Below are 57,671 nucleotides of genomic sequence, written 5' to 3'. Positions count from 1 at the left end.
TCTATATAATTATCCAATTATTTTAAGGAGGAGAAAAAATATGAAAAAAAAGAAGATTCTCTTAGCCTTACAGGGCGGAGGGGCGCATGGAGCTTTTACATGGGGAGTTCTCGATCGATTGCTTGAAGAAGAAAACTTGGAAGTTGTGGCTGTATCAGGTACGAGTGCAGGGGCGGTTAACGCAACCGTATTGGCCTATGGATTGACGATTGGAAATAGGCAAACGGCGCGAGAGAAGCTCGACTTATTTTGGCGTAAAAATTCTGAATCGGGAATGTTTTCTCCTTTTCAACCGACATGGTTGGATAAAATGGTGAGTCCTGGTAATATGGATTTCAACCCACTCTATGAATCATGGGGAATCATCACTTCATTCCTCTCCCCTTATCAGCTCAATCCTTTCGATTTTAATCCGCTTAAGAATACACTGAATGAGACGATTGATTTTGATAAGGTCCGTAACAATCAGAAAATAAAGCTTTTCTTATCTGCTACTAATGTGAGGACCTCACAAGTTAAAGTGTTTGATACCCATGAAATTACAGTCGCCACCGTCTTAGCCTCAGCGTGCTTGCCGCAAATCTCTAAAGCTGTTGAAATCAATGGAGAGCATTACTGGGATGGAGGTTATGTAGGGAATCCTTCTCTTTTCCCACTGCTATGGGAGCATGATTGTAATGATTTAATGGTTATTCAAATTGCACCGACCAATTACCCCAAGCTGCCGACAAATGCTCATGACATTGTTGATCGTGCAACCAACATCGGTTTTAACGCTAGTTTAATGCGTGAAATACGCGTCATCAATTCGTTAAATAGACTTGTCGATCATGGATTTGATTACAATGGTCAATTAGAGAAAGTCAATATTCACTTTATTAATACAGGTGAAGGTTTGAACAATTTAGATGGTTCAAGCAAATTGAATGTTTCATGGGATTATCTCATTTACTTGCGTGACTTCGGCCGAAAAAATGCTGATTCATGGATCAAGGAAAATTACGATAAGATTGGCGTCAAGTCAACATTTGAGGTTGAAAAGTATTTTGGTTCGGACTCCCCTGAAGCCCTAGCTTTAAAATTTCCCAGCAGGAAAAAAGTCCGACCCTTTGATTGCTTTTTCCAATAAGTATTTTTCACAATATCCTACCGTTTTAAGGAAAAAAGCACTGAATTGGTGCTTTACCTATTCCACTGTTATATAGCTTAATGGTAAAGCTCATTTAAGGCTGTAAATGTGCTAACCCCCATTTATGCATTGACTCCAAAAGTGGCATTAATCCTTTTCCATATTCAGTAATTGAATAGTCAACCTTTGACGGAATTTGTGCATAGACCCTACGATTTATAATGTCGTGATATTCTAATTTCCTAGTTGTGTAGTAAGCATCTTTTTAGTTATTTCAGGAATTAAGCGTTGTAGTTCACTAAAACGTAAAGTTCCATATTGAAAAATATGAAAAAGAATAACAGGCTTTCTCCTTCCAACAAGAATATCAAGCTCAGTTTCAATGTTATCGCATGGAGCGGTGCATTAAAAACCTTGAGAAAATAGTCATAATTGAATTGTGATCCGAATGTCAGACGCTAAATTAGAGTATCTGATATTCTTTTTTAATCTAGTGAAATATGTTCATTTTCCAAAAAGCTCTCTACAATAAAAAGCTTGTGAACCTTAGCACTTAAAGTTAATTATAAATCTCTAACAGAAATACTTTAGCCTACCTAGGTGACGGAACAATCTTGGAATACTCAAAACCATTTATCGTGGTGATATTGCCCATTTTGTAATTGAAAGAAACTATTAAAAAACAGCAGGCAACTCATCGCCTGCTGTTTCCTCTAGCATTCAACTATCCGTTAAGAAAACAAACTTTTGATACTATCAATCAACTGTTTGAAGAAATCAGCTACTTTTTGGAGGAAGTTCTTGTCCCCAATGGTATTTTCAATTTGGTGCTTGATCTCCTGTGAAAGATTACCAAGCTGTGATTTGACATTATCAAAATTGATATTCAAGTGGCGCATTTTATCAAATAAGTCTATCAAGAGCTGGCGATCCTTTGGGCTTAAGCTGATATTTAGTGATTTTAACTTATCATCAATGATGTTGGCAATGTCTTCTTTTGTTGCCGGATTTTGAGCGGCAATCTCTTGTTTAATCTCTGTTAGCAGCTGAGTAACTTTACCAGAATCCAATCCTTCTTTTTTCGCTAAATTAGTCGCCAGGTTCAATTCTTCATTTGCTACTTCGGTGCGATCCTTATTTAGCGTTGTTCCAGTTCCAGCATCATATGCCTTATATATCCCAACAAGCGCGGAATGTCCGCTGACTTTTACTGGAGAAGCGACATTAACGACTGCATCCTTAACACCCGCAGTCAGCAATGCATTTGAATACATATCACTCGTTACTTCTGTAATATTTTCAGGTGTGACGATATTAATGACAATCCCTGTACCTGGATCCTTCTTCGTTATTTTAGCAGAAGAATACATATTGGAGTTCGGGTCCCCTTTAATGTAAGTAACGAGATCCTTTCCAGTTACGGTAATTTCCTTTACCTTGCTTGTATCTGTTACATCTAATAGCTTTCTGACTTCCTCTTTTTGTGCAGGAGATAAAGCTTCCCCATACACAACAACCGGCAGACCATACTTTTCATTAATACTATCATCATTCGCTCCGGCCATGGCGATACCGGAATTTCTTACGAATAATGCAATAAGTAGAACAGCAGCCATTGCGGCCCCTTTTAAAAAACGATTCCATTTCATTTGAAGACGCTCCTTTCAATATGACCTGGGTTTATCGTTAAAAACCCATCACAAGATAAAATTGGTACTACCTAATTTCATCTCTAAAAACAAGGAAATTCTTTTCCATAAGAAACCAACTCCTTGACCTTTTTTCTATTATACTAATCATTTTCGGACTACTCAAACATTTATAATTGGTAGCTTGAGAGAGCAACAAAAAGAAACACACTTTATTGTTCATTAACATTTACATACTTTTAAGAGCGTTTTTAGGAGTCTAGGTACTTCCATTGCCGATCTGGTTTTACAATTTCTTTCTTGGATGGCAGAAGACGAACGCAATCGAATTTGGAAACGGCAGCGTGGAGGTATTGATGTCGCATTTAAAAATGGAGTAGCTTTTGCAAGACCGAAATCAACCATTGCAGAAGAATTTTAACAAGTCTACAATCGATGGAAATTGGGAGAGATGACAGCTGTGAAGGCGATGGAGGAAATAGGGATTAAAAAGACAACTTTTTATAAGTTAGTTAAGGAGTACGAATTAAAACTGAAGAGTACCAATATATAATAGAAAGAACTCGTAAAAAATAACTTTTGCTCGCGTTGAGCAAAGGCTTCTCTCAAGAAAATGGGATTTCTATTTTGAAATTTAGATAAGATTGTGAAGGTTTGTACTTAAACTAACAGAGCAGATTAGTAATTGTAGGGATAACTGAATCGTATTTCACGAATGAAATATCTGTTCCACCTCAAGTCGTGGCAGAACAAGTGGGGATTTTGTTAGATAGGAATCTATAGTTGATTTGTGACTGAATTCACTTAACCTAATGGAGGCTAGAGTTAAGAAGGCATGATTTTCCAAGAAGATTTTACACTGTTTAATTTGTCGGCTTAAACCAATATTTTGGCGTACTACGCTAATTACAGAGCTTCTTTGATTAGGTAAAATAAAACTGTACAGGAACGCCAAGACTTAATATAGACTTCATGAAACGAAACCGTATAAAAGAAACTATTCGCGCGCTACTAAATTTGGAATAAAAATGGTGGATGGTAAGCAGGTGCTTGATAGCAAACCGGAGGTTATTAGAAAATCGGTGGAAGGTTCGCTCAAACGGCTTAAAATCGAAACGATTGACCTCTATTATCAGCATCGTGTTGACCCAAATGTGCCAATAGAAGAAGTGGCTGGAGTAATACAAGACCTAATCAAGGAAGGTAAGATCAGAGATTGGGGACTTTCTGAAGCAGGGGTGGAATCAATTCGTCGTGCACATGCGGTTCAGCCACTTACTGCGGTTGAAAGTGAATACTCAATGATGTGGAGAAGCCCTGAAAATGAACTGCTGCCTACTCTTAAAGAACTCGAAATTGGTTTTGTGCCATTTGCCCCACTGGGCAAGGGATTCCTTACTGGAACCATTGATAAGTATACAACATTTGGTAGCGACGACTTTCGCAGCAAGCAGCCTCGTTTCCAATCGGAGAATCTTGAGGCAAATCAGGTTTTAGTGGAATTGATAAAGAGGGTTGCTGCCGAGAAAAACGCAACACCGGCTCAAATCGCGCTTGCATGGGTACTTGCCCAGATGTCATGGATTGTTCCGATTCCCGGTACTCGTAAATTGGAGAGACTGGAAGAAAATATTGGCGCTGTAGACGTTGAACTGACTACTGAGGAACTCAGTGACTTGAACAACGCGCTCTCGAAAATCGAAGTTGTGGGAGATCGTTATCCGGCAGGTTCTGATTACGCAAAAAGAGTGAGCAAATAACATACACTTTATTTTCAAAAATTAGGAGGAGTTTTTTATGCAAAAAGTTATTTTGAACAATGGAGTTGAAATGCCGATACTCGGCTTTGGAGTTTTTCAAATCCGAGATGAAAATGAATGTGAACAAGCTGTTTCCGACGCGATTATGTCAGGCTATAGATTGATTGATACCGCTGCCTCTTATCTAAATGAAGAAGCGGTCGGAAGAGCGATCAAACGGAGCGGAGTGCCAAGAGAGGAACTGTTTATTACTACGAAATTGTGGGTTCAGGATACAGGCTATGAACGTACAAAGAAAGCATTTAAAAAATCTCTGGATAGACTGCAACTGGATTATTTGGATTTGTATTTAATTCATCAGCCATTTGGCGATGTGTATGGTTCTTGGCTTGCGATGGAGAAATTGTACCATGAGGGGAAAATTAGGGCAATCGGAGTGAGTAACTTCCAGAACGATCGTCTGATTGATTTGATTATTCATAATGAAGTAACTCCTACCGTAAACCGCCCGTGCCATTGCTTTTGCAATTGAACAACCTTCTGATGTAGCAATTAATGAGATGATTATTCGTCCTACAAGTCAAGAAAGGTAATGTTAAGTTGAAAGGGTAGGTAGTCAATCGCTTGAGGTGGTCTTTCAAACCAACCGTGCTTAATCATTAAATTTGCAGCATCTCCATCAAATCGAAATGAGAGATGTAAAGTGTTTAATTTTTAAGTCGAAAAATAAAAAACCACTCAGAGTGGTTTTTTAATCGCGCATTGCTCCTGCCTCTCGGGAAGTCATTGCCCCTTGTCCTTCGCTTACATCTTTTTGAATTTCTTGTTTTACTTTTTGTGCATCAGTTCCGGCAAATTCTGGTTTCATAATTGAACCAAAACTCTCTTTAGCTTGTTGATCCTGTTGCATACAAGTCCTCCTCAATTTATTGTTTAACAATCTTATTATTTACAAAAAAACACTAGATATATCCCGAGGATTTGAGCGAATTTCACTTATAGTAAAGGGGGCTTTCGTTGAAAAATCAGGTTGCTGCGGCAGACCCTTTTTCTTATTCGATTAACGAAGCAGGATAGCTGAATAAGGAATCCTATAATTTAAGGTATTAAGAAGTAAGAAAGGGAAGATTTAATGGGCGAAAAAAAGTCTTGATTTTTTTAGTTAAATATTTATGAACAGAGTACGTGATGAAGCTATTGACAACGGGGAAAGAATTATAGATGGAAAAATGAACGATGAAGAAAGTGTACAAATACATAAATCATTATCTGATATCTGATTATAAAATATTGATGATAAAAAATGACAGGTATGAATCTATGAAATAGATCACACCTGTCATTTTTTTATTACAAAAAGTTATTTTAAAATAACCCTAAATCACATCTGATTCATATGATTTATGAAGATAACGTTCTATAAACTCAGCTAATCCATCATTTTCGTGGTGTCCTGTAACAAAATCAGCAGCTGCTTTAACCTCTTCGCTAGCGTTCCCCATTGCCACACCAGTACCGACATGACGAAGCATTTCTATATCATTGGGTCCGTCTCCAATGGCTACGACTTCATTTGGACTAATTCGAAATGCGCGAAGTAAGCTTTTTATAGCAGACCATTTGGAAACATTAGGAGCAACCATTTCAAACCCGTCATTCCAATTGATGACTTCTGCTTCCTTTTTAAACAAAGCGGATAATTCATGACTTGGTGCACCTGTTCGAACACTATATTTAAGAACATCTTGATAATTTGCTTGTCTTAAATCTCCAATATACCGTGGCGGAATTTGCCCAACTTTTGTCCAATATTCGATTTCTTCATTTGTTTCCTTACAATAAAGCCCATTTGCTGTATGGATAATAACATTACAAGAATTTTCAGCGGTCAGATGGTGGAATCGTTCTTCGTTCAGTCGGACGGTTTTCATTTGCATAGCTCTTCCTGTCTCTGCATCGTGAATAGCGGCACCATTCAAACAGATCATAGGAGTTCGTAATCCAATTTCTTTATGGTAGGGAGCGGTTACTTCATAGTGTCGACCAGTAGCTAGAAAAACCTTGACTCCCTGATTAATGAGCCTATAAATGGCTTCCATATTTCGGAGGGAAATGTTGTTTGAGGCTTTTAGTAGTGTACCATCCATATCAATAAATATTGCACGCACATTCATTTATACTGCCTCCTCATCGTTGGTAAACCAATCATATCATCTGACTATTAAAGCCTTGTAAACTCAGTGTACAGAATAAATAAAGTTTATTGGGAAGCAAGGGACGGTTCTATGCAAAAGTGAGATTGTGAAGGAATGTACTTAAACTAAAGGGTGCAAGAGCTGAAGAATGCGGTCGCTGCGGCGATCCTTGTTCTTGTTATGCTAACGGGCAGTTTGCAGATTAATTGAACAAGGAATTCCTCATATTATTCCATCCTCTGTAGCGGAGATCTAGGATGCATTGATGGATAACGGGTTCTTTGAGCTGAAGAAAAAATTTTTGGTCTAAGAACAAAATATAATTAAAAAAACTCGCCAAAAACTGGACGAGTTTTTTGTGTTTTTATATACCAATTATTATTCCAATTAGGAATTTTCTATATAACGCCAAACTTGGTTCCGATCTGGAATGAAACTAGCTTTAAGTAGTCCATAGCGAAGAATCTTCCCTTCTAGGCTAGTAAATTGGAGGCTGGTGCAACAATCAGAATTAGGATTAATCTGCCATGAGTGCTTCCCGTTATGGAGCGACATTCTGTGGTGCACCGTGGTTGTTGGAGTCAGACTAACAGGGCAGGTTTGTTGAAGAAGAGGTTCTTTAATTTTGATATTTATCTTCTAAAAATAAGTCTTAGATTTTTCATATCCATAGGTAAATACCACTCAATATGAAATCGCAACTCAAAATCATTTCAAATTCATTTTAAATGTAATGTACTGTTCATCTTCCGTTCATAATCTGATTTTACACTAAGGATGTCAAAAAGAGATTGGAGGAAATGAAAGATGAACATTGCTTGGAAAGAAATAAAGAAAAATAAAGCAAGATTTTTTATTTTAGGGTCCATTGTTTTTCTCGTTAGTTTATTAACGTTTATAATATCAGGTTTGGCAAATGGATTGTCACAAGACAATGCTGCATTAATTAAAGATTTACCCAATGGACAATTTTATATGACTAAAGATGCTGATCAAAGCTATAACCTCTCAAGAATTGATAGCGGTGTCCAAGATAAAATTTTAAATAAACAAAAGGATGCTGTTGCATTTTCAATTCAAATGGGATTTTTGAATGATAGCGATGGTAAGCAACGTAGTGTTGCATTTGTTACATCGACCGATTCAAAGTTGTTTATAAATGTCAAAAAAGGAGAAATCGTATTAGATCGCTCTATGGAAGATAAGGGTATAAAAATTGGAGATACCTTAAGTAATAATCAATATAGTGGAAAGTTTACTGTAAAAGGTTTTGTGGATCAAAAAAAATTCAGCCATGCACCTGTTGCTTTTATCAGTATGGAGGACTACAAAGAAATTTACCGGGTAGATGAAATGCAACTGGTTTTCATACCGGGAGAAGATTTAACACAAGTAATCACTGGATTACAATCATTTTCGAAGAAAAAGTTCCTCAATACAATTCCGAGTTATAACGCAGAACAGATGTCCCTAAATATGATTGTTTGGTTTTTAGTTGTCATTAGTGGAATGTTATTTGCTATCTTTTTCTACATGATGAATGTTCAAAAAATTGGTTTATACGGTATTCTAAAAGCAATAGGAGTAAAAACAAGTACATTATTTAAAATGATGTGGACACAAATGGTTTTTATTACTGTTATTGCACTTGGTCTATCGGTTGCATTAAGTCGAGCTTTTAATATGATTGTACCTAAAGGAATGCCGTTTAGTTTAACCGCTGAAGCATCTTTGCAATTGTCGCTAGTATTTCTCATAATCGGATTTATAGGAGCTACACTTTCAGGAATACAAATAAAAAAAGTAGAACCATTACAAGCTATACAACAAGGAGAGGTTTAATATGACAATATTTACAATAGATGAAGTTAAAAAATCCTTTACAAATGGAGAATTGAAGGAAGAAATCCTAAAAGGAGTCAATCTTTCTCTTAGAGAAGGTGAGTTAACTGCATTAGTGGGAGCTTCTGGTTCTGGTAAAAGTACACTCCTAACAATAGCAGCAGGACTTCAACCAGCATCAGATGGGAAAGTAATATTCGAAGGGAAAAATATGACTACCATGAATTCAGAACAAGTTCGAAAAATACGGGCAAGTAAATTTGGTTTTGTCTTTCAATTTGCACATTTGGTTCCTTTTCTCACAGTAGAAGAGCAACTGATGCTAATGCTCGATGTATCAGAATCTAAAATAAGGAAACGTGAACAAAATAAAGAAATTGACAAAATACTAAAATTAGTTGAAATGGATCATCGAAAAAATGCCTATCCATCTTCATTATCTGGTGGGGAAAAGCAGCGGGTTGCAATTGCTCGTGCAATTATCCATAAACCAAAGGTTCTTTTCGCAGATGAACCAACTGCAAGTTTAGATTCAAAAAGGTCTAAAGATGTTATGTTGTTAATCCGAGATTTAACTAAAACGCTAAACATCACTACCTTAATGGTTACACATGACGAAGAAATGCTTTCATTTGCTGATCATATAATTAAAATGAGCGATGGACAAGTTTTGCCAAGTTTAACTTAAATCCTAAGCTAGAGTATATATTAATAAATAGCCCTGGATTTTTTTCAGGGCTATTTATTATATACTTTATAAGTAAGTAGGTGTTTTTTACGTATTGCATTAAAAGAACAAAGTTTAGAAAAGAACAAAGTGCATTAGGGAATAATTATTATAAAGTTAATCAAACATAATTGAATTTTTGGGAGAAAACATGTATGACAAATATTTTAATTGTTGATGACGATATTAATATACTAAAACTTGTTAATATTCACTTATCTGAACAAGGCTATAATGTGTTCCAAGCAAAAGACGGTATGGAAGCTTTGGGATTATTAAAAAAGGAAGCATGTGATTTGGCAATAGTGGATGTGATGATGCCATTCATGGATGGTTATGCCCTTACGAAAGAAATTCGAAAAGAATTTGATATTCCAGTTATCCTTTTAACTGCTAAAAACCAAATCGAGGATAAAGAGCTAGGATTTCAAGCCGGGACGGATGATTATCTCGTTAAGCCATTTGAACCAAAGGAATTAAGCTTTAGGATAAAAGCTTTGTTACGGCGATATGATCATCAAGAAGATGAATCAATTCTGCGCATTGGTAGTACAACTATAAATAAAAAGAGCTATGAAGTTCAGATTGGAAACCGAACCTTGCTTTTACCTTTAAAGGAATTTGAACTTTTATACTATCTAGTTTCTAATCCTAAGCAAGTGTTTTCCAGAGAACACCTAATTGAACATATTTGGGGGTTGGATTTTGAAGGGGATGTAAGAACAGTAGATGTTCATATAAAAAGACTAAGGGAACGTTTTTCAAAATTAACGGATGGTTTCCAAATAAAAACAGTACGCGGAGTTGGGTATCAATTGGAGGTCCAACGTAGATGAAAACTCTTTATGTGAAATTTATTGTAATAACCATAGGAATGATGTTTATAAGCTTTATCTTTGCTTTTTTAATCTCAAATACCTATTACCAACAAAAACTAAAGCCTTTTAATGACCAAAAAAACACAAAGGTCGCACTCAACATTGCTACTTTTTCTGCAGAGCATCCAAAGATTAATTTGACGGAGTATTTGGAAAGTATATCTGAAGTTGGATATCAAATATATTTGGTAGATAGCAATGGAAATGAATTTTTTTTTGGTGAACCCTTTAGAGATAAAAGTCTTTCCGGTTCAATTAAAGAGAATGTATTAAATGGTCAAATTTTCCATGGTATTCTTCGCTACCCACAGGAAACATTTGTCACAGGCTTTTTTGCAAATGAACTTAGAAACACGATTGGTGTTCCATTAAAACATAACGGAAGAAACTTTGCTCTTTTTGTTAGACCAGATATAAAATTCCTTTTCTACGAGATGCATATTTTATTTGGTTGGATACTTGTATTATCGATTATTTTAACCATAGTGATGGTAATTATTAATACAAAATATTTAGTAAAACCTATTTCCAACCTGACCAAAGCAACAAAATCACTGTCAAATGGAGATTTCAATGTCGAACTGGATATTACTCGTCATGATGAGTTAGGGGAACTTTCCCATAGTTTTTTACGAATGGCAAGAAAATTAGAACAAATGGATGACATGAGAAAGGAATTTATCTCGAATATTTCTCATGATATACAGTCACCTCTCTCTAATATAAAAGGATATACAAATCTATTGGAAAATGACTCAATAAACAAAGAAGAAAGAACCCAATATGTTTCAATCATTAACGGTGAAATTAGAAGGCTTTCTACATTAACAAAACAATTGTTACTTCTTGCCTCGCTAGATCGAAATGAGGATATTATGAAGAAAAGATTATTCAACGTTGGACAGCAATTGAAGGAATTGGTTCGAAATTACCAATGGGCAATAAGTGAAAAAGGGATAATGCTTAGCTACTCCTTACCAGATATAGAAATTATCGGTGACCCATCCTTACTAAATACTGTTTGGGATAACCTTTTATCAAATGCGATTAAATATAATAAACCGAATGGTAGTATAGAGATATTAATTGAAAAAAGAGAAGAATCGATCTTCGTAACTTTTGATGATACAGGAATAGGGATGAAAAATACGGAATTAGAAAGGATATTTGATCGCTTTTATCGGGCAGATATGGCACGTACAAGAACTGTTGAGGGAACAGGCTTGGGTCTATCGATTGTTGCCACTATTGTCAAGCTGCATGGGGGGCATATTACTGTAAATAGTAAAGAAAAAGTAGGGTCTACTTTTATTGTAGAATTACCAGTTAAATAAAATTTTTTTAGTGCCATACGCTATCTTTATGATTTATTCAAATAGGATGTATGGCATTTTGTTTGTAATCTTTTATTCATCCTGTAAATAATTTATTATTGATATTACAATAAGGATAGGTTAATTTTAGTACAATTAAATAGAGCATTTTTATTGTTAAGAAGGGGTAACCTATGAAAGAAAATATTTTTGACCTTGAAGATGATTTATTGGAAATGTTAGATTCATTATTGCGTGAGCCGACTCAGTACTGGGATAAATTTTATATCGACCGTGAAAAGAGTGTTTCCTTTTTTGTAAATTCTCCAGATGAGAATTTAGTTAATTACTTTGAAAAAAAACTGTTTAGTCCTGGTAATGTCCTAGAACTTGGATGTGGTCCTGGTCGGAATGCAATTTATTTGGCTGAAAAAGGTTGTATCGTTGATGCAGTAGATTTATCAGAAGAGTCTCTTAAATGGGCAACAGAGCGAGCAAAGGAAAAGAATGTAAATGTAAACTTCATTCAAAAAAATATCTTCGATTTAGATATTGAAGAAGGAAAATACGATGTTGTATATGATTCAGGTTGTTTTCATCATATTGCTCCCCACAGAAGAATGAGTTACATAAATTTAGTTAAAAAGGCTTTAAAACCAAATGGTCACTTTGCAATTACATGTTTTGTTCAAGGTGAAGAGTTAGGGGGGGCAGAAATATCAGATCAGGATGTTTATAGATTGCGGAGCGTAAATGGTGGGTTGGGTTTCACTGAGGTGAAATTAAGAACTATCTTTGAGGATTTTAAAGAAATTGAAATTAGAAAAATGAGGGAAATAAAACAACCGAATACCGTTTTCGGTGTATCAGCCTTAAGGACTGCTCTATTTTCAAAAATATATTAAGCACCTTCAGACTAATTCAACTACCATATAGGAGGGTCTTTTGACTATTTTTAAGGCATTTTATACACTGGATTATGTTTGGATGAAAGTAGATGTAATAAAGAAGACTACAAAAGTTGAAGGGGAACGACCAAACAAAGTTGCCATATTGTAGGAAAAAAACTTATCATTTAGATGTATCTATATTTTAATCAGTAAATGGATTTTTATTTCCAAATGATAAATTGAAAGGCGATATATTTAATATCGCCTTATTTTGGATACCATTTTATTGGGAATTTAATCAGTGTGTTTTTGACTTTCTTCTTTCTTATTGTTCATCAATAAAAAGGTGAGTGGCTGCTCAGAACCTGTCATGAGTTTATAGATATAAGAAGATGTTATTTTATAGCCATCGTCTATTTTTGTCGCTAAGTAATTGGTACGTTCAAATAGATTCGAGCGGATATGATTCAGTTGGCGAGATATTTTGTCTATTAACGCCTCTTGATTGTCCATCCGTAGCAACATGCCGTCTTGAAAATCCTCTTGTTTAGTCATTTTTTCAGTAACTTCTTTTTGTAATGCAAGCTGCTCATTCATTTGCAAAACGAGCTGATGGTGGGCTACTTCATTTTTCTCTAACCGCTCTGCAATTTCTTTATTGATGTCATTAAGACAATCGATTTTTTCAGTTATATCCTTTTTTAACAAGGCTTCATTTTCTAGAAAAGCCTGCAAATTGTAATTCTTTTCACTAATAGTCTGCATGAATTGAATAATCGTGTTTTCAACTTCTTTTTGCTGGAGGTTACTTGTTTTTAAATCATTTAGCTGATGGTCAACCTGATTCCAATGATTTATTTGTGTCTCTTCTTGTTGTATAGACCGCAAGCTTAGTTCAGCAAAGGATTTTCTTAGCATAGCATTAGATTTTTGTTGTTCGTTAATTAACTCTGTAAGGTAATCCTGCCGAGAAAACACCTGATTTGGTTCATGGATTTTTTCTGTATTTTTATAAACATCAGGATGATCAATATCGTTAATGAATATTCCCATACCTCTCTCTCCTTTTTTTATTGTTGTGATATTTTATGCCTTAACAACAAAAGAGGGGACATTAATAGGCTAGTACCCATTGATTTAGCACTTTGTTGCTGAACAAATTTGATTATTCGATACATCAAATAGCAAAAAAAAACCGCTTTGGTAAAATAATTACCAAGCGGTAAAGCTTCATTAGGCAAGTTGTGGGGTTTTCAACACGTACTTTTTTATGACTATTGTAACCCCATCATTAATAATAAATTCCATTAAACCAACCAGCTTTAGTGTATTTGAACCTTGAACCTGAACGGGATAAAAGCCTCGTTTTTATTTTTAGTTTAGAAACAAATGAAAATCTGAAAAGGATAATGCCAAAAAATTTAAAGTCACTGAACAATTATAAAATAACAAATGTAGATCACAACTGCGTCATCCACTTAAACGGCAGTAGAATAATGGAAGAGGGGATTGTTTTGGAACGTCATAATCACTGGGAATCTACCATTTTATTAATTGAAAAAGAGTATTAAATAGAAACAATAATTAATGTAGCTATAATAAATTAGTTTAAAAATTTTTGGAAAATTAAAACTTATTATTGACAGCGCTTTCAATAATAGATTATGATTTTGATAGAAAATCCAAAACGTTTTGGAGGAACACCAAATGTCCACGATAAAAGATATTGCAAAGAGTGTCGGTCTTTCTGTTACGACAGTCTCTAGGGCATTGAATGATCACTATGATGTCAGCGAAAAAACCAAACAGAAAATTAAACAAGCAGCAAAAGAATTAAATTATAGTCCTAATTCAATTGCCAGGAGCTTAGTTATGAAAAAAACGAGAACCATTGGACTCCTGGTTTCGGAACTATTTCGTGAGGGGGTAAAAGATAACTTTACATTTGAAGTACTTAGCGGAATTAACAAATGTGCTGGACAGCTGGATTATGATTTAGTGCTATTCAGCACAAACTCTGCCAAGCAAAAAGTAAAGACGTATACTCAGCTTTGCAAAGAGAGAAGAGTAGATGGCGTCATCATATCAGGTATAAAAACCAATGATCCCTATTTAAAAGAAATTGCTACAAGTGATATACCCTGCGTTCTAATAGACATACCTATTAAATCGGACACAGTTGGCTTTGTTACGACAGATAATGTATTAGGAGCAAAAGAAGCAGTTCGGCATTTGATTGGACTGGGACATACGTATATTGCCTTCATTAATGGGCATGAGTTTGCTCATGTAAGTAAAAAAAGATTAGAGGGCTATAATGAAGCCCTTGAGGAAGCTAATATCCCGATCCAAAAGGAATGGATTTTAGACGGATCATTCTCAGATGAAGTGGCTGAACAAAAAGCTGCTGTGCTACTTAAACATTACCCGGAAATTACCGCAGTATTCTGCGCAAGCGATCTAATGGCCCTTGGAGTGATACGAGCAGCTAATAAATTGAATATAAAAGTACCAGAAGATTTATCCATCGTTGGATATGATGACATTATACTGGCATCTTATGTAACTCCATCCCTTACCACTATTTCACAGGATAAATATCAAATGGGCTATCAAGCTGCAGAACTATTAATAAGTATGTTAGAGAACAACACAGACCCTCACCAAAGACTACTAAACACAAAGCTCATCATTAGAGAGTCCACAAAATTAAACACAAAAATAAAATCATAATTTTTTTTTATCAAAAACCGAAACGTTTTAACTTAGCAAGTGTATAAAATTACTTTGGTATAAATCCGAAACGTTTTAGCTTGCTTATGTTTTATGTAAAATCCCCTACCCAAGAATGGATTTTATCGTAAACGTTTCGGAAATGGAGCGTTTAGGAGGACAATTATGGACTATCGTGTAATCAAAGAGGATGATTTATTTTTCCTGACAGACAGTAGCGGGAATATTCCTGAAACCCATTCGTATGGACTTGGACTATACAGCAGGGATACCAGATTTTTAAGCAAACTGGATTTGAAAATAAATGATGAATCTCCCATTCTGCTATCTTCTGAAGCTTCGCAGAACTACATAGCTAAAATTCTTTTAACGAATCCGCACATAGAGAAGAATGGAGAACTTATTTTATGGAGAGAATCTGTTGAACTTGAAAGAACACGATTTATATCTGAACACATTCTCTATGAAACGATAAAAGTTAAAAACTATTCACCAAAACCACTTAATTTCGACATTAGTATCCATGTGGATGCTGATTTTGCAGACATGTTTATCGTCAGAGGTTTCCAATCAGGGAGGATCGGAAAAAGAACGGGGCAGGAAGTAACATCAGATTCTCTGACTTTTCATTACCTGGGTGAAGACAAGCTGTATAGAGCGACAAAGATTACTTGGGATAAAGAACCTAAGTATATCAGGAAATCAGGCGATGTAGGTTTCGATTTTTCATTGAAACATAATGAAGAACAAACCGTGACTCTCATGATACGACCGCAAATCGGGTCAGAGAACAAACCATCTGCCAATAATCCCGGTACTGCACTTAGTCAATTAAGAGCGTCCTATAAAGAATGGGAAGAGGGAATTACCAAAATCTCAACAGATTTACAGCCACTGCAGCGGCTCGTTGACCGTGGAATAGGTGATTTACGGGTTTTGCTGACAGATTTGGGGCATGGGAAGTTTCCAGTAGCTGGATTACCCTGGTTCGGAGTTCCTTTCGGCAGAGATAGTATTATTGCAGCCTTACAAATGCTTGCCTTTAATCCTGAAATTGCAAAAGGTACATTACAAACTCTGGCACACTATCAAGGCAAAAATAAGGATAGCTGGAGGGATGAAGAACCGGGAAAAATCATGCACGAAATCCGGTTTGGCGAATTAGCTAATACCGGCCAAATTCCTTTCACCCCTTATTACGGAACAATAGATGCTACACCTTTATTTCTAATTCTTCTTACTGAATATGTCAGGTGGACGGGAGACTTGGAGTTTTTTAAAGAATTGAAAGAAAATGTTGAAGCAGGTTTGAATTGGATCGACAAGTTTGGGGATCGGGACAACGACCTTTTTGTTGAATATCATCAGGAAGCAAGCAAAGGCCTGGGTAACCAGGGCTGGAAGGATTCCGGAGATTCAATTGTTCACCGCAGCGGTGATCTTGCAAAATCCCCTATAGCTTTAGTTGAAGTACAGGGATATGTTTACCAATCTAAAATAGGCATTGCTGAGATTTATGAAAGCATGGGGAAGAAAGAAGATGCCGAGAAGCTAAGGAATCAAGCAAGTCAATTAAAACAAAAATTTGTTAAAGATTTTTGGATGGAAGACGTATCCTTTCTTGCTATAGCACTTGATGAGAATAAAGATCAGGTAGGCACTCTAACCTCAAACCCTGGCCATGTTCTCTTGTCTGAAATATTAGAAAAAGACAAGGCGGATGAGGTTGTGAAAACGCTTATTTCTCCGAAGATGTTCTCTGGGTATGGAATTCGAACAATGGCGGAAGGGGAAAATGGTTATAATCCTATGAGCTATCATGATGGCAGTGTGTGGCCTCATGATAATAGCATGACGATCTTAGGGATGAGTAAACTCGGATATCAAGAAGAAGCAAATTTGGTGATGGAAGGGCTGATTGATGCTGCTGATCACTTTGAATATGACCGGCTTCCTGAACTGTTTTGTGGATACAGCAATTCGGGGGGTAAAGCTATTAAATACCCTGTCGCTTGTTCTCCACAGGCCTGGGCGGCTGGAACACCATTAATCTTTATTCAATCTATCTTAGGGGTTTTTCCAAATAGTTTGAAGAAAGAAATAGCTTTAAAGCCTAATCTATTAACAAAAATGAATACATTACGCGTTAGCCACCTTTCAATTGGTAATGGAGAACTTTCATTTGATGTAGAAAGAAAGTTTGATGGTTCTTTTGATGTAAAAATAAATACAAATACAACAGGGTACTCCATTACTATTCAAAATGGATGCCTAGTTCATTAAAACCATATTCAGCATAATCTATCGATCAATTTGATAAGTTCAAAAATTTTTAATGATTGTTTGTAGTTAACTACTTTCAATAAACTTATTAATTAGGGGGAAAGAGAATGAAAAAAGCTGGAAAAATGCTTTTAACTTTTTCGTTATCAGTGGGGCTTCTAATGACTGGCTGCAGTAAAGACACTAGCACAAATGTAAAAGGAAAAGGTGGAGAAACAGTTACACTGCGTATCGGTACATGGGAAGGTGGAGACGGTCAGGCCATGCAGCAAAAAATTGCTGATGCCTACATGGCTAAACATCCAAACGTAAAGATTCAAATTGAGTCGGTTCCGGATCAATATGGTACAAAGCTCCTTACACAGATTGCTGGAGGGGATGCTCCTGATATTTTCCAAATAGGGGATGGTGACATAAGAACCTTTATGGAAAAAGGAGCATTGGAAGATTTAAACACATATGCAGATGGCAAAAATGGAATTAAAAAAGAAGATTATTATCAAAACGTTTTGGATGTAGGCACAATCGATGGAAAGCTGTATACAATGCCAAAAGACTATAGTACTCTAGCTGTTTTCTATAATAAGAGTTTATTTGATAAAGCTGGCGTACCATATCCGAAAAAAGGATGGACATGGGACGATTTTTATGCGATATCAAAAAAATTAACTAAAACGGAAAATGGAAAAATTGTTCAATGGGGGGCAAAGCTTGGCGGAGCTGAGCAGCGTTTCCTGTTGCCGATTTTATATAGTTATGGCGGAAGCTTCATTAGTGACGATGGGAAGAAATTCGAAGGCTATTTAAATAGCGCGGGTTCTAAGGAAGCATTGAAGTTTTATCATGATATGTATTTTAAAGATAAAATCACTCCTTCGAATGCTGATTCAGAAGCATTCAAGGGTGTAGATTTATTTGGCGCGCAAAAGGTAGCAATGAATGTAATGGGTCGCTGGCCAGTAACAGATTATAAAGCCAATCCAGATCTTAAATTCGGTACTGTAGAACTGCCTCAAGGTCCCCAAAAGGATGTAAACACGATTTTTTACGCCGGATACGGCCTATATTCTAAATCTAAAAATAAAGATGCAGCATGGGATTATTTAAAGTATTTAACAGGACCGGAGGGAGAAAAAGTCTTCGCTGATCATGCCTTTACCGCTGTAAAATCTGTGGCAGAAGAAAAAGGACAAACGACAGACCCTATCTTAAAACCGTTTATAGATGGAATTTCAAAAATACAAATATTCCCTGAAAGAATCAGCCCATATTATACAACAACAGGAAGCAAAGAAGTAGCTAGCCTAATGGAACAATTCATGCTTGGCAAACAAATCAATATTGATGAGGAATTAGATAAAGCAGCTAAGAATTCGGATGAGCTGTTAAGCAAAGAACAAAAATAAACAGACTTATAAATTACTTAGTAAGGTGAGTCAAGTGACTCACCTTACTAAGTAGAGTTGAGGTGAAAAAATGCAAAGAGATTCAAAATTATCCACTGTAGTCAATAGTCCTATCCCTTTCGTGAAAAAGAAGAATAAGTGGTTGAATGCTAGCAGAAAAGAAGGCATTACTTTTTATTTATTAATTTCACCCTGGCTCTTGGGTTTCCTTTTCTTCATTTTAGGGCCGATGGTTTCCTCTCTTTATATTAGCTTTACAAACTGGGATTTATTGACCAATGCCAAATGGATAGGACTCGAGAATTATATAAAGGCTTTTACAGGCGATGACCTATTCTGGCAGTCACTTAAGGTAACGATGATTTACTCTTTGTTTTCCGTGCCCCTTGGTTTAATTGTCTCCTTAGGGGTTGCTATGCTTCTAAATCAAGCGGTTAGAGGTATGCGTATTTTTAGGACCATTTATTATCTTCCTGCTGTTGTAAGCGGAGTTTCTGTTATGGTTTTATGGATGTATATTTTCAATCCTCAAATTGGCCTTTTAAATACCTTTCTTGGTTATTTAGGAATCAATGGGCCTGGATGGATCTTTGATCCAAAATGGGCAATGGTGTCTATCATTATTATGGGCTTATGGGGAGCAGGAGGAGGAATCATTGTCTGGCTTGCAGGCTTAAATGGTATTCCGGATTATCTCTATGAAGCTGCTGACTTGGACGGTGCAAGTAAATTTCAAAAATTCAGGCATATTACGATTCCCATGCTGACCCCAACCATTTTCTTCAATTTAATTACTGGTATTATCGGAGCTCTTCAAACATTTGGTCAAGCGTATGTAATGACCAAAGGTGGCCCGATGAATTCCACTTTGTTTTTTAATTATTATTTATTCAGAAAAGCATTTGAAGAATTTGATATGGGATATGCTTCAGCACTAGCCTGGATATTATTTATTATCATTTTCATTTTTACCCTGCTTGTATTTAAATCATCATCGTTTTGGGTGCATTACGAAGGAGAAAGGAAGTAAGTCATATGTCTACCTCAACTATATCAGAATCAGGCAAAAGTAATAGAACCAAAAGCGTTAGATTATCTAAAATAATTGGACGAATTATTTTGTATCTGTTGCTAATAACAGGGGCAGTGGTCATGCTTATTCCTTTTTTCTGGATGCTATCAACCTCTTTAAAAGAATCCTATCAGGTTTTTTCGGTCCCTCCAAAATGGATACCTAATCCCATCCGCTGGGATAATTATGTAAAAACGTTTCAATCCTTGCCTTTTGGAAAATGGCTTGGAAACACGGTTCTAATAACAGGAACAACAATTATTGGTACGCTATTTTCTTGTACGGTAGTTGCTTATGGGTTTGCCCGTTTTCAGGCAAAGGGGAAGAATGTATTATTTCTCGTTATGCTTGCTACGATGATGCTACCTTCTGCCGTTACCATGATTCCAGTATTTTATTTATTTAAAACTTTGGGGTGGGTCAATACATTCCTTCCTTTAATCGTTCCTTCATTTTTTGGAAATGCATTTTTTATCTTTCTGCTTCGGCAATTTTATATGTCAATTCCTACTGAATTAGAGGATGCGGCAAAAATAGACGGCTTAGGTACATTAGGAATTTTATGGAGGATTATTGTACCTTTGACGATGCCTGCATTAACAACGGTAGCTATTTTTCAATTTAATGGTGCCTGGAATGATTTCATGGGACCTTTGATTTATTTGAGTAAACCGGATCTGTATACATTATCCTTAGGAATTAATTTTTTTAAGAGTGAGAATAATGTTCAGTGGAATTACTTAATGGCTGCATCTGTTGTCACTATGCTGCCATCGCTGATCCTTTACTTTGTAGGTCAAAAATACTTCATTGAAGGTATTTCTTTATCAGGCGGGATAAAAGGATAGATATCTAGGAAGGAGAATAACTATGAATGTACAGGAAGTTAATAAATCGAATTTTCCGAAAGTTGATGATTTTAAAGAAAGTAAGAGTTCAAATTTAAATGATTTATATATTTCAGCGGGAGACCGGTGTTATGTGGTCGGTGCACAAAATGGAATGTTTCCCGATTTTGGCCACCATGTAAAGGATGAGATGGGAGGGGTATGGGCTCACCCTATCAAGCTTCTGGACGGATATTGGCTGCATATTAGAGAACAAACGGGTGATGCGCAGGGTTTTTGGCTGGAAGAAGCTAATGCATTCCACAATTACCCTTTTTATAATGAACATGAATATCTTTTTCCAGAACAAGAGATCAAAATTACACGCCAGCAATTTTGTCCAGACGGACTGGAAGGGGTGGTCATCACTTACCTTCTAACCAATGAAAGCGATAAAGATCGGATGTTTGATTTATCCTTTTTAGGTAGAACCGATTTAAGTCCTGTCTGGTATTCAGAACAAATTGGGATTGAAGATGGAAAAGATGATGGCAAACTGGATGAATTTAAAGGGGTTTTTATCGGAAATGATTCAATAAATCCCTGGTTTGTCGTATTTGGTGCGGACCGTCCTTATCAGTACGGAAAGGTAGACCGTTCATTATTTGGGCCAGAAAAAACGGAAGGACAAGGTATTTCAGGGTTGCTTACCTATGAAAATATTGAAATTAGGCAAGGAGAAACCACAGAAGTTACATTCTTCGTTGCAGGGTCAAATAAATCTTCCGAATCTGCGCTGCAAACCTTTTCCACGTTAAAAACACAAAACAAACAGCTCTTTAAAGCAAAGAAGCAACGTTATAACGAATTATTGCAAAAGTCTAATGTTAGAATTCCTGATAAACACTTAGAAAAGGTTTTTAATTGGAATAAGTTTAATCTGGATTGGCTTTCCATGGAGGTTCCAGATATCGGACGCGGACTCGTAGCTGGACATCCAGAGTACCCATGGTGGTTTGGCTGCGATAATGCTTATGCTCTTCTCGGAAACCTGCCTCTTGGGAATTTAGAACTTGCGAAACAAACCTTAACGCTGATTCACCAGGTATCTGAATTAGAGAATGGCAATGGTCGTATTATACACGAAGTACAAACCTTTGGAGCTGTTTCAAATAAAGGAAATACCCAGGAAACCCCGCACTTTATCAAATGCGTCTGGGATACATTTTTGTGGACGGGCGATCTGGAATTCTTGCAATCCGTTTTTCCGGGTGTGAAAAAGGGAATAGATTGGCTGTTAAATGATATGGACCCTGACGGTGATTTACTTCCTGAAGGATATGGCATTATTGAAATAGAAGGGTTAAATGTTGAATTAATTGATTCAGCCGTTTATACATATGAGGCTCTAAGAGTGGGCTCATTAATGGCTGAATTATTTAAAGAAGAAGATCTATCACACTACTATAAGAAGCTTTCTGAACAGTTGGGTGAAATCATAAACACCCAATTATGGATGGAAGAGGAACAACTTTATGCCGATGCTATGGCTACGCCTGAAATGGTACTTGGAAGAATCGATGTTTATATAAAACGGGCAAGAGACGGCCAGGCTGAAAAAGCAGCAATAGAGCTGGAAAATATGAAAGAAAAAATGTCTAATCTAGATCCAAACGTACAGCAACCATGGTTGTTTAAAAATTGGGTCATTAATACGCCAATGGAAATCGGTCTGGCTCCTAGGGAAAAAGCAATACCCGCTTTAGAAAGAATGGGAACTGATGAATTTACTGGAGAATGGGGAACATACCTATCCGGGATGAATCAAACTCACATGATGACCATTTCAACTGGAGTGCAAGCAGTAGCGGAAAGCAGATATGATCGAATGGATGAAGCACTTAGATATATAAACTTAATTGCAAGTACCTTCAATAAACGACTTCCTGGTTCCATATCGGAAATGTCCCCAGACTATGGCTGTTTTGTTCAAGCCTGGACTTCGTATGGATTAGTTTGGCCCTTGATGAGTTATATCTTTGGAATACAACCTAAAGCTTATTGGAAAGAGGTAACCATTAGGCCAAGGCTTCCTCAACATTGGAATAAGATAGAAGCTGAAAACGTTCAAATAGGTACAGGAATGCAGACAAATGAATGTAGCCTATCCATTTCTCGGAACGAAAAAGAGGACCTATATGAAATTTCATTAAAAGAAAAAGGATGGAAATTATTTGTAGACCTACCGTTAGAACAAAGCCAGCGAGTCTTTGTGGACGAACAAGAAGTAGCTATAGATGTACTAAATCCATTAACGTTTGAAAATGCTGAAAAACACGTTATCCGTGTCCTGAAATAGGATTTATTAGAATTGAGGAGAAATGTTGTTTTCAAAACTTGATAAACTGAATTTACGTTGAGGAGGAAAAGTCCGTGGTGGAAAGATGGTATATAGGAAAGCTTTATAGTATATGTGAATGGGTATATCGTATAGCATATTTAAATATACTATGGATCTTTTTTACATTTGCCGGTCTGTTCGTTTTTGGGCTTGCGCCTTCAACAGCAGCAATGTTCTCAGTCACGCGAAAATGGGTGATGGGAAACAAGGATATTAAGATTTTCAAGACATTCTGGGAGTCCTACCGGAAAGAATTTTTAAAGGTACAGGTCCTTGGATTCGTTCTGATCTTAGTAGGATTGATTTTAATAGTGGATTATAAATTTTATATCGCTCAACATGTCCTAACGTTTTTTCTTCTAAAATTTTTATGGTTAAGCATAGTTCTATTTTACAGCATTTTAATTTTTTTTCTCTTTCCCATTTATGCTCACTATCAGTTTAAACCCTTTCAATATATTAAAAATGCCTTCATAATTGCTTTTTCATTTCCGCTGCAAAGTCTTTTGATGATAGGCGGAGGTGTATTTATGTTTCTGTTTGCAATGAAATTTCCAGGAGTTTCATTTTTCTTAAGCGGAAGTGCTTTCTCTTATTGGATTACGTTTATTGCCCACCATGTATTTTCAAAAATGGAACTTAGGATTGAAAATGTCAAGTCAGCAACCTAATTAAACAGGAGATGGTTTAAATGAATAAAACATTGAAAGTCGCTATTATCGGGTGTGGGGGGATTGCTAATGGAAAACATATGCCGTCCTTAAAGAAAATTAGTCATATAGAACTAGTTGCTTTTTGCGATATTATTGAGGAACGGGCATTAAAAGCAAAGGAAGCTTACGGAACGGAAGAATCAAAAGTGTTTGCAGATTACCATCAACTTCTTGCTGATTCCTCAATTGAAGTGGTACATGTCTGTACGCCTAATGACTCCCATGCAGAAATCACTATTGCAGCACTTGAAGCAGGAAAGCATGTGATGTGTGAAAAGCCAATGGCCAAAACTTCCGCAGATGCTAAGAGAATGCTGGAAGCCGCCAGACGCACTGGCAGGAAGTTATCTATTGGCTATCAAAATCGTTATAGACAGGATAGCCAGTTTTTACATAAGTATTGTCAGGAAGGAGGACTTGGTGAAATCTATTTTGGGAAAGCTCAAGCAGTAAGAAGGCGTGCCGTGCCAACGTGGGGTGTTTTCTTGGATGAAGACAAGCAAGGTGGAGGTCCACTTATCGATATTGGGACTCATGCACTAGATTTAACTCTGTGGATGATGAATAACTATAAACCTAAGGTGGTTTTGGGAAAGACCTTTCATAAGCTGGGGAAGAAAAAAAACGCTGCAAATGCGTGGGGTTCCTGGAATCCGGAAGAATTTACAGTTGAAGATTCTGCTTTTGGGTTTATAACCATGGAAAACGGTGCAACCATTATTCTGGAGTCAAGCTGGGCGTTGAATACCTTGCAGGTTGGTGAAGCAAAATGTTTAATTTCCGGTACTGAAGGTGGAGCTGACATGGAAAACGGGCTGCGTATTAACGGCGAACAGTTCGGCAAATTATATACGAAAGAAGTTGATATCTCATCAACCGGAGTAGCCTTTTATGAAGGAAAACAGGAAAGTGAGTCGGACATTGAAGCAAGACTCTGGATTGAGTGCATCATCAATGATACTGAACCATTTGTTAAACCTGAAGAGGCATTAGTTGTTACTGAAATTTTGGAAGCAATCTATGAATCTTCTAAAACTGGAAAAGCTGTATACTTTGATTAATGGGGGATACGTCATGAAGATTGGTATAATTGGATTTCCTGATGAAACAACGTTTCAAAAAGCAAGTGAAAAAGGGATAGACTTTCTGGAATTCTGCATCAATGTAAATAGTGATTTTGAGGGATTTATTGAAAATATCCATGTAATTAAGGAGTGGAGCAAGGAATACGGTGTTTCAATAGGTTCTATTGGCCGTTGGGGTTCAGATCGGATTGACGCAAACGGAACACTGATTGAAGAAGAATTTAAAAAATCCTATCTCCTTATAGATGCTGCCAGCGAATTGAAATGTGAGAACTTTGTATGTGGCTGTAATTACATAGAAGAACTTTCTTACTATGAAAACTGCCAAGCGGCCATTCAATATTTCTCGAAACTTATTGAATATGGAAAATCAAAAAATGTAAAGATATCAACATACAATTGTGATTGGAATAATTTTGTTAATAATCATATGGCGTGGACTGTAATTCATGGTTACTTAAAAGATTTAGGAATCAAATATGATCCTTCGCATGCTCGTTATGGTGGAAGAGATTATTTAAAAGAAATGCGTGATTGGGGAGAACGCTTCTATCATATTCATATTAAAGGGTCCTTAATCATTGATGGAGAAAGACTCGATGATCCTCCTGCAGGATTGGACCAAACAGATTGGGGTTCCTTTATGGCTATATTATATGCCAAACAATACACTGGCGGCCTGAGCATTGAACCTCATTCGCATATCTGGGAGGGAGACCTTGGAGAACAAGGCATTGATTACACCCTCGCTATGTTAAATCGGTTTGTTTTTAAAGTTTAGAAAACGAATTTCCTTTAGAAGGTATGAATTGAATTGTATTACATTGTTTAAGAGCACTTCTATTAAGCGGTGCTTTTTCTGAGACCTCTTTAGGCGTAACCCGATAAGGACAGAGTTTGATCTTCTTTGGTGCAGCAGAGATGCATTCTCGTAACGTTCTATTTCGGACGCATGATTTTTATGGAATTCGGCTATACGTTTATTATGTTGATTATGCCAATTGTTAGTTTTTTTATGAGTTAAAGCATTTTCGGAGCCTGAGCGCTTGGCGAGCTGGTGGGGACCAAGAGGATGGCAAACAGAAAATCGCAAATTTGAGTTTAAGCCTAACGGTGTATGGCATTATTGCATGCGTTGCACAGATGAGAACCAAGGCGAGTTTTTTGGCCAAGAATCTTGGGGTAAAGCTGTCTATCAAGAGATTATTCCGCCTGAGAAAATTGTCTATACAGATGTGTTTGAAGATCATAAAGGTAATGCTGTCGATAGAATGCCAGAGATGCTGATTACGATGAATTTTGTTGAACACGAAGGAAAAACGAAACTTATTACGCGTTCTTAATTCGCATCAATCGAGGCTCTTCAGCAGGTAATGGACATGGGTGCTGTCCAAGGAATGGCCTCACAATTTGACCGCCTCGACCACCTTCTGGTAGAGCTTCAGTAGAAAAGATTGTATTAGGAGTGGCTAAGGCAACTTCTTTCTTATTTTTCTAACAGCGGCTATTTTTGAATAAGTACGAAAAAGTTTCAACGGTCCTTGATCTTCAACAATCGGGCGCATTTCCGGAATAGGATGAGCGTCCTTTTTGCATGAAGGGGCCAGAGTGTGGAACAACACCTTCAAAGAAAATTTAGTATCTAAATTAAAGTTTAGAAGAGTTTGTGAGGGTTTGAACTTATACTAACGGGAGGTTAGTTTAATAAAAAATGAAATTTAAAATATAAAAACACGGGTTAAACTACCCCGTGTTAAATTACTTCTGTTTCTCTAACGATAATTTCAACCCTTTTTGATAATATTCCGTCATCATTTCTTTAGGAACCATGCTTCCACCAGTCCCCCAAATAATATGTGTACCCTTACTCATCTTTTCCGTTAAACAATGCTTCTGTAAATAATCGATGCCCTCTTTACATAATTTACTTGGTCCTATCATGCCTGCTAGTGCAGAAGGTTCTAAATGGATCCCCTCTGTATCGACTAGTTCTTTTAGCAACTTATACAACTGTTCATCGCTAACCGTATAATTACCACTTAAAAAAGGTTCCATAGTTTTACCCACAAACCCAGAAGGCTTTCCTACAGCAAGGCCATCCGCGTCTGTTACATTATCGATACCAACATCTTGTACAGAAACTTTATCATGAAGTCCAGTCATTAAACCGAGTAACATACATGGTGAGTGGGTAGGTTCTGCAAAGAAACAGTGAACATGGTCTTGATACAATAATTTCAAACCAAAAGCTACGCCTCCAGGACCACCACCCACTCCACATGGAAGGTAAACAAACAAAGGATGATTTTCATCTATTGTTATCTCTAACTCTTCTAATTGTTTCTTCAATCGAGATGCAGCCACTGCATATCCTAAAAATAGGTCGTGAGAATTTTCATCATCCACAAAATAACATGTTGGGTCACTAGCTGCTTGGATTCGACCTTCCTCTACTGCTTTACTATAATCAGCTTCATATTCAATAACTTTGACATTTTTGCTTCTAAGCAAATCTTTTTTCCACTGTTTTGCATCAGCTGACATATGAACAGAAACATTAAAACCTAACTTTGCACTGATGATGCCAATACTAAGTCCTAAATTTCCAGTCGAGCCTACTGTGATTGAATATTGTGAGAAGAAGGTTCGAAACCTATTACTATCTAATAAAGAATAATCATCTTGAATCGTTAACAATTGATGTTGAAAAGCTAATTCTTCTGCATGTTTGAGAATTTCATAAATCCCGCCTCTTGCTTTAATAGATCCTGAGATAGGAAGGTGACTATCACATTTTAGTAATAATTCCCCTAATATAGGTTGTTGATAATCCTGTTCTAAGGATTGTTTCATGGCAGGAACTCTCACTAAAGGAGATTCTATGATACCATTCGTTCCTTTTGTTTCAGGGAAAACCTTGGCGATATATGGAGCAAAACGTTTCAACCTTTCCTCTGCATCTCTTACATCTTCTTGAGTAAGGGGGGATTTCTTAATTCCCGTTTGAAATTTTTCGACATTTGGATTGAGCCAAAATACTTCATCCATCGAAATGAGCTTGTTTAGTAAAGGATATTGGTCTTTCCATGTTTGTATTTCTTTTCTTTCAATCTCCTTCATTTGTTTGATCCTCCTAATTTTCTTGTAGCAAGTTGCTTTATAAATTATAATTAAATAAATTTTAATATAGTTTAACACACAACTATCTCTATGTTAATTTATATTTACTTTATTTAAATGAAATTTAACAACTCATTAAGGAGTATCGTTTATGGAAAATATAGATATTGGTAAGAAAGTTGAAAAATATAGAAAAGCTAAAGGATTGAGTAGTAGAGAGTTAGCAAAATTAGCTGAAATTACACCTTCAATGTTAAGCCAAATTGAACGAGGTTTGGCGAATCCTTCTATTCAAACCCTAAAAGTCTTAGCTAAAACTCTGAATGTTCCAACTTTTAGTTTTTTACTTGAAGAAACAATTACGAAGGATTTAATCGTTAGGTCAAGTAAACGTAAGAAAATGATCATTGATAATTTGTCTTATGAGTTATTGTCACCTGATTTTACGGGTAATTTAGCAACAGCGATTATGAAAGTTCCTTCGAATACTTCTTCGTCAGAAAATCTTCTAGAACATAGAGGAGAGGAAGTAGCATTTATTTTGGAAGGAAAAATTAAGTTGTATTTGGGTGAAGAAGAATATTTATTAGAAGCTGGTGATAGTGTGAAAATACCAGCAAATTTGAAACATAAATGGGAAAATAATTTTAGTCATAATGCAGTTGTATTATTTTCAGTTACCCCACCTGCGTTTTAATTTAGAAAAATGTTAAATGTAATGTTCTTCCGCAATCGGGCGCATATCCGGAATAGGATGAGCGTCCTTTTTGCATGAAAGGGCCAGATTGTGGAGGATCTCTTCTAAAGAAAATTGGTTAATTAATGTGTCAGGCACGGAAAAAAAATGAAAGAAAGAATAGGAATTAAAATTGATCCAAAAATCGTTCGAGTAAGTATTGAAATTCCAGAACAGATAAAAGATGATTTTCGAGATGCGGTTGAAAGAAACGGAAAGTTAATGAAAGATGTGCTTAGGTTATATATGCAAAAATACACATGGAAACAAAGCGAATTACAAAGAAATAGACAAAAGCGTAGTCAAAGTATTGGGACCAAAATATAAAAAATTAGAAGAGTTTTGTTTGTATTTCTTGTTTAACTAAGGGCTTCAATTGATTTACGAAACAAATGGTTTCACCTCAAATTTAGCACAATTGTAGAGGAATTGTTAATTGTATGCAGACAATTTTTGTTACGACCTTCGAACATATTATGCATCACAAACAGACTTTCTTCTTCCAACTAAAGGGCGCAATTCTGCAGAATGAATTGTGCCTTTCTTTATGTTAAGGGCCATTTTCTTGAATAAAAAAGAAGGGATTATTTGTAAGTAAATCGAAGTTAATCAGAAGATGTTATTTAGTTTAGCATTGGGACGTATTACTCAACATTAAAGAGGAAGAAAATTAGGAATATTTTCAACTAATCGAATGCCTTTCCAGCACCACTTACGGCAAAAAGAGAGTATCGATCAGTTTCTTTTAAAAGTAAGTAAGTAATTTATCTTTATTTTCCTAACGCTACCTCATTAATAACTTGGTTACTTGTTTACAATTATTATGATTTTTTATTGTGCTAAACGGGAATCGATAACGTAATAAGCAAAGCCGGATATTCCTTTCTTAGTGAGCAGGAATCCGGCTTTTTTAAGAAAAAAATAGCTTAGCGAAATCCGCATTTTGTTGTCGGTACCCCTTATGGAGGTGAATAAGAATGAATTATGTTTTTATCGTTTTAGTGGAGTTTTATCCATCTTGGCTTGCCATGACTCGTGAAGAAAGAGGAAAAAGGGCTAATGAGCTAAAAGAAGTTATCTTAAAATACCCTGAAGTACAGGTACGCTTCTTTGATGCAGAAGCCTTACCAGGAAAGATTACACAGATATTATTTTTTGTGAAACAAATAATGTTCAAAGGTATCATTATATGTGGGAAGAATTAAGAGACCATCCTGTATATACAGAAGGGCATATGAAGATTAAAAACGTTATTATGGGAATAGAAGAAGCCTATAAAAAGTTTGAAGAAGATTTATTTAATAATAACTAAGCATTTTCATCACTTATTCTTCCACAATTGGGCGCGCGCGGCAAGTTCTGTTATAAACGCTTTCCAGCGTGAAAAACAGGAAGTTTACTAGATTAACTTCAACTTTACAACGGAGGATGGGAATGACGGAAGCATGTTTCTTGAAACCATCCCGTCAATACTCCTGCATGCGTTATGACTGGCAGGTCATCTATGTACCATCAAAGGATGGGGTGAGTGGTTTAGAGTAAAAATGCGTCCTCTGAAATACGCTATGCCGAACAATGGCGGTATCCAGCTCACAGGCTTAAGGAAGCACCTACGTCTAGAACGGATAGCTACGTTGTAAGGTACTTGGAAAGCAAGGGACGTTGAAACAAGATCTGTCACCCGAAACGGTTGCTATAAGACCACGTCGAAATGTATTTGTCCTTGTGAGGGTAGGGGTATGACTAATGAAACTTCTGTAATGGGAGTGGAGGAATAGCCCCAAGTCTAACGAAATTGAACGATTATTTTCCAAGCGTGTATTGCACCAATCGGGTAAGAACGTGGGAACATCGCCTCGAAGAGGAGGGATGCCATAGTGCAAACTCTACGATATTGGGATTACTACGGCATGACGGAAACCTTTACGGACTTATACGATAGAGCTAGTAAACAGGAATCATTTAAGTATCTATATGACACTATTACATCTAGAGAAAATATTTTATTGTCCTATCGAACAATAAAGTCTAACAAAGGTTCAAAGACTGCGGGAACTGATGGGAAAACCATCAAAGACATTGAAAAACTATCAGATAACGAACTAGTAACTGAGATTCAAAACAAACTAAAAAACTATCGCCCAAAGAAAGTCAGACGGAAATTTATTGAGAAAGATAATGGCAAATGGAGACCTCTTGGAATTCCATGTATTCTCGACCGAATTATACAACAAAGTTTTAAACAAGTTCTTGAACCCATAGTTGAAGCGCAATTCTACAAACATAGCCATGTGTTTAGACCTTTTCGGTCTACACATCATGCAATGGCAAGAGTACAATCTCTCGTTAACCATGCATCACTTCATTACGTAGTAGACATTGATATACGCGGTTTTTTTGATAATAAGCTAATAAAACAACTATGGAACTTGGGTATTCAGGACAAAAAGGTCTTAGCGTGTATCTCCAAAATGTTAAAAGCTGAAATTGATGGTGAAGTAATACCTACAAAAGGTGCACCGCAAGGCAGTTTGTGCTCACCATTACTTTCAAATGTAGTACTTAACGACTTAGACCAATGGGTAGCGAACCAAAGGGAATTCTTCCCTTTGAATAAACCCTACAAAACAAGAGAAGGAGAGAGGTATGCCAAGAAGCGTACCAAACTCTATTTAATAACTGATGTCCCAACAATCGATACTACTTGCACAAATAAACTTGGTTTGTTTGGGATTTACGACAAGTTTAACTTTTGTATCGGATTCGAAATCTCGGAGTTTGTAATGATACAAAAATGGCAATAAAAATTGGTAGGGAATGTAATTAGCGCAAACCCATGAATATTTTATCAAATTAAAAGGGAATTTGATCCAACGATAAAAAATATGTTGACCGAACTATATGAATCCGTTTACAATGATGAATAGTTATTAGTCAATTTAGAAAATTTTAAAAAGAGGTAACGGCATGACGAAAGAGTTCGACAGAAAAATCGGGCAGCAGGCAATCATGTACGCGTTTGCGGAAGAAGAGGAAGAAGCCTCATTAACAAGCGAACTTACGCGAATGAATTGGCGTTATGGAAAAGGAAAAGTCGGATCAATGGAGCTGCAAAAAATCGTGGCAGCCATTGAGACATTAGCAAAAAGACAGGGAATAGTCAATCCTGATCTTTATCGCGAAATGCATTCGTTGTATCATGCTATTATTGAAGCGATGCACGGAGTGACACGCGGGCAAGTAGAGCTTGGCGGTATGCTGAGAACGGCAGGGCTTCGGTTTGCAATCGTTCGAGGAAAGCCGTTTGAAAACAAGGAAGAAGGCGAATGGATTGCTGTCGCCGTGTATGGAACAATTGGAGCACCGGTTCGTGGATTTGAACATGAAGCGGTTGGCTTGGGAATTAACCACATTTAAATAATTAGAAGCCTATAGTTATTAGTAAAATAGGAGGCTGTATTGAAGACGGGACACGTCTGTCAATACAGCCTCCTTTTGTTTGTAAAAAAAAATGAGGGGTGTAGGAAATGATTGTGTTAACGGGTCAGTCTTTAACGATTGAAGAGGCGAAAAAAGTATTATACGGTGATGCGTTTGTAAAGGCTTCAGCTGATAGTGTAAAGAAAGTTGAAAAAAGCCGGGAAGCGGTCGAAAAAATTGTAAAGCAAAAGAAAGTCATCTATGGTATTACAACTGGTTTTGGAAAGTTTAGCGATGTATTGATTGATGCAGAGGATGTAGAGAAGCTGCAGTGGAATTTGATTCACTCCCATGCATGCGGGGTAGGTGAACCGTTTCCTGAAGTAGTTTCAAGAGCCATGGTTCTTCTCCGCGCTAACGCGCTATTAAAAGGATTTTCGGGGGTTCGTCCGGTTGTCATTGAACGTTTGCTTGAGCTTTTGAATGCCCATGTTCATCCGGTCATCCCCCAGCAAGGTTCTCTTGGAGCGAGCGGGGATTTGGCACCGCTGTCGCATTTGGCTCTTGTGCTAATGGGTGAAGGTGAAGTGTTCTATAAAGGGGAGAAAATGGAGGCAATCACAGCTTTATCGAAAGAAGGCATCGTTCCACTGACATTGAAAGCGAAAGAAGGATTAGCGTTAATTAACGGTACGCAAGCTATGACGGCAATGGGTCTCGTCAATTACATTGAAGCCGAGCAGCTGGCTCTTCAAACGGAGGCGATTGCTTCATTGACATTAGAGGGGTTACGTGGCATTGAAGAAGCCTTTGATGCGGATGTTCATCATGCACGTGGGTATCGCCAGCAATCCGAAGTCGCGGAACGCATTCGTCGAATGATCAGCGGCAGCCAGCTTATCACCAAGCAAGGAGAACTGCGGGTGCAGGATGCGTATTCTCTTCGCTGCATCCCGCAAGTACACGGAGCATCTTGGCAGGCGCTTGATTATGTGAAAGAGAAGCTTGAAATTGAAATGAACGCAGCCACCGATAATCCACTTATTTTCGATGACGGTGAAAAGGTCATTTCGGGGGGCAACTTCCACGGCCAGCCAATCGCACTTGCGATGGACTTCATGAAAATTGCCGTTGCTGAGCTTGCGAATATTTCAGAGCGACGCATTGAGCGTCTTGTCAATCCACAGCTGAATGATTTACCGCCATTTTTAAGCCCAGAGCCAGGCTTGCAGTCGGGAGCGATGATTATGCAATATTGTGCTGCTTCGCTCGTCTCTGAAAATAAAACACTCGCTCATCCGGCAAGTGTGGATTCCATCCCATCTTCAGCAAATCAGGAAGATCATGTAAGCATGGGGACAATTGGATCCCGCCATGCCCATCAAATCATTCAAAACGTCCGCCGCGTATTGGCCATTGAACTCATTTGTGCCTTGCAGGCAGTGGAATATCGCGGAACAGAAAAGATGGCTTCATTTACTAAAGCGTTTTATACTGAATCGAGAAAGCTCATTCCAAGCATTACGCAAGATCGTGTGTTCTCAAAGGATATTGAAGTAGCGGCAAACTGGTTATATCAAATCGATTGGAGTTCATTTGTTCATAGCAGCTTACCCACCAATTAAAAGAGGAATACCCGAATATTTAAAATTCTGGTGAAGCCGTTTCTTCAGACCAATATGTCCAAAAAGCAGCACAATTGCTAATAAAAACGGATGGGTTGAAAATCCAATTGATATTAACAGGTGCCCTACTTCCAATCCAGCATAAATCATTCCGGAGCATTGTTTGCTCCGGGAATATTTGCAAAATGCTGCAAAGCTGCAGTAAGTATTTGATTGAGGTACGCTCAACTACGAAACGGGCCAAATGTTTTGCAGGTATGTGGACGAAGTGTTTTTTTCCTAATAACTTCAGTGATTCGATTACATTTATAAAAAGCCAATTATATAACCATCTACCCTCTTTACTGTTATTGCTTTTTGTTATGAAGGTTTAATTTCTTTACCATAATGTGAGCGCTTTTGAATATATATCCATTTTTAGGAGGATAAACTAATTTGGAAAATCAGTAATGGCAGCTATCTGAAAAAAAAGAACAAAACCAATCGTCAAATACTTTACAAAGAAAACTAAAAGCACTTCATCTAACGATGATTTCGTTGGGTGGTGCGATCGGAACAGGGCTTTTTCTCGGCAGTGGCCCGGCCATTCACAATGCGGGACCTGGGGGAGCTCTGATCGCTTATATCGTCATTGGTGTAATGGTTTATTTTATTATGACAAGTCTTGGAGAACTAGCAACGTTTATGCCAGTAAGTGGTGCTTTCAGTACTTATGTAACGCGTTTTATCGATCCTGCCCTTGGGTTTGCACTTGGTTGGAATTATTGGTTCACTTGGGCGATGACGCTTGCCGCGGAACTATCCGCTGCAACGATGGTGATGAAGTTTTGGTTTCCCCACAGATCGTCATTTTTAAGGAGTTCTTTGTTTTTAGTCTTAATTTTTCCTATTAAATTATGCATCTGTTAAAGGATACGGTATAGCCGCAAGTCATTATAGGTTTAGAAAAGCATACATTGCTCAAGGATATTCACTGGACGAACTTCACTATCGTGCAAAATGGTTTTCTTTCGGACCGATTTTTGCCTTTGCTCTTTGTTTACTCGTTTTATTGGAGCAAAACTATCAAGCCTTTCTCGGAGATCACATTGATTGGGCAAGTGTGATTGCTGCCTATCTTGGCATCCCATTATTTCTGGTGATGTGGCTAAGTTATAAGTTCATAAAGAAAACAAAAGTAATTCCGTTAGAAAAATGCCAGATTGATTTCGATGAACATAGGAATGCTTAATCAGTCAAGGGTTCTTCAAGGTTATTAACCTCAAATGAAACAAATAATATAAATCAAAAGAGAGAAAGGATTTAAATAGATGTTTCTGAAAGAGTTAACAAAAACTGAAATTACTATTACTTACTATGAGAATGGATCATTACAAACATGTAATGGACGTGTTTGCACTCTTGATTTAAAGAAACAAACGCTTTCTTTAAAAGATAAACAGCAAAAAAAACTCTCCATTCGTTTAGCTGATATTAGAAAAATTCATTAAATATTACCTTTTTTTAAAAAAATAATGCTTCAGAACAATGAATTTAAAAAACTTATATTATAAGAGGTGTATCAAATGAATATAGCAGTCTCTGTAAAAAGTGACATTAAAAAGCTAGAAAATAAGCAAAATGAATCGTTAAATTTATTGGATTCAACACAGCTCATTATAAAAGAGGCGGTTCGGAAGTTAGGATACAACGATGAGATGTACGAGTTATTAAAAGAACCAATTAGAACTCTTACAGTACGAATCCCTGTTCAATTGGATGACGGTTCCATTAAAGTGTTTACCGGCTATCGTTCACAACATAACGATGCGGTAGGTCCTACAAAAGGAGGCATTCGCTTCCATCCTGATGTAAATGAGGGAGAGGTAAAAGCATTGTCCATTTGGATGAGTTTAAAGTGTGGCATTACCAATCTTCCATACGGTGGGGGAAAAGGCGGGATTATTTGTGACCCAAGGAACATGTCGTTTGGGGAACTAGAAAGGTTAAGTCGTGGATATGTTCGTGCTATCAGCCAAATTGTGGGACCTACAAAAGATATTCCAGCACCTGATGTTTATACAAATTCTCAAATTATGGCGTGGATGATGGATGAGTACAGTCGCCTTCGTGAATTCGATTCTCCTGGATTTATTACGGGCAAGCCGATTGTGCTGGGAGGCTCACAAGGTCGTGAAACAGCAACAGCACGTGGCGTAACGATTTGCATTGAAGAAGCGGCAAAGAAAAAAGGAGTTAACTTACAAGGGGCACGCATCGTAGTTCAAGGCTTCGGGAATGCAGGAAGCTTTTTAGCGAAGTTCATGCACGATGCAGGAGCCAAAGTAATTGGTATTTCGGATGCATTTGGTGCTCTTTATAATCCGGAAGGACTTGATATTGATTATCTGCTTAATCGACGTGATAGTTTTGGTACAGTAACAAATTTATTTTCAAACGTCATAACGAATCAGGAATTACTCGAAAAAGAATGTGAAATTCTTGTTCCAGCTGCGATTTCTAATCAAATTACACGCGAGAATGCAAATGAGATTAAAGCTAAAATTATTGTTGAAGCTGCGAATGGGCCAACAACACTTGAAGCAACTCACATATTAACAAAACGTAACATATTACTTGTACCGGACGTACTTGCTAGCTCTGGCGGTGTAACTGTTTCATATTTTGAATGGGTACAAAACAACCAAGGATATTATTGGTCAGAAGAAGAGGTAGCCCAAAAGTTATGTGATAAAATTGTCGATTCTTTTGAAAGAGTTTTTTCCGCAGCACAACAATACCAGGTAGACATGCGCTTAGCTGCATATATGGTTGGAATAAGAAAAATGGCAGAAGCATCCCATTTTCGCGGCTGGGTGTAGGTATGTTATCTATTATTTAACGACAGAATGCCCTAGGAATCCATATAGTTCATGATTTGTTGGGGATGGTACAGAAATTTTGAAACTTAATTAAATTGATAGATATGTGGAGTGGAAATATGAATTATTCAATAAAATTGGTAAAAAAAAATGAACAAGCTACAAATTTATGGTCCGGTGGAAAAACAACGCAACTGGCCATTTATCCTGAAGATGCGGATTATAGTAAACGGAATTTCCAATGGCGCATTAGTACTGCTGATGTTGAAGTAGAAGCATCCCTATTTACGCATCTACCAGGCATCCAACGAGTAATAATGATAATTGATGGTGAAATGTATCTTGAACATGAAGGAAAACATTCGGTGGTTTTGAAGCCTTTTGAACAAGATCGCTTTGAGGGTGGATGGACAACACGAAGCAAAGGGATCGTTAAGGATTTTAATTTAATGTTATCAAACGGTTGCGATGGGGGGCTTACCTGTATTCAGATTAAAAAGGATATTCAAGATTTAGTGTTGGATGCGACAGGAACGGCCGAGGTTTTTTATTGTGTTGATGGAATGGTAAGAGTTGAAATAGGTGAAGAAGAGCCTTTATTTTTCGAAAAAGGTGATATATTGAGTATTATAAGGGAGAAATTATCTGAAGAAATGAGTATCAAATTTTGCAATAAAATGGAAAAAAATCTTTCTATTATTAGGGCAACCATTGTTGATTAGTACCAGGAAGCCTAATTCTCATAATGCAGCCGCTGAACAAAATCAATCACTATCACAGGAACTGATGTCTTGGAATTACTTCCCTTAATATACTATTATGGAAAGTATTGTTATCCTAATATTCAGAAAATTAAATTGACAGATAAGGTTATATCACATATGATAATTATCGCAGCAATAATATTATAGAATATGATAAAAGGAGAAATAACTCATGAGGCATCGAAAAAAAATAGTTCAATATTCAAAAATGATTATAAAAGAGGCTGGACTCCAATTCTAATCGAATCGGAATCCAGCCTCTTTCTTTATTTTACTAAAGTATTAGAGGAGTGAGAAAAATGATAACATTAACAGGTCAAAGTTTATCATTAAAACAAATGAAGGAAGTTTTATACGATAATCAGAAGGTAAGCGCTTCAGAAACCAGTTTGGAGGCTGCAAGAAAGAGCAGGGAAGCCGTAGAAATTATTGTTTCAGAATCAAAAGTCGTCTATGGAATTACAACAGGTTTTGGAAAATTTAGTGATGTCCTTATTAATAAGATCATGTTCAAGATCTGCAGCTTAATTTAATTCGTTCACATGCATGTGGAGTGGGTGAACCATTTCCTGAAGTTGTCGCAAAAGCAATGGTTCTCCTTCGCGCTAACGCACTTTTAAAGGGCTTTTCCGGAATTAGGCCGCTTGTTATCGAAAGGTTATTAGACCTTGTAAATAAAGATATTATTCCTGTAATTCCGCAGCAAGGATCTCTTGGAGCAAGTGGAGACTTAGCGCCGCTTTCCCATTTGGCATTGGTGTTAATTGGAGAAGGAGAAGTATTCTATAAAGGAAATCGAGTGAGCTCTCTTGAAGCATTTCAAAAAGAAGGAATCTTCCCAGTAACACTTCAAGCAAAAGAAGGACTTGCCCTTATCAATGGAACTCAAGCAATGACAGCAATGGGAGTGGTAGGCTATTTGGAGGCAGAGCAACTTGCTTATCAAAGCGAGTTAATTTCCTCAATGACTATTGAAGGGCTTAATGGAATCATTGATGCCTTTGCTGAAGAAGTTCATAATGCACGAGGGTACAAACAGCAAATAGATACAGCTGCACGAATCCGCGGTTACTTAAGCGATAGTCTATTAACGACGATGCAGGGAGAATTGAGAGTACAGGATGCTTATTCCCTCCGGTGCATCCCGCAAGTTCATGGTGCCACATGGCAAGCACTTGATTATGTAAAAGAAAAATTAGAAATTGAGATGAATGCCGCAACGGATAATCCATTAATTTTTGACGATGGGGAAAAAGTAATCTCTGGCGGCAACTTCCATGGCCAGCCAATCGCTTATGCAATGGATTTTATGAAAATTGCAGTTGCGGAAATGGCCAATATATCTGAAAGAAGGATAGAACGGTTAATCAATCCACAGTTAAATGATTTACCGCCATTTTTAAGCCCTGAACAAGGCTTGCAATCAGGGGCTATGATCATGCAATATGTGGCTGCATCTCTTGTATCAGAAAACAAAACCTTGGCACACCCGGCAAGTGTAGACTCAATTCCATCCTCGGCGAACCAAGAAGATCATGTGAGTATGGGAACGATCGCTTCAAGACATGCACATCAAATTATTCAAAATACAAGAAGAGTTCTGGCCATTGAGATGATCTGTGCAATGCAGGCGGTTGAATACCGTGGAGTGAAAAAAATGGCAAGCCAAACAAAGCGTTTTTATGATATGGGAAGGTTAATTGTTCCTTCCATTAAAAAGGACCGCATTTTCTCCAAAGATATTGAAAACGCTGCTGAATATCTGAAAACAGTAGATCTGACAAAAGTACTTCAGCAATTAGACAATATAAAATAAACCTTACCCAGTAAAACTAAATGGAAATGAAGACACCTACGTAACAAAAAACGAAATTTATCTTTTTAAATGCCTATTAGATCCTGCTACCTTTCAGCAAATATGAAAGTAGTTGATAAATTAATTAAAGTAGACCAAATTTTAACTAGTGGCTTAATCTTTCCAATGTCGTTGCTTATTGTTTCTCCTATATATAGTAAGCATAAATAAAAAAAGAGGTGTTATATGCAAAATACGGCACAAACTCAACAAACAAATCCAAGGGAACAACATGAACACTTAGAAAGAAAATTAAAAACAAGGCATTTAACGATGATTGCCATCGGCGGCACGATTGGAACCGGTCTTTTCTTAGCGAGCGGTACGACCATTCACGATGCCGGTCCCGGCGGAGCGATTGCAGCTTATCTCATCGCCGGCATCATGGTTTATTTCTTAATGGCAAGTCTTGCGGAAATGGCGGCCTTCATCCCGATCACAGGTTCTTTTAGCACTTATTCAGCCCGATTTGTTGACCCGGCATTAGGATTTGCGGTTGGCTGGAACTATTGGTACAACAATGCAATCATTCTGGCACTTGAATTATCTGCCTCCTCGTTGATTATGAAATATTGGCTTCCGCATGTACCGGGAATTGTTTGGAGTTCTATTTTTCTGGTCATCATTTTCGCCTTAAATATTTTATCGGTTAAAGGATATGGTGAAGCAGAATTCTGGTTCTCCATTATCAAAGTGGCAACGATTATTATTTTTATTGTGGTTGGTTTATTAATGATCTTCGGAATTATGAGTGGTCATTCCGGCGGATTTTCGAATCTGACGGCAGGAGAAGCACCATTTAAAGGCGGCCTTCTTTCCGTCTTCAGCGTCTTTATGGTGGTAGGTTTTGCCTTCCAAGGAACGGAAATGGTTGGGGTAGCTGCCGGAGAAAGCGAAAACCCTAGTAAAGATATGCCAAGAGCAATTAGACAAATCTTTTGGCGGATCCTTTTGTTCTATGTACTTGCGATTTTTGTAATCAGCTGTTTAATCAGCTATAAAGACCCTAATCTATTAAGCTCTGACGTAACAAATATTGCTGTCAGCCCTTTCACTCTCGTGTTTAAACATGCCGGATTGGCCTTTGCCGCCTCCGCTATGAATGCCGTTATTTTAACTTCCGTTTTATCTGCCGGAAACTCGTCATTATACGTTGGCTCTCGTGTCCTCTGGACGCTTGCTGAAGAAGGTAGAGCACCGAAAAATTTTAGGAAGGTAAATAAAGGCGGGGTTCCGTATAACGCCATTTTAGGCACTACTGTCATCGGAATGCTTTGCTTCCTGACTTCCTTTTTTGGAGATGGAACCGTTTATAACTGGTTATTAAATGCTGCGGGATTAGCCGGATATCTGTCATGGTTAAGTATTTCTATCACCCACTTGCGCTTCCGAAAAGCATACAAATTACAAGGAAAAGATATGAAAGCCCTTCCGTATGTTGCTAAATGGTTTCCGCTTGGCCCGATCCTGGCAACCGTTCTATGCTTGATTGCAATGTTGGGAACCAATTACAGCGCCTTTATCGGCCCTAAAATTGATTGGTACGGAATATTGGTCTCCTATATTGGGTTGCCATTATTTCTCGTTGGATATTTGGGCTATAAAATTGTTAAAAGGTCTAAAATGGTTTCATTACAGGATGCTGATTTTAGCCAGGAATAAGTTTACTTATAGTGAAAAAGGAATAATGCTTAGCTACCATTTGCCCGAAATAGAAATTATTGGCGATCCATCCCTACTTAATACGGTTTGGGATAACCTTTTATCAAATGACATTAAATATAATAAACCTGATGGCATAGAGATAACGATTGAAGAAAGAGAAGAATTGGTTATCGTAACTTTTGTGGATACAGGAATAGGGATGAGCGAAATGGAATTAGAAAGGATATTTGAGCGCTTTTATCGGGCAGATATGGCACGTACAAGACCTATTGAGGGAATAGGTTTGGGTCTATCGATTGTTGCCACCATTATCAAACTGCATTGCGGGAATATTACTTTGAATAGTAAAGAAAAAGTTGGTTCTACTTTTATTGTAGAATTACCATTTAAATAAAATTTATAGACGCACCAGCAAGAAGAATAGGTTTTAAAATTGAAGTTAATTAAAGAAAATGCGCCTTATCTAAAATGGTTAGGTGCAAATCATTTCTTCAACTAAACATCCTTTAGTTGAAGTTTTTTAAAGTCGATTCTCAAATTGAAATCGGCTTTTTTGATTTTGCTTAACAAATAGTGTCATAACTTCAAAAGAATTTTTTCAAGTCTTGGAAGTCTTAAAACAAGACGTCTAAAAAACGATCGTTTAAGTTTGTCTAAAAGTTGTAAGTTTTGAACATTGCAAAAATATCGGTTTTTTCTTTCTTTTCTTTCTTGCTTTCCATCTAGAAGTTAGTCTAAAAAATGTAGAGGAAGTTATATATCTTTTAGACGGAAGTTATTAAAGATGGGTGAACTTGTTGGATACGCGAGGGTGTATATTTAAACCAAAGTTTAACCGTTTGTAATAAAGTTGCACCGTTTTGAAAAAAGATTAACCGACTATAAAAAAGTTTAATTAAAAGTCTTGTATTGATATGCAGGATTTTTTTTATTCAGCAATCGTGCCATTTTATGGAATAACTCTTTTAAAGAAAATTGGTATAATTTTGAAAATATTGTGAAGGATTGTACTTAAATTAACTGGCAAGTTTGTTCAATAAGAAAGGTGAAGTAATAGTATAATTTGGTATATAAAAATTTTGCATAAAATTACACCAATGCTTATATAATTACTTGCCTAACATAGTAAAGATAATTTAAATATAGGTAATTATTTTAAAAGTTAATTATCATAATATTTTTTATAATTAAAATAAATAAATGCTCTATGCTTATTTTAAAGTGCTATCAATGGTAGTAAAAGATAGAGTGCTATTAGATTCCTGTTAAAGGAGGATGATACCTATGTGTATATCTATCAATATTTACCCGAAAGATAGCCTTACGTATTAAAGATCTGATCAATAAGCTTTGACAATATTTTAGGAGAATAAAAGGAGGACTTATTTTGAAATTCATCAAAATTTTGGCGATCATTCCGTTCATTGGCCTGCTTGGAGGGATTCCATTTGTGAATAAAGTTAACCCTTATATTTTAGGATTACCTTTTTTTCTTTTTTGGATTGTTTTATGGGTGGTTATTACATCGGGAATCATGGCGATCATATTTGCACTAGATCCTAAAAATAGGAGGGAAATTGAATAATGAATGCAGCACTTCTTATCATCATTGCATCTATAATTTTTGCACTTACCATTGGTATTCGAGCGCGTAAAGGTAAAGATATGAACCTTGAACAGTGGACCGTTGGAGGTCGTGGTTTTGGTACGGTTTTTATCTTTTTGTTGATGGCAGGTGAAACGTATTCCACTTTTACCTTTTTAGGAGGAAGCGGTTGGGCATATGGAAAAGGCGGCCCTACTTTTTATATTTTAATATATGGTACATTGGCATTGATTATGTCGTATTGGTATGTTCCTGCTATTTGGCGATATGCAAAAGAAAAGAAGCTAATGTCACAATCGGACTTCTTCGTTAGTAAGTATAATAGTCCATATTTAGGTGTCCTTGTTTCAATTGTGGGTGTAGCCGCTGTCATCCCCTATCTAGTTCTTCAATTGAAAGGTTTGGGTAGTATTGTTTCAGAGGCATCTTACGGAGCGATTTCTCCTACGGTAGCGATTTGGATTGCAGTTATTGTTCTTACTATTTATGTGATGATCTCAGGAATCCATGGTTCTGCTTGGACAGCGGTTGTCAAAGATATTCTGATTCTAGGAGTTACCGTATTTTAAGGTATATATTTACCGCTTCATTATTATGGTGGGTATCAGCCCATGTTTGAAGCGATTGAAAATGCAAAGCCAGGTTTTTTAACTTTGCCTAGTCAGGGATTAAGCATCTCATGGTTTATCTCTACGGTTTTGCTAACTTCTCTTGGTTTTTATATGTATCCGCATTCATTCGGTGCGATTTATGCAGGAAAAAGTGAAAAAACGTTCCGCAAAAATACAATCATTATGCCATTATATCAGCTTATCTTACTCTTTGTGTTCTTTGCCGGTTTTGCCGCTATTCTTCAAATTCCCGGTTTGATGGGGGATGAGGTTGATTTATCCTTATTACGTCTATCGAAACTAGCTTTCGATCCATGGGTAATGGGAGTGATTGGTGCTGCGGGAGTACTTACAGCCTTAGTGCCGGGTTCGATGCTATTAATGTCTGCGGCTACCTTGTTGGCCAAAAATGTCTATGGTGTATTTGTGCCTTCGGCTACTGATAAGCAGATTGTAAGTTTAGCTAAGTACTTAGTACCTGTCGTTGCTCTTGCTTCATTATTTTTTACGTTTAAAAGTGGTACGATTGTCGCTTTATTATTAATGGGGTCTAGTATGGTTACACAGTTGTTTCCAGCTATGATATTCAGCTTAATGAGGAATAATTTCGTGACGAAGCAAGGTGCATTCGCGGGAATTATTATGGGGGAAGCTACGGTAGCGTATATTACCCTTTCGAAAACCACTATAGGAACCCTGTTTCCTTTACTTCCTCATTGGGTGAAGGATATTTAGTTGTTACCCGTGCTTCTGTTGCGAACTCCAAAATTGCAAAGCAGTAAAGTAGTATTGGGGAGTTCAAGGATTTTTGAGGGTAGATAAGTTGTTTATTCTAAATAAAAAAGCCGATTTTTCCTTCTGATTACATAAGGAAGAACGGCTTTTTTTGTCCAATTACTTTATGCGGATAAATGAATTTGAAGAAATTCAATTACCTGATTAAGTGCATCTTGAACAATTGGGTTATCAAAATCTTTTTCAAATACATGCTCTCCATTAGGAATTGTAATTAACCTGGTTTTTACTTCTTCTTTTATGAGGGAAGCTCTCATAAAAACAGATTGTTCGTATGGTACATCCGTATCCTTAGTCCCGTGCAGCAATAATGTAGGAGGATAATCCTTAGTGATATGATAGATCGGGCAAAACTGGATGAGATTCTTTCTAGTAGGTGAATGAATACCTGTTATCTCCTGGACCCATGCACCTTGCTGCCTCGCATACAAATATAGGAGAAATCGCGTTTCAATAGACCCCTCTGTAATAATTTCATCTGAAACAAACTTTTTATAAAGCTCTTTTGGAACTATGTCCTTTTGTAGATAGAAATTGCTTGGTTTCGTTGCCCAATTGGCACTAATATCGCCATAGCCATAGAAGGAAACGATTGCGCGCGGCTTATTTTTAAATGTTCCTGTACAAAGAGCAAGATAGCCGCCAGCAGAACCGCCAACCACAGCTATTCTTTTGGATCAATGGAGAATTGTTTTGGCCCTTCAGTCTCTATCCATAGAAGAGCATCCTGCACGTCCTCAAGGATATCTGGAAGTTTTGATTCAGGTGCTAACCTATAGTCAATAGAAAACAATGAAAAACCATTGTTAGTGTAGAGTTTTATCATTTCTTCACTAATATCTTCTCTTGTTCCCCATAATAGTCCGCCTCCATGTATATAAACAATCACTGGAGCGTTATCATTGTTGGCCGCATAGAAGTCAGCCTTAATGGTGAAACGGTCATTTTGTTTAAAAATAACTGTATTTTTCATAAGATCATTCACGTCCAATCTATTCTGTAAATTACCATTTCTCGTATTAAAAAACCGCACAGCGCTCTGAGCGGTTTTTATGTTAAAACAAATGGCCAGGTTCCACTAAAGTGCAGAACAGGTTCACTCTTTTAATGTGTTTCAGAAGCGTTTGGTATTTTAGGCTTCACGATATCAAGCGTCCCCGAGGACAAAGTGCCTTTATGCAGCACGGCAGCACGTTTTGGCAGCCGGGCAACAGCTTCAGCAGAGCAGCTTGCAGGAACGAGTACTCCTGTTGCATCGTTGCCGACTCGTGGCCATATTTGCTTACCGGACTCATCTAAAGGGGTAATTCCGCCTGTAGCAAGGGAAAGTGCCCGAGACAGGTTGTATTCGTTCTTCCATCCAAATAGTTGTGCTGTAAGGTGTGCTTTCTGCAGTGTATCACCGATCCCGAATGGATCCCAGTGATCGGTAATACTATCATTGCCAAGCATGACCTTCACCTTTCGCTCTTGAAGGAGCGGAATTGGCATTACACTTTTGCCGATTGGAACAGAAGATGCAATGGAGATGCCTAGTGATGCAAGGCGGTCTGCCATTTCAATGTCTGCTCCTGGTGCCAATGATGCAAGAGAGAAAGCGTGACTGATTGTCACTTTTCCCTGCAAACCGGCTTCCTCTGTCAAATCTGCTAATCTTCGAATGGCCATTAATCCCGTTTCCCCACCTTCATGAAGGTGGATATCAATTCCTGCTTTGGAGTCCACTGCAATTTGAACCATGGTATGTAGCGATTTTTCCATATTGCCGTCTACTAAGGTTGGATCTAGTCCGCCAACATGTGTAACTCCGAGCTTCATCGCATCGCGTAACAATCCTTCAACATTTGAGCGAAGCAAGCCATGTTGCGGGAAAGCGACAATTTCATGGGAAATCTTATCTGAATAGTTTGCTATGGCGAGCTTTAGTTTCTCGAGATTTTTAAGACCAACGACTTGGTCAATGTTACAGTGGCTTCTGACATATGTAGTGCCATAGCTGAGAATCAGTTCAATTAATTTCTCTGCATGCTCCTGTGCGGTTGGGAGCAATTCCAGCAGTAAAGTCTGCTCCAATTCAATCATGTCAAAAATACCATTTTTTCTTGTTGCTGCCGCTTTCCAAGGGCCGCCATAATAGGTTTTATCCAAATGAATATGCATATCCCTAAAAGAAGGAAGCAGTAGCATACCTTTTGCATCAAAACAAACAATATCTTTTTCAAGATGGGAGTTTAAATCAAGTATTTTAGTAATCCTGCCTTTATCGACGCGGATGTTGCGAAAAACGGATTCGGTTGCGGCCACCTCGCCGTTTTCATATTTATAGCCGCTTTCCAATCGAACATTCAAAAGCATGTAGGAGCTATTTTTATCTGGTACCTTTATTTTATGTGTATGAGTATCCTTATTAAGACTGTTATTTTCCTGTATCATCTAATAAATCCTCCTTTGGGAAATATTTAAATTAAACTGAAATGGACAGCTAGCAGGTGTTGAGAAAACAAAATTATTTTGTTCTAGTAAATTTTTACCAAATTTAATTTTAATATGAATGTTGATATAAGTCATTGGTTACTTAAACCAAAATTCAGTGATAGTAAATGTGCATTTTATACAATGGTTTTTATACGATTTTGAGTTTAAGAAATCAAACTAAAAAGTTAGGAATTTTATAATGTTTTTTACATGGGGAGTTAAGTTCTGTCAGGTACAATCAATGTACGTCGACGGGGTCATAAATCAAGTATACAAGTGAAATAATATTTATTGAGCTAAAATTATTTAATTAGGGGAAAGGGCTTGTCATTGATGAAATGGCTCGTAAGGTTTATGTGAATGATAAGAAGATATCTTTAACTGCAAAAGAATTTGACTTATTGCTTTACTTAGCCCAGCACCCAAATCGGGTCTTTAGCAAAGAGGATCTATTCGAAAGCATTTGGGGACTGGATTCATCAGGGGATATTACCACCATTACGGTGCATATAAGAAAAATCCGCGGTAAAATTGAAAAAGACCCATCCAACCCTCAATTTATCGAAACAGTTTGGGGCGCGGGTTATATGATGTCGGTTTAAACTAGTATGAACTTTAGGTAGAAATGCTCAAATATTAAATCACTTTCTTTTATCCCTGTATATTATTGGGAAGAAGAAAGTGATTTATTTTCTCTTTCACGAAATTCTGTAGGAGATATTCCTACTATTCTGCGAAATAATGTACTGAAATAATGCTGGCTGCTGAATCCGGATTTTTCGGCAATATCCGATATCGTCCAATTGATGTGAGTAATTAAAAATTGCTTAGATGTTTGAATCCGATATTGGATTAGATATTCAGAAAATGAGACCCCGACTTCTTCATGAAATTTCCGGCTCAAGTATGTTGGATTAACATGCACCATATTCGCAATCGTTAACAAGGAGATCTTTTCATTGAATTTTTCATGAATAATCTTTAGTGAACTATCTATGAGACTGGAAAAGTTCTTTACTGGCTGTTTGTCTTTATATTTTGCTAAGACACTTAATAATTCACTTTCGATAATAGGCTTGGTTAAATAATCAACTACTCCGATTCGAATTGATTGTTGTGCATAGTTGAAATTCTGACAGGCTGTCACCATAATAATGTCTACTTCCTGATTGATTTTCCGCAATTCTTCTCCGAATTCCAGACCTGATTTTCCTGGAAGGTTTATATCTAAAAAAGCCAATTGGATAGAAAAACTTCGATTAATCTCATGTGCCTGGTTTGCATCGGCAGCTTTGTAAATCTTCCATTTGGGGCATTCTGATTGAAGCTTATATTCCATTTGTTCCAATTCTAATGGCTCATCATCAACAATTAAAACATTCATTTCTTCAGTCCCCCTCGTTATTTCATTAAATTTTAATCAAAATCGATATTTGAAGTAAATACGACGAGAGGATCTAGTAAAAATATTTTAAAAAATAGTATCAATTCTGAAAATATAAAAAACCCCTTTTTTTTATAATTTAAATATGAGTCGTACTCGTTTCATGGGTATTTCTTGGCCGATAGGAAAGAATAACTTTCCTATCAGGCATTAGTGCAACTACGCCTCTGTCTTCGCCCTAAGGGGCTTGCCAGTCGGCGAGTTTTCTTTAAACAAGTATGAGAGGAAAAGGAGGCGGAACGATATGATTGACTTACTGCTTATACATGGAACCGTGATCACCATGGACAAAGACAGACGAATTCTTCAAGATGGTGCAGTTGCAATAAATAAGGGAAGAATTTTAGCTGTAGATACAACTGAAAGGCTAATGGGAAAATTTGAAGCGAAAAAAGTGTTGGATTGCAGCCACCAGTGTATTTTACCAGGATTAATTGATGTTCATGGTCATGGCGGACATTCGATGTTTAAGACGATTGCAATGGAGAATATTGACTTTTGGATGCCAATTATGACAAATACGTATAAACATTTTGTAACAGATGATTTTTGGTATTACGAAGGAAAACTTTCTGCTCTGGAACGATTAAAAGCTGGAATCACGACAGGTGTATCCGTTTTAGGTTCGATGCCTAGGTCGGATGATCCGATTTTTGCAATCAATCATGCGAAGGCTTATGCTGAAGTCGGTGTTAGAGAGGTGGTTTGTACTGGTCCTTGTAATCCCCCTTGGCCGCATTTATTCAGCCGCTGGATTGATGGGAAAAGAGTAATAAAAGAAGTCACCTACGAGGAAGTAATAAAGGGTGCTGAAGCAGTCATCGAAGCATTGAATCATGCGAATCATGATAAAACAAGGGCCTTTATTACACCATTTGTAATCGTTACTTCCGTTGATCCTTCCAGTCCAACTTCGCCAGCCCGGGTGTATGGATTAACGGATCATGACCGCTATCAAGCGAAAAAAATTAGAGAGATTGCGAGAAAATATAATACAAGAATTCACTCTGATGCCTTTGGTGGAATGATTCATTTAGCCATACAGGATAAGGAAAACACGCTTTTAGGTCCCGATGTTCACCTTCAGCATTGCCGCGGAATTTCTTTTGATGAGGCAAAAATTTTAGCTGAAACAGGTACAAATGTGAGTGCGTCACCCGGATTTACACAGGTACATGCACGTACACCAATCATCGAATTACTTGAACTAGGAGCGACGGTTGCGATTTCTACTGATGGAACTTCTCCATCAACAAGCTTCGATCTTTTCCAAGCAATGAGGAAAACTCAGTTTATTCATCAAGCAGCATTAAGAGACGAATATTATTTACCGCCTGGCAAACTATTAGAAATGGTCACAATCGATGCCGCGAAATGCATAGGCTGGGATGACGAATTGGGGTCGCTGGAAGTTGGAAAAAAAGCAGATGTCATTACCGTCAACCTAAATCAGCCCCACCTGACTCCTGAATTTATGCATGTACATCGACTCGTCTATCAAGCTGTAGCAAATGATGTGAACATACCATCGTAGATGGAAAACTAATCATGGAAGGACGAACAGTTCTAACCGTTGATGAAGGTACGATTTTAAATGAGGCCAATGAAGAGGCGCGTTCCACAATCAAGCGTGCAGGTCTTGAGAAATATATGCAGCCAACAAAATATTTTTGGGGACATGTACGTGCCTATGTAGACGAAAAAAGATATAACGATGAAGATTATGATTTTACTATGCAGAAAGGAGCAATTGAATGAAAACCAAACTAAAAGGAAAATATGTCATTGGCTATGATGGTTTCGATCATGTCTTACTCAAAAATGCCGAGGTTGTTTATGAAAAGGATACAATTATATATGTTGGTAAAAATTATTCTGGTGAAGTAGATGAAATAATCGATGTCGGCAATGCGGTGATTAGCCCGGGATTTATTGATTTAAATGCACTTGGGGATATTGATCACGATATCTTACACATTGAAGCAAACACTAATAGACAGAAAAATCTACTTTGGTCTGAACGATATACGGAAAAGGGTCATCATGAAGTAATGACAGAGGAAGAAGAAGCCTTTAAATCTTTATTTGCTTATTCACAGCTCATTCTCCATGGAATTACGACAGCCATGCCCATAACATCTGTTTTTTATAAAAAATGGGCTGAAACGTATGAAGAAATTGCAGTTGCTGCTAAACATGCAGGAAACTTAGGGCTTAGGCTGTATATCGGGCCAAGCTATCAATCTGGAATTAGAGTGGTCCAGCCTGATGGGTCGATAAAGCTTTACTGGGATGAAGAAGCTGGGAGAGCGGGTTTACAAAGTGCGGTGCAATTTGTCGAAGAATTTGATGGTGCTAATAATGGCTTGGTAAGAGGGATGCTTGCTCCGGAACGCATTGAGTGCCAAACAGTAGAGAGCCTGAAAAAGACAAAGTATTATAGCGAAAAATTGGGGGTTCCCATCAAACTCCATGCAGCCCAAGGGAGTTTTGAATATCACACAATTGTAAAAACACATGGAGTAACGCCTATTAAATATTTGTATAACCTTGGCTTTTTAGGTTCAAAAACAGGTATCCCGCATGCACATTTTATTTCCGGGTTTAGCGAAGCACAAACCGGTGAGGGAGACGATTTACAATTACTTAAAGAAACTAATACAACAGTGATTCACTGTCCATTGATCATTGGCAGGCATGGATCAGCTTTAGAGACTTTTGCAAAATATAAAAGGGCTGGAATCAATTTGGCACTTGGTACCGATACTTTTCCTCCTGACCTATTTCAGAATATTAGAATCGGTAGTATGCTCTCACGGATACAAGAAAAAGAAGTAGAGGAATCTTCGTATGCGGATCTTTTCCGCGCCGCAACCATTGGTGCTGCAACATTTTTAGGAAGAGACGATCTAGGAAGGATTGCTGTAGGAGCGAAAGCGGATATTATTGCCATCGACCTTGATGGATTTCATATGGGAGTATTAGATGACCCTATTCGAACGATGTTTGTCAGTGGTACTGGACGAGATGTTAAACTTTCAATTATCAATGGCCGGATCGTAATGAAGGACCAAAAGATTCCAAATCTTGATTTAGATGAAATCAAAGAAAAAGGACAAGTATATTTTGAAAAAATGAAAAAGGGATATTTAGAAAGAGATTATCAACAGCTGTCCGAAACTGAATTGTTCCCACCTTCCTTTAAAATAGTAGAAACAATCTAATAAAAAAAGAAGTAAAAAAAAAGAAACCAATTAATGATGTTCGGGTTCGAAATGCAATTTCAAATGCCATTGAAATGGATTCTATTATTAAGGGAGTCTATAACAATGTAGGAAAGAAAGCAAATTCCCTTATTGGGCCAAAGGTTTTGGGATACAGCCCTGACTTAAAAGCATATGATTATAATCTGAATGAGGCCAAGAAATTACTCGTTTAAGCCGGATATCCAAATGGATTTGAGACAACATTACTGACAATGGATAGCAAAGATAGTAATAAACAAGTTGATAACTTGATCGACGCAGGCCGCAAAGAAAAGGATGAACAAAAACGAATTGAACGATACAAAGAAGCACAAGAATTGGAAATGAAGGATGCACCGTATATTCCTGTAAGAGTGATTGAAAATTTAGCCGCAGTAGGAAAAAATGTGACAGGCTTTTCTATTAGTCCTTCAGGCTATTTAGAAATCAATTACGTATCAATCAAATAGGAAGCGGATAAAAGGGATATCCAGAAGTGGTAATCCCTTGTGTCTTGCCATTACAAACTGAAAAGTTTATAAAAAGGAGAATGGATATGAATAGCAGTTATTGGTTACAGAATGTAAGATTGGAAGTCGGATATAAAAGAGAGAATGGAAGAGTAGTGGGTACGGAAACCGAAATATGCCATTTATTAATTACCAATGGGGAAATTTCCAAGATTGTTAAAGACGGAGAAACGATTTCGGATCATTTACCTAAAACGGATGCAAAAGGATTATTACTTCTTCCATCCTTTATCGAAAAGCATGTTCATCTTGATAAGACCTATATGGGGGATAATCAATGGCGAGCTTGTATACCCGCTTCTGGTGTGATTGAACGCTGTGAAATCGAAAAAACAATTCTAGCCTCTATGCCAACCAGTACAAGAGAACGCGCAGAAGCATTGCTTGAAGTATTACTGGCTGCAGGATCTACACATGTAAGAACGCATGTAGATATTTATCCTGAAGTGGGGCTGCAAAATTTAGAAGAGGTTCAAAAAGCATTAGAAACCTATTCTAACAAACTAAGCTCAGAAATTGTAGCATTTGCTCAACATGGCTTACTACGTCCGGGTACATTAAAGCTCATTCGAGAGGCGGTAAGAAATGGTGCTGGGATTGTTGGTGCGGTTGATCCAGCGACAGTTGACAATAATATCGAAGAATCATTAGTACAGTTAATGGCTATAGCAGTGGAAGGAAATGCTGATATTGATCTTCACTTGCATGATCCTGGTCATTTAGGAACGTTCACCATGAAACGGCTCGCCTATTTAACAAAGCAAGCCGGTTGGGAAGGCCGAGTCGCCATAAGTCATGCCTTTGGACTTGGTGATGTCTCGACAGGTGAAGCATATGAAGTTGCCCAAATTTTAAAGGAAGCCGGTATTTCCATCGTGACAAGTGTTCCAATCGGCCGGGCCATTCCTCCCGTTAAATTATTGTCTGAATGGGGAGTGGAAGTGGCAGTGGGGAACGATAATATTTATGATTCCTGGTGGCCAACAGGAAACGGGGATATTCTCGAACGAGCCGGCCGCCTGCTGGAGTATTTCAGATGGACTGATGAGGTTTCACTAACACAGGCATTCAAGTATATAACTGGTGGTAAAACACCTTTAGACAAAGACGGTAATCAGGTATGGCCAAAAGTCGGGGATGCAGCCAATATGGTTCTAGTCGATGCAAACTGTTCAGCGGAAACAATTGCAAGACGATCCAAAAGAAAAGCTGTGTTTTATAATGGAAATCTTGTCTCTGGTTCTTTAAACGAACAAAACCATTCCATTCAACGTTAAATTTATTTTACGAAAAGGCTGTGTTAAAGGGCATTGGTGATTTTCTAACTAAGTTGATTGGAGCGGAAGGCGCGAGACTCCTCGAAAATGCTATCGCATTTCCTTCGTGCGTGGGCGATTTTAAGGATGCTAATTCAATGTCCTGCGGGAGTACGGGGCAGGGGAGACCCCACAGGCACTTAAACGAGGGCACTGAAAAAGTCCATTTTTATTATTAGGCAGTTAAATGTTTGATTTAATCAAACGTTCAACTGCCTTTTTGTTTTATAATACTGTTATTAATTGTATGTAGGTGGTATCCATATGATTTCCAATCAAGACTCTCTCGTCCTAAGCCCGTTCATGGCCATTTATGATCACGTTATCCCAAAGGATAATATGCTTCGCCAAATCAATGAACTAGTGGACTTTTCATTCATTCGCGAAGAATTGAAAACAAAATATTGCCTCGATAACGGTCGCAACGCAGTGCCACCAATTCGTATGTTTAAATATCTTTTGCTCAAATCGATTTATGATTTGTCAGATGTAGATGTAGTGGAACGATCTAAATATGATATGTCGTTTAAATATTTCCTCGACATTGCACCGGAAGATTCCGTAAATTCCCCAAGTTCTTTAACGAAATTCCGTAAACTCCGTCTTAAAAATGTGGGTTTATTAGATATGCTTATTGGGAAAACAATTGAGATTGCGCTTGAAAAAGAAATCATTAAAAGTAAATCGATTATTCTGGATGCCACACATACAAAAGCACGTTATAACCAAAAGGCAACGAAAAAATTTTTACAAGAGAAATCAAAAAATGTTCGAAAAGCCGTCTATCAAATCGATGAATCCATGAAAGAAAAATTTTCGCCGAAAACAACTTCTAATGAAGTAAAAGATGAATTGAAATATTGTCGTCAAATCATTTCTGTGGTCGAATCAGAACCACAAATCGCTGCCATTCCAGCCGTTAAGGAAAAATTAAATGTACTAAAAGAAGTAGTGGAAGATTATACTGTACAACTGAACTATTCAGCTGATCCAGATGCACGTGTTGGTCATAAAACAGCGGACTCTTCTTTCTTTGGCTATAAAACGCATATCGACATGAGTGAAGAACGAATTATTACAGCGGCAGTTGTAACAACAGGTGAAAAAAGTGATGGAAAATACCTGCAGGAGTTAATTGAAAAAAGCCAAATAACAGGAATGGAGATTGACACAATCATTGGGGATACAGCCTACTCTGAGAAAGAAAATATTCGCTATACTAGAATCAAGTACCTTTTTGATATTAAAAAATGTAAAGTTTGTCCTTTCCGTGAGGGCTGTTATAAAGAAGGAGCGAAAAGTAAGTCCTATTCAATAACCATCAAATCAACAGAACATCTAGATCAAGAAGCGTTTCAAAATACAGAAGCATTTAATGAACTGGCCAAAACTCGCTATAAAATTGAAGCGAAAAACAGTGAACTGAAAAATAGACACGGGTATGATACAGCTGCGGGTCTATTAGGCATGGAAATCCAAGGGGCTACATGCCTACACGGTCCGGTTTTCCCAAAAAACTCAAGAATAGCTGACTACTTGATAGAAAAGGCATATGAACGAAAGACTGGGAGGATGCTGGAACCTCTCAACGATGAGATAGAGAATAAAACGAACCAAACCGTTTGGGAGAGATTTAGACACAGTAAACAAACAAAATATAAAAATGAAGCGTGATACGTTCTGTAAACGGAATAATTTCACTTAACATATAAAAGGAGCAGGCCTAACCGGGGTACTGCTTTTTTTATAAGGTGGTATAATTAAACTGCATAAAGAAAATTAATGATCTTCAACAATCGGGCCAGATAATTGAATAACACTTGGAAGATAATTTTGATATTTATGTTAATGCAGATGTTGTGAAGGAATGTACTGATATGAACGAAACTGTCAATGCTCCCTACACAAATTGATTTTGGTTTTAGTTTTTGGGTAACTCTAAGAAGAGAAGCGTTTTTCGGCTTCTTTGCTTATTAGTTTGGATTGAGCCTTAAGGCTAGGGGATCTCCTTCTCAGCTTACAGACTGCTCCTCAATCTCCAAATTGGCTGTCAAGTGCTTTCCTTGACAGCCAATTTGGAGATTGAGATACTTTTTAAAGCTGAGAATGAATAAATTTCTCCTTTCATATTGATATTAAAAAGTTAAGCACACGGCACGAAGGCAAAAATCTCAACTGCGGTTAGCACTCTGATATCCGTGGGTTTTCACATTTTATCTTTCCGTATAAAGGAGCTTCCACTAACTTAAAACGTGCGTTAGCCTATTTAGGCATAGCACAAGTACAATTCGTGGTTTCTCCTTTTCGGTTTTTACCTTTGCCTCCGAGCCCTATGCTCCGACTTTTAAAGAAAATTGAACTTCATTTTATTCGTAATTTTTACTTTGCAATAGTGTTATTTTCAATTTCTTGAGTTACTGCCCAAATAAATCCTGCTAATTCTCTTGCAACGGCTGTTAGTGCCTTCCCAAATGACTTTCCACGTGATAGTAAACGAAAATATTTTTTATGAAGACGATTTTGAGCTTTCCATGAGATCATTTGAACATTAGGCAACTGTCCTTCTAGTCTTTTCTTTAAATCTCCCTTTATAGCAGGAGGAAATCGATAACTCCAGGCTGCTTCTACAAGCAATCGACGAACATGACGATTTCCTGTCTTTGTAATATTACCTTGCCTTCTGGTTTCACCACTAGAGCTCTCACTCGGAATTAACCCAACGTACGACATTAATTTTTTGGGAGAAGGAAATCTTTTAAATGAATCCAATCTCAGCTACAAGGCTAGTAGCTGTTATAGTGGCTATTCCTCTTAACGATTGGAGTGCTTGAATCATTGGGGCATGATACCCTTCCGTTGATTGATATTTAATTTCTTCCTCTAATCGTTTTACCCTTTGCTCAATTTCTTGTAGATGATGTAGATACTCTTGATAAACTATTTTAGATGCAGAACGTTCGAACTTTAAAGTATTTAACCATTCTCGGTATCTTCGAGTCCATTTCTTTCCATTGAAAGGAGGGTGAATATCATTTCGTAAAAGGAATTTGCTTAATTGATGTTTGGCTCTTAATTCATCTTCTTTGGCATCTTCACGTGCCCGAACTAAATCCCTAAGCGCCTCGTCATCTTCTGTTGGCACGTAAACAGAGGTTAATTCACCTGCACGAAATAACTTTGCTAGTTTAATCGAATCCCTTCGGTCAGTTTTAATGCGTTCACCTGGTTTCTTAGGGATTAAAGATGGGGCGATCACTTCACACTCAATTCCTAGGCTAAGAAAAAGTCGATATAGACCATAGCCAGTTGGTCCAGCTTCATAACACACTCGAAGATTATCTTTTTCTCCAAGCTTTTTTACTAACTTTCTAATTGACTCCACTGTATTAGTGATCATTCCCCAATACCTTGGCTCATCTCGACCTTCATCTGCAATGGCAACGGCAATTTTTTCTTTTGAAACGTCTAAACCTACATATTTTATGGTATCCTTCATAATAATTAGCTCCTTCCGTAATGTAGCTCTGATTTGGTTTGTCTTTTTCCAGTAAACAGTGTAACCAAATTAACCTACGGTGTTACGAGTAAGGAGCTAGTTTCGTTCATGATAACTTAAACAAACGGGTGCAAGAATTAAAGAAAAGCAATGCATTTTTTTCGGCATTGCTTTTTGTGTTCCTTTTTAAAAATACTTCCTATAAAGCTCTTGCCTTAAACTTCCACTTAACTGTGCATATATCCTCGTAGTCTCACTCTTCTCATGACCTAATAAACTCTGAATGACTTCAAGAGGGGCACCATTATTTAACATGTGAGTAGCATAACTGTGCCTCAGCTGGTGTGGATGGATCGTTTTATTTATGCCTGCCCTTTTTGAAATTCGCTTGATGATATATCTCATTTGGGCAATACTCATTCGATGAGGATACCTTTCGGTGACAAAAATGGCTGCATCGCCATCCTGGCGTTGTTCAAGGTATCTTTTAAGCCAAATTTCGCAGCGGATATTAAAATAAACTTCTCTTTCTTTATCTCCTTTTCCCCTAACAATGGCTGAACGGTTTGACCAATTAATTCTACTCCTCTGTAATGTAACAATTTCTCCTATGCGACATCCAGTAGAAAACATGAATTCAAACAATGCCTTTTCCAGCGGGCTTGTACAAGCTTCACGTAAGTATTCAATTTCAATTTCTGTTAAAAACTTAGGAATTCGTTTCCCTGCTTTAGGTTCCTTTATTTTTGCAGCGGGATTTTTTGAAACATGTCCTTCTTCATGTGACCAACGAAAAAATAATTTCATAAAACGTATTCGGTGAGATAAACTTGAAGGTTTTAAGGTTTCGCTCGACTTTGCCAGATATTCTGTTGAACAGTAGATATGGTATCAACATTAACATCCTTGAAATATCGAAGTAGTAATGTGGATTGAAGTTTATATGCTTTAAGTGTTTGTTGTGAGAACCCTTCAATTCGTTTATCCGATTCATACGTTTCCCATGCCTTTGACAATAACAATATACATCTCTCCCTAAAATTTCTTTTTTAGAGGAATTATTGACTTGATTCTCGAAATTGAAACGGGAGAGACTATTCAACTATCGGGGCAGCATTCCTGTAATGAGTGAAAATGAGGTTTGAACAAAAAAATAACCTCTTGGTAGAATAAGAGTGTCCTGAAGCTGGCCAGCGAAAAGGAT

General features: G+C 37.3%; 41 protein-coding genes and 14 pseudogenes. 43 read left to right on the top strand and 12 right to left on the bottom strand.

What is annotated here, in order from left to right; genetic code table 11:
• The first annotated feature begins 40 nt into the window (after positions 1–40).
• Positions 41–1,129 (top strand): patatin-like phospholipase family protein, encoded by a 1,089-nt coding sequence (locus J2S10_RS22410; RefSeq protein ID WP_307412541.1) that lies wholly within the window; start codon positions 41–43, stop codon positions 1,127–1,129.
• Positions 1,130–1,223: 94 nt separating this feature from the next.
• Here the strand turns inward: J2S10_RS22410 and J2S10_RS22405 are convergent.
• Positions 1,224–1,456: pseudogene (locus J2S10_RS22405) on the bottom strand (winged helix-turn-helix transcriptional regulator).
• Between the two features lie 404 nt (positions 1,457–1,860).
• Positions 1,861–2,778, bottom strand: coding sequence for a DUF1002 domain-containing protein (locus J2S10_RS22400; RefSeq protein WP_307412538.1), 918 nt, complete (start codon positions 2,776–2,778; stop codon positions 1,861–1,863).
• Between the two features lie 256 nt (positions 2,779–3,034).
• Between J2S10_RS22400 and J2S10_RS22395 the strand changes: the two are divergent.
• From J2S10_RS22395 to J2S10_RS22380, 4 pseudogenes are all read left to right on the top strand, one after another.
• Positions 3,035–3,331 (top strand): annotated as a pseudogene (locus tag J2S10_RS22395) (recombinase family protein); the annotation flags it as partial.
• Between the two features lie 466 nt (positions 3,332–3,797).
• A pseudogene (locus J2S10_RS22390) lies at positions 3,798–4,538 on the top strand (aldo/keto reductase); the annotation flags it as partial.
• Positions 4,539–4,575: 37 nt separating this feature from the next.
• Positions 4,576–5,064, top strand: a pseudogene (locus J2S10_RS22385) (aldo/keto reductase); the annotation flags it as partial.
• Positions 5,045–5,131 (top strand): annotated as a pseudogene (locus J2S10_RS22380) (oxidoreductase); the annotation flags it as partial. The pseudogenes J2S10_RS22385 and J2S10_RS22380, both read left to right, overlap by 20 nt.
• Positions 5,132–5,289: 158 nt before the next feature.
• Here J2S10_RS22380 and J2S10_RS22375 read toward each other — a convergent pair.
• Positions 5,290–5,448, bottom strand: a complete 159-nt coding sequence (locus tag J2S10_RS22375) for a hypothetical protein (protein ID WP_307412536.1) — start codon at positions 5,446–5,448, stop codon at positions 5,290–5,292.
• A gap of 466 nt (positions 5,449–5,914) precedes the next feature.
• Positions 5,915–6,712 carry an HAD family hydrolase gene (locus J2S10_RS22370; protein ID WP_307412535.1) on the bottom strand — a complete coding sequence of 266 codons (798 nt, stop codon included), beginning with the start codon at positions 6,710–6,712 and terminating at the stop codon, positions 5,915–5,917.
• Between the two features lie 828 nt (positions 6,713–7,540).
• Here J2S10_RS22370 and J2S10_RS22365 point away from each other — a divergent pair.
• The 5 genes from J2S10_RS22365 to J2S10_RS22345 all read left to right on the top strand — a co-directional run bounded on the left by J2S10_RS22365 (position 7,541) and on the right by J2S10_RS22345 (position 12,398).
• Positions 7,541–8,575 (top strand): ABC transporter permease, encoded by a 1,035-nt coding sequence (locus tag J2S10_RS22365; RefSeq protein ID WP_307412533.1) that lies wholly within the window; start codon positions 7,541–7,543, stop codon positions 8,573–8,575.
• Between the two features lies 1 nt (position 8,576).
• Entirely contained in the window at positions 8,577–9,263 is a 687-nt protein-coding gene (locus tag J2S10_RS22360) for an ABC transporter ATP-binding protein (RefSeq protein WP_307412531.1), read from the top strand.
• 194 nt (positions 9,264–9,457) lie between these two features.
• On the top strand, positions 9,458–10,138 hold the full coding sequence (locus tag J2S10_RS22355) for a response regulator transcription factor (protein ID WP_307412529.1): 681 nt from the start codon (positions 9,458–9,460) through the stop codon (positions 10,136–10,138).
• Positions 10,135–11,514: a sensor histidine kinase gene (locus tag J2S10_RS22350; RefSeq protein WP_307412527.1), complete on the top strand. Its 1,380-nt coding sequence runs from the start codon at positions 10,135–10,137 to the stop codon at positions 11,512–11,514. The genes J2S10_RS22355 and J2S10_RS22350 overlap by 4 nt, the downstream gene beginning before the upstream one ends.
• A 173-nt stretch (positions 11,515–11,687) precedes the next feature.
• On the top strand, positions 11,688–12,398 hold the full coding sequence (locus J2S10_RS22345) for a class I SAM-dependent methyltransferase (RefSeq protein ID WP_307412526.1): 711 nt from the start codon (positions 11,688–11,690) through the stop codon (positions 12,396–12,398).
• Between the two features lie 279 nt (positions 12,399–12,677).
• Here the strand turns inward: J2S10_RS22345 and J2S10_RS22340 are convergent, their stop codons facing one another.
• A complete protein-coding gene (locus J2S10_RS22340; RefSeq protein WP_307412524.1) occupies positions 12,678–13,436 on the bottom strand; it encodes a hypothetical protein in 759 nt (252 codons plus the stop codon).
• Positions 13,437–14,090: 654 nt separating this feature from the next.
• Between J2S10_RS22340 and J2S10_RS22335 the strand changes: the two genes are divergently transcribed.
• From J2S10_RS22335 to J2S10_RS22290, 10 genes and pseudogenes are all read left to right on the top strand, one after another.
• On the top strand, positions 14,091–15,116 hold the full coding sequence (locus tag J2S10_RS22335) for a LacI family DNA-binding transcriptional regulator (RefSeq protein ID WP_307412522.1): 1,026 nt from the start codon (positions 14,091–14,093) through the stop codon (positions 15,114–15,116).
• A gap of 165 nt (positions 15,117–15,281) precedes the next feature.
• Complete coding sequence (locus J2S10_RS22330; RefSeq protein ID WP_307412520.1) at positions 15,282–17,399, top strand: amylo-alpha-1,6-glucosidase; 2,118 nt, start codon at positions 15,282–15,284, stop codon at positions 17,397–17,399.
• 107 nt (positions 17,400–17,506) lie between these two features.
• The gene (locus J2S10_RS22325; RefSeq protein ID WP_307412517.1) at positions 17,507–18,805 is read left to right on the top strand and encodes an ABC transporter substrate-binding protein; all 1,299 of its coding nucleotides are present in this window, start codon (positions 17,507–17,509) and stop codon (positions 18,803–18,805) included.
• A gap of 70 nt (positions 18,806–18,875) precedes the next feature.
• Positions 18,876–19,835: a carbohydrate ABC transporter permease gene (locus J2S10_RS22320; RefSeq protein ID WP_307412516.1), complete on the top strand. Its 960-nt coding sequence runs from the start codon at positions 18,876–18,878 to the stop codon at positions 19,833–19,835.
• 5 nt (positions 19,836–19,840) lie between these two features.
• The gene (locus tag J2S10_RS22315; protein ID WP_307412514.1) at positions 19,841–20,725 is read left to right on the top strand and encodes a carbohydrate ABC transporter permease; all 885 of its coding nucleotides are present in this window, start codon (positions 19,841–19,843) and stop codon (positions 20,723–20,725) included.
• 22 nt (positions 20,726–20,747) lie between these two features.
• Positions 20,748–23,063, top strand: coding sequence for an alpha-L-rhamnosidase-related protein (locus J2S10_RS22310; RefSeq protein WP_307412512.1), 2,316 nt, complete (start codon positions 20,748–20,750; stop codon positions 23,061–23,063).
• Positions 23,064–23,137: 74 nt separating this feature from the next.
• The gene (locus J2S10_RS22305) at positions 23,138–23,776 is read left to right on the top strand and encodes a YesL family protein (protein WP_307412510.1); all 639 of its coding nucleotides are present in this window, start codon (positions 23,138–23,140) and stop codon (positions 23,774–23,776) included.
• Between the two features lie 20 nt (positions 23,777–23,796).
• Positions 23,797–24,879, top strand: coding sequence for a Gfo/Idh/MocA family protein (locus J2S10_RS22300; protein ID WP_307412508.1), 1,083 nt, complete (start codon positions 23,797–23,799; stop codon positions 24,877–24,879).
• 13 nt (positions 24,880–24,892) lie between these two features.
• Complete coding sequence (locus J2S10_RS22295) at positions 24,893–25,684, top strand: sugar phosphate isomerase/epimerase family protein (protein WP_307412506.1); 792 nt, start codon at positions 24,893–24,895, stop codon at positions 25,682–25,684.
• A gap of 253 nt (positions 25,685–25,937) precedes the next feature.
• Positions 25,938–26,246: pseudogene (locus J2S10_RS22290) on the top strand (SRPBCC family protein); the annotation flags it as partial.
• A 415-nt stretch (positions 26,247–26,661) separates the two neighbouring features.
• On the opposite strand, the gene J2S10_RS22285 reads toward J2S10_RS22290, so the two are convergent.
• Positions 26,662–28,023: a D-serine ammonia-lyase gene (locus J2S10_RS22285; protein WP_307412505.1), complete on the bottom strand. Its 1,362-nt coding sequence runs from the start codon at positions 28,021–28,023 to the stop codon at positions 26,662–26,664.
• A gap of 151 nt (positions 28,024–28,174) precedes the next feature.
• Between J2S10_RS22285 and J2S10_RS22280 the strand changes: the two genes are divergently transcribed.
• The 15 genes and pseudogenes from J2S10_RS22280 to J2S10_RS22210 form a co-directional block, all read left to right on the top strand.
• Positions 28,175–28,720, top strand: a complete 546-nt coding sequence (locus J2S10_RS22280; protein ID WP_307412503.1) for a helix-turn-helix domain-containing protein — start codon at positions 28,175–28,177, stop codon at positions 28,718–28,720.
• A 147-nt stretch (positions 28,721–28,867) separates the two neighbouring features.
• Complete coding sequence (locus tag J2S10_RS22275) at positions 28,868–29,086, top strand: hypothetical protein (RefSeq protein WP_307412500.1); 219 nt, start codon at positions 28,868–28,870, stop codon at positions 29,084–29,086.
• Between the two features lie 650 nt (positions 29,087–29,736).
• Positions 29,737–29,964 (top strand): hypothetical protein, encoded by a 228-nt coding sequence (locus tag J2S10_RS22270; protein ID WP_307412498.1) that lies wholly within the window; start codon positions 29,737–29,739, stop codon positions 29,962–29,964.
• Positions 29,965–30,636: 672 nt separating this feature from the next.
• Positions 30,637–31,428, top strand: a pseudogene (locus J2S10_RS22265) (reverse transcriptase domain-containing protein); the annotation flags it as partial.
• Between the two features lie 298 nt (positions 31,429–31,726).
• A complete protein-coding gene (gene hutP / locus J2S10_RS22260; RefSeq protein ID WP_307412496.1) occupies positions 31,727–32,176 on the top strand; it encodes a hut operon transcriptional regulator HutP in 450 nt (149 codons plus the stop codon).
• 110 nt (positions 32,177–32,286) lie between these two features.
• Positions 32,287–33,804, top strand: coding sequence for a histidine ammonia-lyase (gene hutH, locus J2S10_RS22255; RefSeq protein WP_307412494.1), 1,518 nt, complete (start codon positions 32,287–32,289; stop codon positions 33,802–33,804).
• Between the two features lie 528 nt (positions 33,805–34,332).
• Positions 34,333–35,035 (top strand): annotated as a pseudogene (locus J2S10_RS22250) (amino acid permease).
• A gap of 79 nt (positions 35,036–35,114) precedes the next feature.
• The gene (locus J2S10_RS22245) at positions 35,115–35,294 is read left to right on the top strand and encodes a YolD-like family protein (protein ID WP_307412493.1); all 180 of its coding nucleotides are present in this window, start codon (positions 35,115–35,117) and stop codon (positions 35,292–35,294) included.
• A gap of 75 nt (positions 35,295–35,369) precedes the next feature.
• Complete coding sequence (locus J2S10_RS22240) at positions 35,370–36,665, top strand: Glu/Leu/Phe/Val family dehydrogenase (RefSeq protein ID WP_307412492.1); 1,296 nt, start codon at positions 35,370–35,372, stop codon at positions 36,663–36,665.
• A gap of 119 nt (positions 36,666–36,784) precedes the next feature.
• Positions 36,785–37,387 carry a HutD/Ves family protein gene (locus J2S10_RS22235; RefSeq protein WP_307412489.1) on the top strand — a complete coding sequence of 201 codons (603 nt, stop codon included), beginning with the start codon at positions 36,785–36,787 and terminating at the stop codon, positions 37,385–37,387.
• Positions 37,388–37,728: 341 nt separating this feature from the next.
• Positions 37,729–39,245: pseudogene (hutH, locus tag J2S10_RS22230) on the top strand (histidine ammonia-lyase).
• A 225-nt stretch (positions 39,246–39,470) separates the two neighbouring features.
• Positions 39,471–40,946: an amino acid permease gene (locus tag J2S10_RS22225; RefSeq protein WP_307412488.1), complete on the top strand. Its 1,476-nt coding sequence runs from the start codon at positions 39,471–39,473 to the stop codon at positions 40,944–40,946.
• Positions 40,924–41,343 (top strand): sensor histidine kinase, encoded by a 420-nt coding sequence (locus J2S10_RS22220; RefSeq protein ID WP_307412486.1) that lies wholly within the window; start codon positions 40,924–40,926, stop codon positions 41,341–41,343. The genes J2S10_RS22225 and J2S10_RS22220 overlap by 23 nt, the downstream gene beginning before the upstream one ends.
• A 993-nt stretch (positions 41,344–42,336) precedes the next feature.
• Positions 42,337–42,534 (top strand): DUF3311 domain-containing protein, encoded by a 198-nt coding sequence (locus J2S10_RS22215; protein ID WP_307412485.1) that lies wholly within the window; start codon positions 42,337–42,339, stop codon positions 42,532–42,534.
• A pseudogene (locus J2S10_RS22210) lies at positions 42,534–43,898 on the top strand (sodium:solute symporter family protein); the annotation flags it as partial. The gene J2S10_RS22215 and the pseudogene J2S10_RS22210, both read left to right, overlap by 1 nt.
• Before the next feature lie 167 nt (positions 43,899–44,065).
• Here the strand turns inward: J2S10_RS22210 and J2S10_RS22205 are convergent.
• Both J2S10_RS22205 and J2S10_RS22200 read right to left on the bottom strand, forming a co-directional pair.
• Positions 44,066–44,934 (bottom strand): annotated as a pseudogene (locus J2S10_RS22205) (alpha/beta hydrolase).
• A 131-nt stretch (positions 44,935–45,065) separates the two neighbouring features.
• Positions 45,066–46,316, bottom strand: a complete 1,251-nt coding sequence (locus J2S10_RS22200; protein WP_307412888.1) for an amidohydrolase — start codon at positions 46,314–46,316, stop codon at positions 45,066–45,068.
• Positions 46,317–46,753: 437 nt separating this feature from the next.
• Here J2S10_RS22200 and J2S10_RS22195 point away from each other — a divergent pair.
• A pseudogene (locus J2S10_RS22195) lies at positions 46,754–47,038 on the top strand (winged helix-turn-helix domain-containing protein); the annotation flags it as partial.
• A gap of 62 nt (positions 47,039–47,100) precedes the next feature.
• Here J2S10_RS22195 and J2S10_RS22190 read toward each other — a convergent pair.
• Complete coding sequence (locus J2S10_RS22190) at positions 47,101–47,820, bottom strand: response regulator transcription factor (RefSeq protein WP_307412483.1); 720 nt, start codon at positions 47,818–47,820, stop codon at positions 47,101–47,103.
• A gap of 304 nt (positions 47,821–48,124) precedes the next feature.
• Between J2S10_RS22190 and J2S10_RS22185 the strand changes: the two genes are divergently transcribed.
• The 7 genes and pseudogenes from J2S10_RS22185 to J2S10_RS22155 all read left to right on the top strand — a co-directional run.
• Positions 48,125–49,414 carry an amidohydrolase family protein gene (locus J2S10_RS22185; RefSeq protein WP_307412481.1) on the top strand — a complete coding sequence of 430 codons (1,290 nt, stop codon included), beginning with the start codon at positions 48,125–48,127 and terminating at the stop codon, positions 49,412–49,414.
• Positions 49,415–49,428: 14 nt separating this feature from the next.
• A complete protein-coding gene (locus J2S10_RS22180; protein ID WP_307412479.1) occupies positions 49,429–49,638 on the top strand; it encodes a hypothetical protein in 210 nt (69 codons plus the stop codon).
• Entirely contained in the window at positions 49,635–51,104 is a 1,470-nt protein-coding gene (locus J2S10_RS22175) for an amidohydrolase family protein (protein WP_307412477.1), read from the top strand. The genes J2S10_RS22180 and J2S10_RS22175 overlap by 4 nt, the downstream gene beginning before the upstream one ends.
• Positions 51,104–51,319, top strand: a complete 216-nt coding sequence (locus J2S10_RS22170; RefSeq protein WP_307412887.1) for an ABC transporter substrate-binding protein — start codon at positions 51,104–51,106, stop codon at positions 51,317–51,319. Before J2S10_RS22175 ends, J2S10_RS22170 begins: the two co-directional genes overlap by 1 nt.
• Before the next feature lie 39 nt (positions 51,320–51,358).
• Positions 51,359–51,595, top strand: coding sequence for a hypothetical protein (locus tag J2S10_RS22165; RefSeq protein ID WP_307412475.1), 237 nt, complete (start codon positions 51,359–51,361; stop codon positions 51,593–51,595).
• A gap of 86 nt (positions 51,596–51,681) precedes the next feature.
• A complete protein-coding gene (locus J2S10_RS22160; protein WP_307412473.1) occupies positions 51,682–52,932 on the top strand; it encodes an amidohydrolase in 1,251 nt (416 codons plus the stop codon).
• Between the two features lie 303 nt (positions 52,933–53,235).
• A pseudogene (locus tag J2S10_RS22155) lies at positions 53,236–54,465 on the top strand (transposase); the annotation flags it as partial.
• 885 nt (positions 54,466–55,350) lie between these two features.
• Here the strand turns inward: J2S10_RS22155 and J2S10_RS22150 are convergent.
• The 3 genes and pseudogenes from J2S10_RS22150 to J2S10_RS22140 form a co-directional block, all read right to left on the bottom strand.
• Positions 55,351–55,740 carry a transposase gene (locus J2S10_RS22150; protein ID WP_307412471.1) on the bottom strand — a complete coding sequence of 130 codons (390 nt, stop codon included), beginning with the start codon at positions 55,738–55,740 and terminating at the stop codon, positions 55,351–55,353.
• The gene (locus J2S10_RS22145; RefSeq protein ID WP_307412469.1) at positions 55,727–56,467 is read right to left on the bottom strand and encodes an IS110 family RNA-guided transposase; all 741 of its coding nucleotides are present in this window, start codon (positions 56,465–56,467) and stop codon (positions 55,727–55,729) included. The genes J2S10_RS22150 and J2S10_RS22145 overlap by 14 nt, the downstream gene beginning before the upstream one ends.
• A 186-nt stretch (positions 56,468–56,653) precedes the next feature.
• A pseudogene (locus J2S10_RS22140) lies at positions 56,654–57,489 on the bottom strand (tyrosine-type recombinase/integrase).
• Positions 57,490–57,671: the final 182 nt, after the last annotated feature.

The sequence above is a fragment of the Neobacillus ginsengisoli genome, from assembly GCF_030813055.1.
The sequence above is the reverse complement of the archived record's forward strand: the minus strand, read 5'-3'. Positions and strand labels throughout refer to the sequence as shown.

What these genes read in the sequence shown, in the direction of transcription:
- J2S10_RS22410 (WP_307412541.1), top strand. Translation starts at nt 41, where the DNA reads ATGAAAAAAAAGAAGATTCTCTTAGCCTTACAGGGCGGAGGGGCGCAT.
- J2S10_RS22400 (WP_307412538.1), bottom strand. Translation starts at nt 2,778, where the DNA reads ATGAAATGGAATCGTTTTTTAAAAGGGGCCGCAATGGCTGCTGTTCTA.
- J2S10_RS22375 (WP_307412536.1), bottom strand. Translation starts at nt 5,448, where the DNA reads ATGCAACAGGATCAACAAGCTAAAGAGAGTTTTGGTTCAATTATGAAA.
- J2S10_RS22370 (WP_307412535.1), bottom strand. Translation starts at nt 6,712, where the DNA reads ATGAATGTGCGTGCAATATTTATTGATATGGATGGTACACTACTAAAA.
- J2S10_RS22365 (WP_307412533.1), top strand. Translation starts at nt 7,541, where the DNA reads ATGAACATTGCTTGGAAAGAAATAAAGAAAAATAAAGCAAGATTTTTT.
- J2S10_RS22360 (WP_307412531.1), top strand. Translation starts at nt 8,577, where the DNA reads ATGACAATATTTACAATAGATGAAGTTAAAAAATCCTTTACAAATGGA.
- J2S10_RS22355 (WP_307412529.1), top strand. Translation starts at nt 9,458, where the DNA reads ATGACAAATATTTTAATTGTTGATGACGATATTAATATACTAAAACTT.
- J2S10_RS22350 (WP_307412527.1), top strand. Translation starts at nt 10,135, where the DNA reads ATGAAAACTCTTTATGTGAAATTTATTGTAATAACCATAGGAATGATG.
- J2S10_RS22345 (WP_307412526.1), top strand. Translation starts at nt 11,688, where the DNA reads ATGAAAGAAAATATTTTTGACCTTGAAGATGATTTATTGGAAATGTTA.
- J2S10_RS22340 (WP_307412524.1), bottom strand. Translation starts at nt 13,436, where the DNA reads ATGGGAATATTCATTAACGATATTGATCATCCTGATGTTTATAAAAAT.
- J2S10_RS22335 (WP_307412522.1), top strand. Translation starts at nt 14,091, where the DNA reads ATGTCCACGATAAAAGATATTGCAAAGAGTGTCGGTCTTTCTGTTACG.
- J2S10_RS22330 (WP_307412520.1), top strand. Translation starts at nt 15,282, where the DNA reads ATGGACTATCGTGTAATCAAAGAGGATGATTTATTTTTCCTGACAGAC.
- J2S10_RS22325 (WP_307412517.1), top strand. Translation starts at nt 17,507, where the DNA reads ATGAAAAAAGCTGGAAAAATGCTTTTAACTTTTTCGTTATCAGTGGGG.
- J2S10_RS22320 (WP_307412516.1), top strand. Translation starts at nt 18,876, where the DNA reads ATGCAAAGAGATTCAAAATTATCCACTGTAGTCAATAGTCCTATCCCT.
- J2S10_RS22315 (WP_307412514.1), top strand. Translation starts at nt 19,841, where the DNA reads ATGTCTACCTCAACTATATCAGAATCAGGCAAAAGTAATAGAACCAAA.
- J2S10_RS22310 (WP_307412512.1), top strand. Translation starts at nt 20,748, where the DNA reads ATGAATGTACAGGAAGTTAATAAATCGAATTTTCCGAAAGTTGATGAT.
- J2S10_RS22300 (WP_307412508.1), top strand. Translation starts at nt 23,797, where the DNA reads ATGAATAAAACATTGAAAGTCGCTATTATCGGGTGTGGGGGGATTGCT.
- J2S10_RS22295 (WP_307412506.1), top strand. Translation starts at nt 24,893, where the DNA reads ATGAAGATTGGTATAATTGGATTTCCTGATGAAACAACGTTTCAAAAA.
- J2S10_RS22285 (WP_307412505.1), bottom strand. Translation starts at nt 28,023, where the DNA reads ATGAAGGAGATTGAAAGAAAAGAAATACAAACATGGAAAGACCAATAT.
- J2S10_RS22280 (WP_307412503.1), top strand. Translation starts at nt 28,175, where the DNA reads ATGGAAAATATAGATATTGGTAAGAAAGTTGAAAAATATAGAAAAGCT.
- J2S10_RS22275 (WP_307412500.1), top strand. Translation starts at nt 28,868, where the DNA reads ATGAAAGAAAGAATAGGAATTAAAATTGATCCAAAAATCGTTCGAGTA.
- J2S10_RS22270 (WP_307412498.1), top strand. Translation starts at nt 29,737, where the DNA reads ATGAATTATGTTTTTATCGTTTTAGTGGAGTTTTATCCATCTTGGCTT.
- hutP (WP_307412496.1), top strand. Translation starts at nt 31,727, where the DNA reads ATGACGAAAGAGTTCGACAGAAAAATCGGGCAGCAGGCAATCATGTAC.
- hutH (WP_307412494.1), top strand. Translation starts at nt 32,287, where the DNA reads ATGATTGTGTTAACGGGTCAGTCTTTAACGATTGAAGAGGCGAAAAAA.
- J2S10_RS22245 (WP_307412493.1), top strand. Translation starts at nt 35,115, where the DNA reads ATGTTTCTGAAAGAGTTAACAAAAACTGAAATTACTATTACTTACTAT.
- J2S10_RS22240 (WP_307412492.1), top strand. Translation starts at nt 35,370, where the DNA reads ATGAATATAGCAGTCTCTGTAAAAAGTGACATTAAAAAGCTAGAAAAT.
- J2S10_RS22235 (WP_307412489.1), top strand. Translation starts at nt 36,785, where the DNA reads ATGAATTATTCAATAAAATTGGTAAAAAAAAATGAACAAGCTACAAAT.
- J2S10_RS22225 (WP_307412488.1), top strand. Translation starts at nt 39,471, where the DNA reads ATGCAAAATACGGCACAAACTCAACAAACAAATCCAAGGGAACAACAT.
- J2S10_RS22220 (WP_307412486.1), top strand. Translation starts at nt 40,924, where the DNA reads ATGCTGATTTTAGCCAGGAATAAGTTTACTTATAGTGAAAAAGGAATA.
- J2S10_RS22200 (WP_307412888.1), bottom strand. Translation starts at nt 46,316, where the DNA reads ATGCTTTTGAATGTTCGATTGGAAAGCGGCTATAAATATGAAAACGGC.
- J2S10_RS22190 (WP_307412483.1), bottom strand. Translation starts at nt 47,820, where the DNA reads ATGAATGTTTTAATTGTTGATGATGAGCCATTAGAATTGGAACAAATG.
- J2S10_RS22185 (WP_307412481.1), top strand. Translation starts at nt 48,125, where the DNA reads ATGATTGACTTACTGCTTATACATGGAACCGTGATCACCATGGACAAA.
- J2S10_RS22180 (WP_307412479.1), top strand. Translation starts at nt 49,429, where the DNA reads ATGGAAGGACGAACAGTTCTAACCGTTGATGAAGGTACGATTTTAAAT.
- J2S10_RS22175 (WP_307412477.1), top strand. Translation starts at nt 49,635, where the DNA reads ATGAAAACCAAACTAAAAGGAAAATATGTCATTGGCTATGATGGTTTC.
- J2S10_RS22165 (WP_307412475.1), top strand. Translation starts at nt 51,359, where the DNA reads ATGGATAGCAAAGATAGTAATAAACAAGTTGATAACTTGATCGACGCA.
- J2S10_RS22160 (WP_307412473.1), top strand. Translation starts at nt 51,682, where the DNA reads ATGAATAGCAGTTATTGGTTACAGAATGTAAGATTGGAAGTCGGATAT.
- J2S10_RS22145 (WP_307412469.1), bottom strand. Translation starts at nt 56,467, where the DNA reads ATGAAGGATACCATAAAATATGTAGGTTTAGACGTTTCAAAAGAAAAA.